This is a genomic window from Hymenobacter sediminicola (assembly GCF_014250515.1).
GTDB lineage: Bacteria > Bacteroidota > Bacteroidia > Cytophagales > Hymenobacteraceae > Hymenobacter > Hymenobacter sediminicola.
Window position 1 is genome coordinate 3696540 of the sequence record NZ_CP060202.1, and the last position, 57671, is coordinate 3754210.

At 59.0% G+C, this 57671-nt stretch carries 43 protein-coding genes, 1 other RNA gene and 3 pseudogenes (2 of these 47 cut by a window edge); 16 read left to right on the forward strand and 31 right to left on the reverse strand.

All coding sequences use genetic code 11. The features are described from left to right. The 4 genes from H4317_RS15850 to H4317_RS15865 form a co-directional block, all read right to left on the reverse strand. Positions 1-79: the beginning of a 4-hydroxy-3-methylbut-2-enyl diphosphate reductase gene (locus tag H4317_RS15850; RefSeq protein WP_185887543.1), read on the reverse strand. Its footprint begins 806 nt before the window's first position; only the first 79 of its 885 coding nucleotides appear in the window; the start codon lies at positions 77-79; its stop codon lies beyond the left edge, outside the window. 131 nt (positions 80-210) lie between these two features. Next, positions 211-939: a (d)CMP kinase gene (gene cmk / locus H4317_RS15855; RefSeq protein WP_185887544.1), complete on the reverse strand. Its 729-nt coding sequence runs from the start codon at positions 937-939 to the stop codon at positions 211-213. 38 nt (positions 940-977) lie between these two features. After that, positions 978-1379 (reverse strand): hypothetical protein, encoded by a 402-nt coding sequence (locus H4317_RS15860; RefSeq protein WP_185887545.1) that lies wholly within the window; start codon positions 1377-1379, stop codon positions 978-980. 10 nt (positions 1380-1389) lie between these two features. Continuing rightward, positions 1390-2082: a hypothetical protein gene (locus tag H4317_RS15865; protein WP_185887546.1), complete on the reverse strand. Its 693-nt coding sequence runs from the start codon at positions 2080-2082 to the stop codon at positions 1390-1392. A 321-nt stretch (positions 2083-2403) separates the two neighbouring features. Here H4317_RS15865 and ade point away from each other — a divergent pair, with 321 nt between their 5' ends. Then, entirely contained in the window at positions 2404-4059 is a 1656-nt protein-coding gene (gene ade, locus H4317_RS15870; protein WP_185887547.1) for an adenine deaminase, read from the forward strand. An 85-nt stretch (positions 4060-4144) separates the two neighbouring features. On the opposite strand, the gene H4317_RS15875 is transcribed toward ade, so the two are convergent. Together H4317_RS15875 and H4317_RS15880 are read right to left on the reverse strand one after the other, a co-directional pair. After that, a complete protein-coding gene (locus H4317_RS15875) occupies positions 4145-4567 on the reverse strand; it encodes a response regulator (protein WP_185887548.1) in 423 nt (140 codons plus the stop codon). 66 nt (positions 4568-4633) lie between these two features. Then, positions 4634-5608, reverse strand: a pseudogene (locus H4317_RS15880) (PLP-dependent cysteine synthase family protein); the annotation flags it as partial. A gap of 323 nt (positions 5609-5931) precedes the next feature. On the opposite strand from H4317_RS15880, the gene sucD reads away from it, so the two are divergent. Beyond that, complete coding sequence (gene sucD, locus H4317_RS15885; protein WP_185887550.1) at positions 5932-6813, forward strand: succinate--CoA ligase subunit alpha; 882 nt, start codon at positions 5932-5934, stop codon at positions 6811-6813. Between the two features lie 70 nt (positions 6814-6883). Here sucD and H4317_RS15890 read toward each other — a convergent pair whose 3' ends face one another. The 3 genes from H4317_RS15890 to H4317_RS15900 all read right to left on the reverse strand — a co-directional run bounded on the left by H4317_RS15890 (position 6884) and on the right by H4317_RS15900 (position 9408). After that, entirely contained in the window at positions 6884-7660 is a 777-nt protein-coding gene (locus H4317_RS15890) for a hypothetical protein (RefSeq protein WP_185887551.1), read from the reverse strand. 78 nt (positions 7661-7738) lie between these two features. Beyond that, positions 7739-8458, reverse strand: coding sequence for a hypothetical protein (locus H4317_RS15895; protein WP_185887552.1), 720 nt, complete (start codon positions 8456-8458; stop codon positions 7739-7741). A 185-nt stretch (positions 8459-8643) separates the two neighbouring features. Next, positions 8644-9408, reverse strand: a complete 765-nt coding sequence (locus tag H4317_RS15900; protein WP_185887553.1) for a hypothetical protein — start codon at positions 9406-9408, stop codon at positions 8644-8646. A gap of 146 nt (positions 9409-9554) precedes the next feature. Here H4317_RS15900 and H4317_RS15905 point away from each other — a divergent pair, with 146 nt between their 5' ends. Further along, positions 9555-10946 carry a mercuric reductase gene (locus H4317_RS15905; RefSeq protein WP_185887554.1) on the forward strand — a complete coding sequence of 464 codons (1392 nt, stop codon included), beginning with the start codon at positions 9555-9557 and terminating at the stop codon, positions 10944-10946. Between the two features lie 187 nt (positions 10947-11133). Here H4317_RS15905 and H4317_RS15910 read toward each other — a convergent pair whose 3' ends face one another. The 7 genes from H4317_RS15910 to radC form a co-directional block, all read right to left on the reverse strand. After that, a complete protein-coding gene (locus H4317_RS15910) occupies positions 11134-11904 on the reverse strand; it encodes a hypothetical protein (protein WP_185887555.1) in 771 nt (256 codons plus the stop codon). A 290-nt stretch (positions 11905-12194) separates the two neighbouring features. Further along, positions 12195-13892 carry a ribonuclease Y gene (gene rny, locus H4317_RS15915; RefSeq protein ID WP_185887556.1) on the reverse strand — a complete coding sequence of 566 codons (1698 nt, stop codon included), beginning with the start codon at positions 13890-13892 and terminating at the stop codon, positions 12195-12197. Positions 13893-14026: 134 nt separating this feature from the next. Then, the gene (locus H4317_RS15920; protein WP_044014150.1) at positions 14027-14317 is read right to left on the reverse strand and encodes a cell division protein ZapA; all 291 of its coding nucleotides are present in this window, start codon (positions 14315-14317) and stop codon (positions 14027-14029) included. 34 nt (positions 14318-14351) lie between these two features. Next, entirely contained in the window at positions 14352-14648 is a 297-nt protein-coding gene (locus H4317_RS15925) for a hypothetical protein (protein ID WP_185887557.1), read from the reverse strand. Positions 14649-14781: 133 nt separating this feature from the next. After that, on the reverse strand, positions 14782-17217 hold the full coding sequence (pheT, locus tag H4317_RS15930) for a phenylalanine--tRNA ligase subunit beta (protein ID WP_185887558.1): 2436 nt from the start codon (positions 17215-17217) through the stop codon (positions 14782-14784). A gap of 132 nt (positions 17218-17349) precedes the next feature. Further along, complete coding sequence (locus H4317_RS15935) at positions 17350-17967, reverse strand: DUF1684 domain-containing protein (protein ID WP_185887559.1); 618 nt, start codon at positions 17965-17967, stop codon at positions 17350-17352. Positions 17968-18025: 58 nt separating this feature from the next. Then, on the reverse strand, positions 18026-18778 hold the full coding sequence (gene radC / locus H4317_RS15940) for a RadC family protein (RefSeq protein ID WP_185887560.1): 753 nt from the start codon (positions 18776-18778) through the stop codon (positions 18026-18028). Positions 18779-18891: 113 nt separating this feature from the next. On the opposite strand from radC, the gene H4317_RS15945 reads away from it, so the two are divergent. The 5 genes from H4317_RS15945 (at position 18892) to H4317_RS15965 (ending at position 23354) form a co-directional block, all read left to right on the forward strand. Next, positions 18892-20148 carry a metallophosphoesterase gene (locus H4317_RS15945; protein ID WP_185887561.1) on the forward strand — a complete coding sequence of 419 codons (1257 nt, stop codon included), beginning with the start codon at positions 18892-18894 and terminating at the stop codon, positions 20146-20148. 164 nt (positions 20149-20312) lie between these two features. Further along, positions 20313-20966, forward strand: a complete 654-nt coding sequence (locus H4317_RS15950; protein ID WP_185887562.1) for a hypothetical protein — start codon at positions 20313-20315, stop codon at positions 20964-20966. A 217-nt stretch (positions 20967-21183) separates the two neighbouring features. Beyond that, complete coding sequence (locus H4317_RS15955) at positions 21184-21855, forward strand: carboxypeptidase-like regulatory domain-containing protein (protein ID WP_185887563.1); 672 nt, start codon at positions 21184-21186, stop codon at positions 21853-21855. A 45-nt stretch (positions 21856-21900) separates the two neighbouring features. After that, positions 21901-22953 (forward strand): UV DNA damage repair endonuclease UvsE, encoded by a 1053-nt coding sequence (gene uvsE / locus H4317_RS15960; protein WP_260625704.1) that lies wholly within the window; start codon positions 21901-21903, stop codon positions 22951-22953. A 56-nt stretch (positions 22954-23009) separates the two neighbouring features. Then, entirely contained in the window at positions 23010-23354 is a 345-nt protein-coding gene (locus tag H4317_RS15965) for a hypothetical protein (protein ID WP_185887564.1), read from the forward strand. Between the two features lie 79 nt (positions 23355-23433). Here H4317_RS15965 and H4317_RS15970 read toward each other — a convergent pair whose 3' ends face one another. From H4317_RS15970 to uxuA, 11 genes are all read right to left on the reverse strand, one after another. Then, positions 23434-23838: a hypothetical protein gene (locus tag H4317_RS15970; RefSeq protein ID WP_185887565.1), complete on the reverse strand. Its 405-nt coding sequence runs from the start codon at positions 23836-23838 to the stop codon at positions 23434-23436. Between the two features lie 278 nt (positions 23839-24116). After that, entirely contained in the window at positions 24117-24644 is a 528-nt protein-coding gene (locus H4317_RS15975) for a hypothetical protein (RefSeq protein WP_185887566.1), read from the reverse strand. 129 nt (positions 24645-24773) lie between these two features. Then, positions 24774-27425, reverse strand: coding sequence for a glycosyl hydrolase 115 family protein (locus H4317_RS15980; RefSeq protein WP_185887567.1), 2652 nt, complete (start codon positions 27423-27425; stop codon positions 24774-24776). Positions 27426-27567: 142 nt separating this feature from the next. After that, positions 27568-28659, reverse strand: coding sequence for an endo-1,4-beta-xylanase (locus tag H4317_RS15985; RefSeq protein WP_185887568.1), 1092 nt, complete (start codon positions 28657-28659; stop codon positions 27568-27570). Between the two features lie 184 nt (positions 28660-28843). Then, a complete protein-coding gene (locus H4317_RS15990; RefSeq protein ID WP_260625705.1) occupies positions 28844-30454 on the reverse strand; it encodes an alpha-N-arabinofuranosidase in 1611 nt (536 codons plus the stop codon). Positions 30455-30632: 178 nt separating this feature from the next. Further along, the gene (locus tag H4317_RS15995) at positions 30633-32579 is read right to left on the reverse strand and encodes a sialate O-acetylesterase (RefSeq protein WP_185887569.1); all 1947 of its coding nucleotides are present in this window, start codon (positions 32577-32579) and stop codon (positions 30633-30635) included. 93 nt (positions 32580-32672) lie between these two features. Beyond that, entirely contained in the window at positions 32673-34427 is a 1755-nt protein-coding gene (locus H4317_RS16000; RefSeq protein WP_185887570.1) for a RagB/SusD family nutrient uptake outer membrane protein, read from the reverse strand. Between the two features lie 108 nt (positions 34428-34535). After that, positions 34536-37697 carry a SusC/RagA family TonB-linked outer membrane protein gene (locus H4317_RS16005; RefSeq protein ID WP_185887571.1) on the reverse strand — a complete coding sequence of 1054 codons (3162 nt, stop codon included), beginning with the start codon at positions 37695-37697 and terminating at the stop codon, positions 34536-34538. A gap of 50 nt (positions 37698-37747) precedes the next feature. Further along, entirely contained in the window at positions 37748-38560 is an 813-nt protein-coding gene (locus tag H4317_RS16010) for an SDR family NAD(P)-dependent oxidoreductase (RefSeq protein WP_185887572.1), read from the reverse strand. A gap of 23 nt (positions 38561-38583) precedes the next feature. After that, positions 38584-40686, reverse strand: a complete 2103-nt coding sequence (locus H4317_RS16015) for an alpha-glucuronidase family glycosyl hydrolase (protein WP_185887573.1) — start codon at positions 40684-40686, stop codon at positions 38584-38586. 26 nt (positions 40687-40712) lie between these two features. Then, positions 40713-41969 (reverse strand): mannonate dehydratase, encoded by a 1257-nt coding sequence (uxuA, locus tag H4317_RS16020; RefSeq protein WP_185887574.1) that lies wholly within the window; start codon positions 41967-41969, stop codon positions 40713-40715. A 330-nt stretch (positions 41970-42299) separates the two neighbouring features. On the opposite strand from uxuA, the gene H4317_RS16025 reads away from it, so the two are divergent. Then, a complete protein-coding gene (locus H4317_RS16025; protein WP_185887575.1) occupies positions 42300-43478 on the forward strand; it encodes a LacI family DNA-binding transcriptional regulator in 1179 nt (392 codons plus the stop codon). Between the two features lie 69 nt (positions 43479-43547). Here the strand turns inward: H4317_RS16025 and ssrA are convergent. Next, positions 43548-43918, reverse strand: a transfer-messenger RNA (tmRNA) gene (ssrA, locus tag H4317_RS16030). Positions 43919-44087: 169 nt separating this feature from the next. Beyond that, positions 44088-46262: a prolyl oligopeptidase family serine peptidase gene (locus H4317_RS16035; protein ID WP_185887576.1), complete on the reverse strand. Its 2175-nt coding sequence runs from the start codon at positions 46260-46262 to the stop codon at positions 44088-44090. 281 nt (positions 46263-46543) lie between these two features. Between H4317_RS16035 and dnaX the strand changes: the two genes are divergently transcribed. The 5 genes and pseudogenes from dnaX to H4317_RS16055 all read left to right on the forward strand — a co-directional run bounded on the left by dnaX (position 46544) and on the right by H4317_RS16055 (position 53976). After that, a complete protein-coding gene (gene dnaX / locus H4317_RS16040) occupies positions 46544-48691 on the forward strand; it encodes a DNA polymerase III subunit gamma/tau (protein ID WP_185887577.1) in 2148 nt (715 codons plus the stop codon). A gap of 528 nt (positions 48692-49219) precedes the next feature. Next, positions 49220-50236: pseudogene (locus tag H4317_RS19545) on the forward strand (M16 family metallopeptidase); the annotation flags it as partial. 1158 nt (positions 50237-51394) lie between these two features. Continuing rightward, positions 51395-52003 (forward strand): annotated as a pseudogene (locus H4317_RS19550) (M16 family metallopeptidase); the annotation flags it as partial. A gap of 159 nt (positions 52004-52162) precedes the next feature. Then, complete coding sequence (gene icd, locus H4317_RS16050; protein WP_260625707.1) at positions 52163-53428, forward strand: NADP-dependent isocitrate dehydrogenase; 1266 nt, start codon at positions 52163-52165, stop codon at positions 53426-53428. A gap of 134 nt (positions 53429-53562) precedes the next feature. After that, entirely contained in the window at positions 53563-53976 is a 414-nt protein-coding gene (locus H4317_RS16055) for a hypothetical protein (RefSeq protein WP_185887579.1), read from the forward strand. Between the two features lie 320 nt (positions 53977-54296). Here H4317_RS16055 and H4317_RS16060 read toward each other — a convergent pair whose 3' ends face one another. Continuing rightward, positions 54297-54995 carry a hypothetical protein gene (locus H4317_RS16060; RefSeq protein ID WP_185887580.1) on the reverse strand — a complete coding sequence of 233 codons (699 nt, stop codon included), beginning with the start codon at positions 54993-54995 and terminating at the stop codon, positions 54297-54299. 461 nt (positions 54996-55456) lie between these two features. Between H4317_RS16060 and H4317_RS16065 the strand changes: the two genes are divergently transcribed. After that, on the forward strand, positions 55457-56647 hold the full coding sequence (locus H4317_RS16065) for an outer membrane protein assembly factor BamB family protein (protein ID WP_185887581.1): 1191 nt from the start codon (positions 55457-55459) through the stop codon (positions 56645-56647). Positions 56648-56736: 89 nt separating this feature from the next. Here H4317_RS16065 and H4317_RS16070 read toward each other — a convergent pair whose 3' ends face one another. Then, positions 56737-57357: a DinB family protein gene (locus H4317_RS16070; RefSeq protein WP_349772184.1), complete on the reverse strand. Its 621-nt coding sequence runs from the start codon at positions 57355-57357 to the stop codon at positions 56737-56739. A 57-nt stretch (positions 57358-57414) separates the two neighbouring features. Between H4317_RS16070 and H4317_RS16075 the strand changes: the two genes are divergently transcribed. After that, positions 57415-57671, forward strand: partial view of a hypothetical protein gene (locus H4317_RS16075; RefSeq protein WP_185887582.1) — the beginning only. Its footprint extends 448 nt past the window's final position; 257 of the gene's 705 nt are visible here — the first part of the coding sequence; its start codon is at positions 57415-57417; the stop codon falls past the right edge of the window.

Here is a 57671-nt window from a genome sequence, read left to right on the forward strand (position 1 = left end):
CCAATTCGTCCTCAGCCATCTGAATGGCAAACTCAACGCCGAAGCAGTAGCCGGAATTTTTATCAATGGTAACGTTCATAGCCCTTGGGGTGCAGCGTACGAAGTAGGTGGAGGGTGGAGTAGGTGGAAAAGCGGAGGCAGCAGAACGACTATGCAATTCTGATGCCCGATACTGCCTTGCCACCGGACGCCAGCAACTATTTCCTCCTGTTATACAACCACTTCGCCGCCATTCCGTTCGGTGCTGGCTCCGGCCGCCAGCGCAAACAGCGTCGCCGACACTCGCTCCAGCACAAAATCAACCTGCTCGTCGATCATCATGTGGGTTGTGTCGAGCAGCACAGCATCGGTGGCGCGGCGCAGAGGGCTTTCGGTGCGGGTCGAGTCGAGGTGGTCGCGTTTGCGCAGGTTTTCCACAATTTCCTCCACCGCCACCTGCTCGCCTTTTATGGCCAGCTCTTCTTGGCGACGCTCGGCACGGGTCACTACTTCAGCCGTCATGAACACCTTTACCTCGGCATCCGGAAACACAGTGGTTCCGATGTCGCGGCCGTCCATCACCACACCCCGCTTGCGGCCCATGCGCTGCTGCTGCGCCACCATGGCATGGCGCACAGCCGGAATGCTGGACACTTCACTCACCAAGTTGGAAATCCGCATCTGCCGGATTTCGTCTTCCCGAATTTGTCCATCCAGGCATAGCTCGTTGCGGCCGGTTTTGCGGTTGCGCTTGAAGCTGATGTGCATTTCGTGCAGGGCCTGCTCAATCTGCGGCAGATTATCGAAGGCTATGCTGTGCTCCAGCAGGTAGAGCGTCACGGCCCGGTACATGGCCCCGGTATCGATGTAGGCATAGCCCAACTCCGCAGCCACCGCCTTGGCTGTGGTGCTTTTGCCGCAGGAAGAGTAGCCATCGATGGCAATGACGATTTTTTTCATGGCTGATTCTCTCGGCACAGAGTGGCTGCTGGGTGAACTCACGAAATCCAGTTTTTGCGACGTGGCGCGGCAGCCAGTCGTTCGGGTATGCTCGCAAAAAACGCCGCTACCGACTCAGGCTGGCCTTTATCAAGTTGCTGTGCAATGCGGTAGAAAGGATTGAAAAAGCTGTTTTGCTGGATACCCACGCCGGTTGTGCCATCCGGGCCCTGGGCCCAAGTGCCGCCGTAGGTGCTTACCAAGCATTGCCCCAGAAAACACCCCAGCGCCGTCACGATGCCTTCCCGGTCGGCAGGCTTGATGCCGGGCCGCTGGGCTTCTATAAATTCATCGAGCCGTTGCACGGCAGCAGCGTCATACGCATTTACCTGTAATTGCTGGCGCACTGCTTCGGCGGCGGCAAGCAAGGAGGCAACAGGGGATTCGGCGGGTGAAGACATAGGCAAAAAGTTAGTGTCCTGACTGAGCAGCTGATTGTAGAAACCGGCGCAGCTGCCAGTCGGCGTAGCGTTCCAAGAGCGGCGCAGCGTCGCGCCGGAGGTGGTATTGTCTGGCTTGAAGGCCGGGCGCCAGCTCTGGGTCGGTGCCAAGCAGTGTAAGCATAAGTTGGTTAAACTTAACCGTATTTGTTGGCAGCACCTGCCATGGCTCATGGCCACGGCGCAGCAACATACTGCTGGAAAGCGCTGTGGTGATGGTGGCCGGGCGGGCAGGGTCGTAGCTAAGCAATTGGAAGCCCCCACCCCGGTAGAGCTGGCGCGCAAAGGCGGCGGGTATCAAGCGGGGCTGAGGGCGGCGCAGAAAGCGGCGGCGCGGCACGGCTACCGCGTGAGCCGCCACCACCGTATCACCCAAGTACACAAACCGCTTCAGATCTGTCGGCGAGTAGGCGGTGAATACGCCTCCTTCGTTACGCAGATAGACCCGGTCGTTTTCCCATCCGTCAATCCGCACTGTATGCCACTGCCCATCCAAAGCCTGGTAGCTGCCGGCATGGCCGGAGCCTCGCCGAAGCGTAGGGTCGGCGGCTGGGGCAGGCACAGGAGCCGGAAACGCGGCAGCCCGACGCTGCGCCTGCGCTCCGGAAGGGCGTAAGCTCAGCAGCAGAAACAGCACAACGCTGTACGACAGGTAGAATTTCACTGATCCGGGATTAGAGAGAATTGACGTTGCATGCTGGCAGCAGCCCAACAGCCGGTGGCAGAGCAGTCGGCCAGTAGCTAATGACTATCACAGGGACAGGGCATTTTGCCAAACTTAGCTTTGCGCTTCATGGCCGAGGTTTTTTTCTGCTGAGGCGTACGACTGGCGCAGCCCGTAGCAGCAAGGCCCGAACCCAAAATCAGGGTGGCCATCAGCAAAGTCACAATCTTTCTCACCGGCACAGATTTTCGGCAAATATACGGTTCTTTACCCGTTGGCCGTGGCCTAACCTCAACTTTCCCCTCGCTTACCTCCTGCTATATGCCCGTCGGTTTTCAGCTCACAGCCAACGTCATCGACCTGTTTGCCAATACCATTACCCCTGCAATCCTACAGGTGGCCGATGGCCGGATTGCCGCCATAACCCCTACCGGCTCTACTACTCCCGACCCGACTCTGCCGTATGCGCTGCCGGGTTTTGTGGATGCGCACGTGCACGTAGAAAGCTCGCTGCTAGTGCCCGCCGAGTTTGCCCGGCTGGCCGTGGTGCATGGGACCGTTGCTACCGTTTCCGACCCGCACGAAATTGGGAATGTGCTGGGCGTTGAGGGGGTGGAGTTCATGCTCGAAAGCGGCCGACAGGTACCGTTCAAGTTCTGTTTTGGAGCACCGTCGTGCGTACCAGCCACGCCATTTGAAACGGCCGGGGCCGAAATAACTGCTGCCGATATCGAGCAGTTGTTCCAGAATCCCGAAATCGGCTATCTGGCGGAGATGATGAACTGGCCCGGTGTGCTGCACCGCGACGAATTAGTGATGGAGAAAATCCGGCTGGCGCAGCAGTACGGCCGGCCCGTGGATGGCCACGCCCCCGGCCTGCGCGGCACCGATGCCAAGTGCTACGCCGAGGCCGGCATCAGCACCGACCACGAATGCTTTACGGCCGAAGAAGCCCTCGACAAGCTGGCCGTGGGCATGAAGATTCTGATTCGGGAAGGCTCAGCGGCCCGCAACTTCGATGCCCTAATTGAGCTGCTACCCGAGCATTACGAACACCTGATGTTTTGCTCCGACGACAAGCACCCCGACACGCTGGTGCTAGGGCACATAAACCAGCTGGTACAGCGGGCAGTGGCGTTGGGCCACGATGTGCTGAACGTATTGCGTGTTGCCTGCCGCAACCCCGCAGAGCATTACCGCCTGCCCGTTGGGCTCCTTCGCGAGAATGACCCTGCTGACTTTATCGTGGTGAATAACCTCACCGATTTCCGGGTGCAACAGACGTATCTGAACGGTGAACTGGTGGCCGAAAACGGCCAGACCCGCATTCCATCGGCGCCCGGCCGCGAGGTCAATAACTTTCATGCCCACACGGTGGCGCCGGCTGATTTCCGATTGCCAGCTCCCACTGCCAGCGAGTCGGTTATCCGGGTGATTGAATGCTTCGATGGGCAGCTTATTACGGCCCGCCATGATGTACCAGCCCGCGTTGAGGGTGGCCTGGTGATGCCTGATGTGGCACAGGATATACTCAAGCTGACTGTGGTAAACCGATACCATGCGGCCCCACCAGCGGTGGCGTTCATCAAAGGATTCGGCTTGAAGCGGGGCGCCCTGGCCAGCAGCGTCGGCCACGACTCGCATAACATCACGGCCGTTGGCTGCGATGATGAAAGCATAGCCCGGGCCGTGAACCTGGTGATGGAGGCGAAAGGTGGCTTGGCAGCGGTGGGTGCCAATGGCGAGGAGTTGCTTCTGCCCCTGCCTGTTGCTGGCCTTATGTCGGGGCAGGACGGCTACCGCGTAGCCGCCGACTATGCCGCTATTGACGCATTGTCGAGGCGGCTAGGCTCGCCGCTGGGCGCACCCTTCATGACGCTTTCGTTTATGGCGCTGCTGGTTATTCCTAGCCTCAAGCTCAGCGACAAAGGCCTATTCGATGGGGAGTCGTTCCGGTTTGTGGAAGCCGTAGTCTAGCTGCCTACCTCCTAGCAAAAGAAAATGCCCACTGGTCAGACCGGTGGGCATTTTTAGTGAGGGTAGTTGCGGACTATTGTAAGAACTATTCTGCCAGCGCAAACCGCTTTTTCATCAGTTTTTCCATCTTCTCCTCTGTCAACGGCTTTGCCAGATACTCTACGTTAGGGTACTGGGCAACTCGCGCCGTATCAGCAGCGTGCATGGAAGTAGTGAGAACGGCCATGACGGTTTTTTCTTTGGCGGCCTCTGGCAGCTCGTCGTACAGCTTCAGAAACTCAAAGCCATCCATACCGGGCATTTTCAGATCTACGAACACGAGTTCCGGTATGTCATCGGGACCAACTCCGGTCTGGTCGGGCCCCCATAGAAACTGGAATGCCTGCTCAGCACGGGAGAATGTGTGGATTCGGTCCGCTACCTCCAGCCGGTTCAGCAAACGATTGTTCAGGAAGCTGGTGGTTTCGTTGTCATCCACTAGCACCACATTGCGCAGCTTTTTCGACATAAGGCAAGAGTTTGGTTATGGTAGGCTGTAAAGCGAGTGACTGAGTCGGCAGATGCAGCCGAGTTACAGCCAGCCCTGCGCACGCATCCAGTCGTCGTTGTAGATTTTGCCCAAATAGCGCGTGCCATGGTCGGGCAGAATAATAACCATGGTGTCGTCCTCTTTCAGGTGCTCCCGGGCATATTCTAAGGCGCCGTGCACAGCCGAGCCACAGGACCAGCCAACAAACAACCCTTCTTCTTTTGCCAGACGCCGTGTCATGACAGCAGCATCTTGATCGGTTACTTTGATGAACAGGTCAATCAGATCGAAGTTAACATTTTTGGGCAAAATGTCTTCGCCAATGCCTTCGGTCTTGTAAGGATAGATTTCGTTTTCGTCGAAAATACCCGTCTCCTTGTATTTTTTGAACACGGAGCCATAGGTATCAAGGCCTACTGCTACCACGGCCGGGTTTTGCTCCTTCAGGTACTGCGCCGTGCCGCAAATGGTGCCGCCGGTGCCCACACCGCAGGCCAAGTGCGTAATGGTGCCTTCCGTCTGCTTCCAGATTTCGGGGCCGGTGCCTTCGTAGTGCGCCGCTGTGTTCGACATGTTGTCGTACTGGTTCGGGTAGAACGAGTTAGGCGTTTCCTCGCTCAGGCGCTTGGCCACCGAGTAGTAGGAGCGTGGGTCTTCGGGCGCTACGTCTACGGGGCACACCACTACCTGGGCTCCTACGGCGCGCAGAATGTCCTGCTTCTCCTTGCTCTGCTTGTCGCTCATCACGAAGATGCACTTGTAGCCACGGGCAATGGCTGCCAGCGCCAGGCCCATGCCCGTGTTGCCGCTGGTACCTTCGATGATGGTGCCACCGGGCTTGAGCAGGCCGGCTTTCTCGGCGTCCTCAATCATTTTCACGGCCATCCGGTCTTTCACCGAGTTGCCGGGGTTGAAGTATTCTACCTTGGCCAGAATGGTGCCTTTGATGCCATCGGTGACGCTGTTGAGCTTCACCAGCGGCGTATTGCCAATGGCTTCAATGATATTGTTCAGGTACATGCGTAAGCGTGAGAAGTGAGAGGGGGAATTTGCGTGAGAGAACCACAAAGGTACGGATTTCGGCCGGCCGCTCCAGCCAGTTGTTCTGTATTGTCCAGATACACTTTCCAGGATTTTCCCTTCAACTCACACTGCTATAGCTCTTTACCCCGGCGTTTTCAACTCCGGAATCATTCTGATGCCAACCGCAGATTCATCTGGTTGCCTTTCCTCTGATTCTCACCTTGCCCCGCCCCCAAAAAAGGCTACTTTTGCACACCGGTTGCCCCATAGAGGCTGCCTCCCCCACCCCAACCGAATAACTCCTCTAACCCCCTCTTCTAATGAGTGTTCTGGTAAATAAGGATTCTAAAGTGATAGTACAGGGCTTCACCGGCTCTGAAGGCTCGTTCCATGCGCAGCAGATGATTGAGTACGGTACCAACGTGGTTGGCGGCGTAACGCCCGGCAAAGGCGGTACCATGCACCTCGACCGTCCTGTGTTCAACACCGTAGCTGAAGCCGTAGAGCAGGCCGGTGCCGATACCAGCATCATCTTCGTGCCTCCGGCTTTCGCCGCCGACGCTATTATGGAAGCGGCCGACGCAGGCATTAAGGTTATCGTTACCATCACCGAAGGCATTCCGACCAAGGACATGATTGCGGTGAAGGAATACCTAAAAGGCCGCGAGGGTCTGCGCATGATCGGGCCAAACTGCCCCGGTGTGATGACCGCCGGTGAGTGCAAAGTGGGTATCATGCCCGGCTTTATCTTCACGAAAGGCAAAATCGGTATCGTTTCGAAGTCGGGCACACTGACGTACGAAGCTGTCGATCAGCTCACCAAGGCTGGCCTGGGCCAGACCACGGCCATCGGCATTGGCGGCGACCCCATCATCGGTACTACCACCAAAGAAGCGGTGGAGCTGCTCATGAACGACCCCGAAACCGAAGGCATCGTAATGATTGGTGAGATTGGCGGCGGTATGGAAGCCGAAGCTGCTCGCTGGATCAAGGAAACTGGCAACAAGAAGCCCGTAGTAGGCTTCATTGCCGGCCAGACCGCACCTCCCGGCCGCCGCATGGGCCACGCCGGTGCCATTGTAGGCGGTGCCGACGACACGGCAGCTGCTAAAATGGCCATCATGCGCGAGTGCGGCATCCACGTTGTGGATTCGCCCGCTGAAATCGGCGACACGATGCTGCGCGTACTGAGCGGCAAGTAATTCAGTAACTACCTACTGACAAAAGAAAAGCCCCGGCCTAGGCCGGGGCTTTTCTTTTGTCAGTAGGTAGTTACTTAGGCGCCAGAACCGTCTGTGGAAGATGAAATAAGTGAGGGCGAATCACAATGCCGGCCCCAATGAGGGACGAAACTGGCGTTAGGTTGCGGTAGTCGGGGCTGCGGCTGTCGGCGCCAACAGCGGCGGAAAGGCCGAAGGTGGCCTGGCCCTGAATGACTCCGCGCCCAACGCGAATGAAAACCGTTGGTTCCAGAAAGAAACGGCTGGATGGCTCAACGGCCACCTCGTCCCGGCGCAGGCGGCTATAGTCGACGAAGGTGCCGCGCAAGGACGTACCGAAGCTAATACGCTTCAATTGCCGGGCCACATACACCTGCCCGTAGTAGCGCCGGTAGTTGGCCCGATAGTGTACCGTCGGGCCCGAGAAAAAGAGCAGCTCGAAGTTAGGATCATAAACACTGGCTTTGGCGAAGCCGATACCGCCGATGGCAGCCAGATAGGTTGCCTGGTCCTTGCCCAGCAGCCGATACGTGCCCACGCCCAGTCCCGCCTGCCGATGCACATTTTGGTAATTGACGGTCACGTTGTTGCTGGTTTCGCTGCCTTTGCTTGTTTGCAGCGCGGTTTCGGCAGCCAGCAGCAGACCCGGCGCCGGCGACCAGGCCGCACCTACTTCCAGGCTGGAAGTGCCGCGCGTACCAGCCGTGATTTCTACTTCGCCCTTGCTACGAAGCAGCGGAGTGCTGGGTACAGTGGGCACATACACGGCGCAACCACTCAGCAGGCCGATCAGGGTTGGCAGAAAGAAGGAAAGTAGTTTTGGTTTCATAAGAATATTCCGACAGGGAGAGAAAGTAGATTTCAAGTAATCAGCTAAATATGGCCATCTGAGGTAACAGGAATAGACCTAGCGGCTTCTCAGAAAAGGCTGCCAGCCGATACCCATACCGAAGAACGGAGTTGGAACTCCGGCAGAAAACCAACGGTCCGTTTGGCCAGCCGAGTCCTGGTCGCCCGGAGCTTTCAGATTGCTCAGTGATATGCCCATTGTAGTCTGCCAGAACCAGGCGTCGCTCCACCCGATGCGCCGGCGCATAGCCAAGGCCAGCTCGTGGCGATACGTACCAAAATCGGGAATAGAGTTGCCGTCGTTTACCACCTCGGTATACTGAAGCCGCGACAGCCGATAGGTGAGGCTGGCCGCCCCGAAAGACCCTATTCTGGCAATACCGACCTGCCCAAACAGCTTGCTATACTTCCCCTGGCGCTGCTCGCAGCCCCAGGCGCAGGTTTGCCGATTGACAGCCGCATATCCGCCGCCGCCAGTAGCATTCATCAGCCAGTTATCGTTCAGGTGCCAGTAGCGGCCTACTCCTAACTCACCCTGTTGGGTACGCAGATACTGCTGACCACCGAGTTTCAGGCCGAGAGAGCCGCTGCCGGTCAGCACTACGTGCGGCAATGGCGAGTAGGCAGCTGTAGCTTCCACACGGGCCGAAGGCTGCACGCTGGCTGTCACTTCCAACTGGCCGCTTTCTTCTACCAGCGGCATGGTGGGTGTCATGGGGGCATACACGGTACAGCTGGTTAGGGCGAGGCCGCATACCGCGTAAAAGACAGCTTTCATAGAGGGTTACATAAAGTCTGCCCGAAGTAGCTGTTCTTTCTCCCGAATCCCGAATCAATTCATTCGGGTATCAGACTTTTCAAACGCGAGTTTCAGGTTACTTAACACACCCAATACTATTCTAATAGGCTTTCAGCAGCTTTTATCAACCCTTACAATCTGACTTTTGCGGCGGGCCAATTCCCTTACTTCTCGCCGTCCTGACCACCCAGATTAACCACGATACCGAGCTGAAACACCGAGTTGGCCGCTTTCAGATATTTGCGGTGAATGAGCCCGAAGTTGCTGCCACTAATCATCTGGAGTTGTAGCGGCCCCAACACCTGAATACGGGTGTAAGTAATGGGTTCGAGGAAAATATTGTCTTCGGGAGCGTGGGCCACTCCGTTGAGCCGAAACCCATTGAGTTGCACGTAGCTGGCGCGCAGGGCCGTGCCGTAGGTGAAAGGCCAGTCGCGGCCCAGTACATGGAAGCTTTTCTTTTCCTTGGAAGTGTAGTTCACCTGCAGGAAATATTTGTTGAGCGTGCCTTCGCGGGTTTCGGTGGGCACGTTGGTTTCGCGGCTGTATTCGGTGTATTTGGTACTGCCCACGCCTAGGCCACCATACACTTCAAGCACACGTCGGTCTTGGCGGAGGCGGGTGAAATAGCCGAGGCCCCCTTCCACAAAATCGTGGTCCTGGGTTTGGCGGTTGTCTTTGGAGCCGAAGAAACTCTGCTTCTTATCGGCGTGCAGGAAAGAGGCCGACCCCATGACACCCAGATGGTTAGAAATGGCGTAGGCACCCTGCACGGCCGTGTTTTGGCTGAAGTTGGTATGAATGCCGGCGCTCCACTCGCCCTTTTGCGTGAGCAGCGGCACTTGAGGCGGCGGCGGAAAGTAAAGTGACGTGCAGCCGGCCAGCAGGGGCAGCAGCAGAAGCAGAAGCGCGCGGAGCAAAACGGGCATTGGATGCGGTGGCAGGTCGGAAAACAGGAATCGGAGGCAAAACGCGTAAAGCGGAGTTTCGTTGTGTGGCAGCCGCAGGCTCGTCAGTTGCGTAGAGCCTGTCAGACCCACGCAGGGTAGGTTCCCGTTTTCAAACTTCGTGTTTTATGCCCAATACTCAGTACGACGCGCTTATTATCGGTTCGGGCCAGGCCGGCAATCCGCTGGCAACTGCGCTGGCCGACGCCGGCCAGCGTGTGGTTCTTGTAGAGGAAAATCTGCTGGGCGGCTCCTGCATCAACTATGGCTGCACGCCCGTGAAGGCCATGCTGGCCTCAGCGGAACGCGCCCACCAGCTGCGCACGGCCGCCGACTACGGTATGCAAGCTCAGGAACCCGCCGTGGATATGGCGGCCGTGGTGGCCCGCAAAGACGAAATAGTACAGGCCATGCGCAACGGGGTGCGCAGCAACCTGACGCAGGAGCGCCCCGGCATTACGGTGCTGCACGGGCACGCTACGTTTGTGGGCCCGCGCACGGTGGAGGTGCTACTGGCCGGTGGCAAAACCCAGCAACTGACCGCCCGCAAGGTGTTCATCAACACCGGTACCCGGGCCGCTGTTCCCGATATCGAAGGGCTGCAGGAGGTTCCATTTCTGACTACCACCCAGCTCCTCGACCTGAAAGAACTGCCAGAACACCTCGTGATTCTGGGTGGTGGCTACATCGGACTGGAGTTCAGCCAACTCTACCGGCGCTTAGGTAGCCGCGTCACCATTGTCGAGTCACATCGGCAGCTGCTGGAGCGCGAAGACGACGACGCCTGCATCGGGCTGACGCGGGTGCTGGAGGCAGAGGGCGTGGAAGTGGTGCTGGGAGCGAAGGTGCGCAAAGTGAGCCACAAGGAAGGCACCTACACGCTCACGGCGCAGACAGCCGCCGGGGAGCGGCGTATTCGGGGCACGCACTTGGTAGTAGCAACAGGCCGCCGCCCCAACACCGACACGCTGGGCCTGGGTGCCGCCGGCGTACAAACGGACGAAAAAGGCTACATCCAGGTGAATGCGCGTCTGGAAACCAATGTGCGCGGCGTGTATGCGTTGGGCGACGTGCACGGCGGCCCCCAGTTCACGCACATCAGCTACGACGATTTCCGGGTAGTGCGCGACAACCTGCTGCGGGGCAAACGCCGCTCGGCTAAACAGCGCCCCCTGCCTTACTGTGTGTTCACGGAGCCCCAGCTGGGCCGTATCGGGCTGAATGAGGACCAGGCCAAAGAACAGGGCGTGTCCTACCGCGTAGCCACCATGCCGGTGCGCACCATCGGGCGAGCCCGCGAAATAGGCCGCACAGAAGGCTTCTGGAAAGTACTGATCGGCGACGATGACCGGTTGCTGGGCGCGACGGTGCTGTGCGCCGAGGGCGGCGAAATCATGAGCATGTTTCAGTTGATGATGGCCGGCCGTCTGAAGTACCAGCAGATACAGGATATGGTGCTGGCCCATCCCTGCTGGGCCGAAGGGCTGAACAACGTATTTACGCAGCTGAAAAGGCCCTAATGAGTCGGAAATCCTATAATGCTACACACAACAGAAGCCTCCGCAACTTTCGTTCGGGGGCTTTTTCACGAAGCAGGCATTAGGACAGAAATAATGAAGTCATTTAAGAATTATTCCCTAATGAGCAGTCGTAATGTTTCAATAAGCTCTGCATGCAATGGACTTTCTAAACAGCGTCATTATTCCCTTAATCATTTTTTGACTTTCGCTGATTACCGAGTTGAAACACGATGCCCATACTTAGCATGGGCACCCCCGATAGGTTACGGTTAGCTTCGTAGATAGCCCATTTATCAGGTCCGTACTCGGGTTCTTTCTGTCGGCGTCCTTGCGGAACGGAGAATCCGCCCGCTATCTGCCAATGCCACCGCATAGTCTGTTGGCCTAATTTATGGCGGTAAAACCACAGGGCCTCATGATATAGCAAACGAGAAATAGGAATAGCGCCTGCTTCAGCCGGATAGAAGTAGTCGAGTGCATCGAAACGCACCTGACTAAGCCGATACACAAAGCCCGCATTGCTCTCTGTCGAATAGCACACGCCACTTACCTGACCATATAATTTGTGGTAGTGCGCGCGGTACAACGTGTTGCTGCCCAGAACATCCAGCGAGTTCTGGTTGCTTACAGCCCGACCATATCCCATCAGTCCATTGATCTGCCACTGCGGCCCCAATGCCCAATACGTCCCAAGCCCTACCTCACCCTGCAAGGTACCCAGCGGCTCCACAGTCTGTCCCCGGGGGCGCACAGCACCGGTTCCAGATAATAGCAGATGCGAAATAGGAGAATACACGGCACCAGCTTCCAGCCGTATGCTGTGCTGCAGGCTGGTGGTCAGTTCTACTTCTCCCGCTTTACGAATAGTGGAAATGGCAGGCTGCATAGGCGAATAGGCCACGCAACTGCTGAGAAAGGCAACTCCTGCCAATATCATTAATAGAATAGAACGAAGCATATCTGAGAAGATGAAAAACCTTTTTCAATCTACTTCTTCCCCCTTTCTGCTTACTAACCAAAAGTAGCGGGTATCTGACTTTACCAGGGGCGGTTATTACAGTTCTTCTGCCATAGATTCATGGTCCAGTACTTCAACTGGATTATCATTTTGCTACTGTATCAGACTTTAGGAAACTATAACGCGACCTCCATAAGCAAACAGATGGTTTGATCTGGCCAACAAGGCCACCACAAAAGAGCCCCCGCAACTTTCGTTACGGGGGCTCTTGTCACGAAACAGGTGTCTGCTTACTTAGCGTAGGCCACGGCGCGCATTTCGCGGATGACCGTGATTTTGATCTGGCCGGGGTACTGCATTTCCTTCTCAATCTTCTGGGAAATTTCGTAGCTCAGCTCCGAGGCGCGCTCGTCCGTCACGTTCTCAGCATCTACCATCACGCGCAGCTCGCGGCCGGCCTGAATGGCGAAGCACTGGTTCACGCCCTTGAAGCCGTTGGCGGTTTCTTCCAACTGCTTGAGGCGTTTGATGTAGCTTTCCATCATCTCGCGGCGGGCACCGGGGCGCGAGCCGCTGATGGCGTCGCAGGCCTGCACGAGCGGCGAAATCATGGCCGTCATTTCGATTTCGTCGTGGTGGGCGCCAATGGCGTTTACCACGTCGGGGTGCTCCTTGTACTTCTTGGCCATCTCCATGCCCAGAATGGCGTGGGGCAGTTCGGGTTCCTCGGTGCTCACCTTGCCGATGTCGTGGAGCAGGCCGGCACGCTTGGCTTTCTTCACATCCAAGCCCATTTCGGCGGCCATGGTGGCGCACAGGTTAGCCACTTCGCGCGAGTGCTGAAGCAGGTTCTGGCCGTAGCTGGAGCGGAAACGCATGCGTCCCACCATCTTAATCAGCTCGGGGTGCAGGCCGTGAATGCCGAGGTCGATAATGGTCTTCTCCCCGATTTCCACGATTTCCTCATCAATGTTCTTGCGGGTTTTGGCCACAATCTCCTCAATGCGGGCCGGGTGAATCCGACCGTCTTTCACCAGCAAGTGCAAGCTCAGGCGGGCCACCTCGCGGCGCACCGGGTCGAAGCCGGAGATAATAATAGCCTCCGGCGTGTCGTCCACGATGATTTCGACGCCGGTAGCGGCTTCCAGCGCCCGGATGTTGCGCCCCTCGCGGCCGATAATCTTGCCCTTTACATCGTCGGATTCGATGTTGAACACCGACACGCAGTTCTCAATAGCATGTTCAGCAGCGGTGCGCTGAATGGTTTCGAGCACGATTTTCTTGGCGTCCTTGGTAGCGGTGAGCTTGGACTGTGCTACCACGTCCTTGATGTAGGAAGAGGCCTGAATCTGGGCCTCGTTCTTGAGCGACTCTACCAGCTGCTCGCGGGCTTCGGCGGCGGTGAGGCCGGAAATGGTTTCCAGCTGCTGCTGCACATGCTGCTGCTGCTCGTTGAGCTCCTGTGTACGCTGCTCCAGCTCCGCTTCCACTTCCTGCTCGCGCTGCTCTAGCTTGGCCAGCTGGGTTTCGAGAGTAGCGCGACGCTTCTCTTCCTGGGCTTCCAGCTTTTCGCGCTGCTGCTGGGCCTGCGCTTCAATTTTTTCGCGGGTGGCATCCAACTCGGTTTCCTTGCGCTGAATCTGCTCCAGTTGGCGCTGGGTGGTCTGGGTGAGCTGCTTAATGCTCTGCTCCTGCTCTACTACGGCGGCGCGGCGCTCAGTCAGTTCTTGGTCGAGGGCCTGCTTCTGACGGCGGCTTTCCTGCTCCCACTCCTGCTTGAGGGTGCGGAACTTGTCTTTCGATTGTTGAATCCGCTCGTCGCGGGTGCGGGTGGCTTGCTGCTCGGCTTCGGCCAGCAGTTGTTGGGCGCGCGCTTTCGCGTCGGCCTCGTGGTCCTGCCGGGCCTTACCGGCCAGCAGGCGCCCCACCACGATGCCGACCACAAGGGCCAACACGGCGGCAAGAGCAATATAAACAGAGGTGGACATGGGCTATGGATTAGAGAAAGAAAGGAAATCCCATAACCCGGCAAAAGGCCAGATGCCAAACAACCCCGCCGCGCCGTTTGCGCCACCGGGGTTTCAAGCTCTGCTAACTACGCGGGTGCGTGCGTCTGGTATCTTCAGACGAGCACCACTCCCGATAACAGCTCGTCGAGGCGTGCGAGGCGCTCGGTCAGAACCGTGTCGGTACCATCTTTTTCCTTACTGACTTTCAGGCGGTCAGCCATCGTGGACAGGGCAATCATGGCCAGCAGATCCTGCTTGTCCTGAATGCCGTATTGCTCGCGAAATTCCTTGATCCGCTCGCCCAGCAGACGTCCGGCCATACGGAGTCGCTCCTCATCCTGAGGCTCAACGCGCATGGGGTAGTCCCGTTCGGCAATGCGGATTTTAATGGATAGTTCGCTCATGGGAGCAGTCGTGGGTGGGGTTCGGTGGTGATGGTTACTCCCTCAAATAGGCAAGGCACTTATCTATTTCGCGGATGTATTCGTTGAGGCGCAGTTTAAGCTCGTTGACATTGGCCGGTTCACCGGCTATGGTATTGACAAGTTTAGTGATATTCTCCTGATTGTGGAAATCCTTCAGCTGCCGCTCCCGGTCGCGCACGTCGGCCCGTAGTTGCTGAACTGTAGTTTGTGCATCGGCCAGCTCCTCGCGCAACTGCTGATAGGCAGTCACTAAGGTGTTCACCTGCCGCTCCAGGCGGTCTAGTTGAGCAAGTTGCTGAGAGGAGGCCATGCAGATAAAGAATTTTCAGGCAGGTAAGGTAAGTAGTAGCGCGAACTTTGCCATTCCCTTTTCGTGGCGCTATAGTTCAGGTTACCGAATCAATAGCCCAGCAATAGGTGAATTTGCCGGCTCGCGCTACTTGCTACCGCCGGATGACGGCGCCGGCCTGCTGCTCGAACTGCTGGATGAGGCGGTTCATCACCGAGTCGATGGCTTGGTCGGTTAGGGTTTGGGTGCTGTCCTGCAGGAAGAAGCTCACGGAGTAGGATTTTTTGTCGGCACCCAGGTTTTCGCCTTCGTACACGTCAAACACATTTACTTGCTGCAGGAGTTTCTTCTCGGTGCGGCGCGCAATCTGCTGCAACTGGTCGAAAGTCACCGTTTTGTCTACCACGAGGCTCAGGTCACGGCGTACTTCCGGGAACTTGGGTAGCTCGCGGGCCACGAGGCTGTTCTTGTACTTCTTCATCAACCAGTCCCAGTCCAGCTCGGCGTACCACACCGGCTGGCTCACGTCGAGCTTCTTCAGAATGGCGCCCGAAACGGCTCCAAGCTGCGCCACCGGCTGGTTCTGGGCCAGCAGCGTAAGGCCGCCCGCTAAATACGGGTGCTGCACCGGCTGCGAGGTGGCGGCAGGGAAGCCCAGCGAAGCCAGTACCTGCTGCACCGCGCCGGCCAGCTGGTGGTAGGTGCTTTTGTCGGACTTCTGCTGCCAGGTTTCGGCGGCGGTGTTGCCGGTCAGGTAGATGACGAGCTGATTCTTCTCGTCGTACTCACCGTTGGCTTTGCGGTGGTAGGTTTTGCCGAACTCATAAAGCTTCAGGTCGCGCTGGCGGCGGTTTACGTTGTGGCGTACTACTTCCAGGCCGCTGTGCAGCAAGGTGGGGCGCAGTACGTTCAGTTCGGCGCTGTTGAAGTTGAGCAGGCGCACCAGTGACTCGTCCGTTTCACCTTCCTTCTCGAAGTAGAGCGAGTTGGTGATGGAGTTGGTGATGATTTCGGAGAAGCCCTGCCCGCTGAGCAGCCGCGCCGTATTCTGGCGGATGATTTCCGGGTCAGGATTCGGGAAAGTAGCCAGGAACGAGGCGGAGTTATGAGGGCGCAGGGCCACATGGTTGTAGCCGTAGATGCGCAGAATTTCCTCAATCACATCGGCCTCGCGGGTCACGTCTACCTTGTGCGGCGGCACCGACAGAATCCACTCGGCGTGGCCGGCCTCATTAGTCAGTTCTTCGGCAATTAGGATATCGAGGTCCGTCAGGATCTGGCGAATCCGTTCGGGCGCAATGAACTGGCCCACCAGCTTCTCGACGCGGGGCAAGCGCAGCCGCACCGGGAAGTGCGCAATGTGCGTGGGGTACTCATCTACGATGGGGGCGGCTATGGTAGCGCCGGCCACTTCCTGTAGCAGCAGCGCCGCCCGCTTCAGGGCCACGGGCACCATGTACGGGTCGGTGCCCCGCTCGAAGCGGAAGGAGGCGTCGGTTTTGAGCTGGTGTACCTGGCCGGTTTTGCGCACGGTGGCCGGCTGGAAGTAGGCGCTTTCCAGAAATACGCGGGTAGTAGCTTCGTTCACGCCCGAGGTCTTGCCGCCGAATACGCCGGCCAGCGCCATTGGGGCACCATTAGCATCCGCAATAACCAGGTCCTCGGCACGCAGGGTACGCTCGGTGCCATCGAGGGTCGTGAACTTCTCTCCAGCTTCAGCACGCTTCACCCGAATGTGGCCGCCCGTAATTTGGTCGGCGTCGAAGGCGTGCAGAGGCTGGCCCAGTTCGTGCAGCACGAAGTTGGTAACATCCACTACGTTGTTGATGGGCGACAGACCGATGCTGCGCAGGCGGCGCTGCAGCCACTCCGGCGACGGACCTACCTGCACACCCGTTAGTAGCAGACCAGCATAACGTGGGTTGGCTTCGGCGTCTGCGATAGTCACCTTGATGTTCTGCGTGGCCTTGGCGGGCGCGTGGAACTGACTGATATCGGGCAGGTGGCAGGGCTGGCGGAGCAGGGCGCGCAGCTCGCGGGCCACGCCGAAGTGTGAAGCGGCGTCGGCGCGGTTCGGGGTCAGCCCGATTTCGAACACGGAATCGGAGCCCAGGCCGAAGTAGTTGGCGGCGGGCGTACCGTTGGGCAGGTCGGTGTCCAGCACCATGATGCCGGCGTGCGACTGGCCCAGCCCGATTTCATCCTCGGCGCAAATCATGCCCTCGGAGGCCGCGCCGCGAATCTTGGACTTCTTGATTTTGAATGGCTCGCCCTGCGCCGGGTAGAGCGTGGCACCTTCCAGAGCCACCACCACACGCTGGCCGGCATCTACGTTGGGGGCGCCGCACACAATCTGGCGGATGGTGCCGTCGCCTACGTCTACGGTTGTGATGCTGAGCTTATCGGCATCGGGGTGTTTCTCGCGAGTCAGGACGGTGCCAAGCACCACGCCGCGCAGGCCGCCAGGTATGCTTTCCAGCTCCTCAATGCCTTCTACTTCCAGCCCGGAGCCGGTCAGCAGCTTCCCGATTTCTTCGGCGGGTTTGTCGGTAGAAATAAGGGTACGGAGCCAGTCGTAGGATATTTTCATTACAGTTGTCGGTTGTCGGTTGCCCGTGTTCAGGCCTTGTGGGAGCCGATTGGCGGGGCAAAGGTACGGATTCGGGCGGGCGGCTTCACTGTATTGGCGGGCCGTTACTGGCTTTGGGGTGCTGAGTGGCTGCTACTCGTGAAATTCCTTCTCGCCGGCCTTGATTTCCACGGGCAGACGGTTGTCCTGCGGGGGTACCGGGCAGGCAAAGCCGTCGTTGTAGGCACAGTAGGGATTATACGCCGTGTTGAAATCGAGCACCAACTCGGTGTCGCCGGAAGCGGGCAGGGCCGCATCGAGGTAGCGGCCGCCGCCGTAGCTGCCGTGGCCGTTGGTGCGGTCGGTGAAAGGTACAAAAAGTGTGGAGTCCTGGCCGTTGGCTTTCAGAAATAGCGTCAGCTTATACTCCTGCTTATTGAGGATGAAGGAGGCGCGGCCCCACCGCAGGTACTTCTCGGCTTTGCCATCGGTGAGGGGCACTTCTACGGTGTCGCGCTGCGGAAAGGCTTCCAGCTGCGCTTCAAAGCGGTAGGCGTTGTCGGGGGCGTAGTACTTCAGGCTGTCGAAGGTATTGCGCTGCTCCTGGCTGAGCGGGGAGCCCTGCACACGGCGGAAACTGTCGTTTTTATCCTGCCGGGCTTTGCGCAGGCGGGCTAAGTACTGGTCGTTGTTGAAGACAATGTCCTGTAGAAAGTAGCCGAACACAAGCAATAGGCCCAGGCCAATCAGCAGTTTGGGATTGATACGCATAGGCGTAAAGGTAGCTTCGCAGCCCGCTTTTCGCTTCTATCCGTCCGTCAGGCTTTCGCTAGAGCATGCCTTCGTCGGCAAAGCTGTAGTAACCAGAATCGGTGTAGATGAGGTGGTCGAGAATGGGCAGGTCGAGGAACTGGCCCGCTTCCTTGAGCTTGCGGGTGAGGGCAATGTCAGCGGCGCTGGGGTTGCGGTTGCCGCTGGGATGGTTGTGGACGAGGATGACCGACGAGGCCAGTTGCTCCAGCGCCTCCTTAAAAATCAGCTTGGGGTCGGCGACGGTGCCCGCCACGCCGCCCCGGCTGATGCTGATGGTGCGCATCACCACATTAGCACGGTTGAGCAGTACCACCCAAAATTCTTCGTGCGGCAAGTCCTGCAGGTGGGGCTGCACCACGCGGTAGATGTCGCGGGAGTTAGTGATGGTAGTGCGGGCCGGCGCATCGGCCTCTTTGCGGCGGCGGCCCAGCTCCAGGGCGGCCACAATGGTTATGGCTTTGGCCTCGCCGATGCCTTTCTGGCGCATCAGCTCTTTCAGCGAGAAGCGGGCTAGCGCATTGAGGTCGTTGTTGGCAGCATTCAGCACCAGCTTGGCTACATCCACAGCCGAGAGTTTGGCGGTGCCGGAACCCAGCAGAATGGCCAGCAGCTCGGCGTCGGAAAGGGCGGCGCGGCCTTTCTGCATCAGCTTTTCGCGGGGTCGGTCTTCCTCGGCCCAGCTTTTGATGCCAAAGGAAGCAGGCGTTTCATACGGGGCCGGTATAGGGCCAGCGGGTATATTTTCGGTCAGATTGTCAAACTCTTGCATAGGGCACCGTTGTTGTAGCGCCCGGAAAATAAAGCAAAAACCTCGTTTCCCCGTCTACTCCACTGCACCTGCCCGGTGAACCAATTCCGGCTGGCCGAGTTTCTACCCCCGATATGTTTCGTTCTCTTTCTGGTATTCTGTTTCTGCTGCTGTTTCTGGCCGCCGAATGGTACGGCTTCCAGGCCATCCGTACGGCGCTGCACAGCGCTTCTCCCGTCACGCGCAAAACCGCCGATTTTTTCTATTGGCTCATTACGGTGCTGCTCTGGGGCATTGCCATTTGGGCTATGGCTACCCGGGCGCAGGGCCACGCGCCCTACAAAGCGTACCTAACCAGTATATTGCTGGGGCTGCTGGTAGCCAAACTGGTCGTGCTGCTGTTCCTGTTCCCCGAAGACCTAGTGCGTGGCGTCCGCTGGCTGGTTCAGCGCTTTTCCGGCCAGCCGGCCAACTCGTCGGGCACGGCTATTTCGCGTAGCGAGTTCCTGAGCAAAGCCGCGCTGCTTACCGCTGCCGTGCCATTTGTGGCGCTAGCATGGGGAATGCTGAAAGGTGCCACCGACTACCGCGTGAAGCGCGTGACCCTGCGCTTTCCCAACCTGCCCGCCTCGTTTGATGGATTCAAACTGTTGCAGATTTCGGACCTCCACACTGGCAGCTTCGCCAGCAAAGAGCCTTTGCAGCGTGCGGTGGCGCTTATCAATCAGCAAAACGCCGACCTCGTGGTGATGACCGGCGACTTGGTCAACAACATTGCCACGGAGGTAGAAGACCACATCGAGACGCTGGCCCAAATCCAGAGCAAGGTGCAGAAGCTGTCTATTCTGGGCAACCACGACTACGCCGACTATGTGGACTGGACCGAGCAGGGCGGCGCGGCGGCCAAAACTGCCAACTTGGACCGGCTCAAGCAGAATCACGCCAAAATAGGCTGGAAATTGCTTCTTGATGAGGCACACCACTTGGAGCGCGACGGCGAGAAAATTGTCATTCTGGGCATTCAGAACTGGGGCGCGGCCATGCGCTTCCCTAAGTACGGCGACCTGGCCAAGGCCCATGCCGCCGCCGATCCGTCAGTGCCCTTCAAGATCCTGCTTTCGCACGACCCCTCTCACTGGGATGCGCAGGTCCGCCCTGAGTTTCCGGATGTGGACCTGACGCTTTCCGGCCATACGCACGGCATGCAGTTCGGTGTGAATCTGCCCTTCTTCAAGTGGAGCCCGGTGCAGTACGTGTATAAGCAGTGGGCCGGGCTGTATCAGCAAGGCAAGCAGTACCTGTACGTGAATACCGGGCTCGGCTATATCGGCTACCCAGGCCGTGTGGGGTTCCTGCCCGAAATTACCGTGTTTGAGTTGCGCCGGGCTTAGTTGATCCTGCCGGATACATCTCGAAAGCAGAGCCGCCGCAGTAACCTGTGGCGGCTTTTTCGTTTGTGTTTTTTCCGTTTGGTAACCGCTAAGGAAGCTGTACCGTATACGCGCCATTAGGATTTTCCTACCCTACTCTCTCCTTTTCCACAACCTCTCTAGTCATGAAAAAGACCCTGTTCCTTCTGTCGGCAGTTGCCTCCCTCTCTCTGGCATCCTGCTCCGACAACAAAACCACCGATACGGCCACAACCACTTCGGGTGATGGCATGACAACTACCACGACTACGACCACCACCACGGCGTATTCGGATGAGGCTATTCAGCAGCGCGCCGACCGGATTGCAGCTGCTATGGCCGCAAAAATGAAGTTTGACGACGCTACCCGTGAGAAGGTACGCACGGTGTACATCAACCGCGGCAAGCGCCTGGGCGAGCTGCAAACCCAGTATGCCACCGATACCACCGGTATGGCTGCGGCCATGCGGACGGCCTATTCTGATGCCGACATGGAGCTGAAAACCGTCTTCACAGACCCCACGCAGTATTCGGCCTACGAGTCGAGCCGCACGGAATACATGGATGACATGTACATGGACGACGCTTCGATGCAGGCCAACTCGACGGACATGAGCACGACGACCACTGAAACGTCGGGCACTGCCGCCGGTACTGCTACGGAAGTCAGCAAGATGAAAGTAAAAGCCGACGGCGACGTAAAAATCAAAGACGTGGACGGCAACAAAATGAAGATGGACGGCGACGATGGCACCGTGAAAGCCAAAACCGCCGACGGTGACAAAGTAAAAGCCGAGTAGTCTTCTGCTGTATTTAGCAAAGCGAAATAGGCTGCTTACCCGAAATCCACACCATTCGTCGGTATGAATTTTTAGTTGGCCGATTATTGTTTCTCTTTTCCCGGAAAAGCCCGAACCTGCAACGGTCCGGGCTTTTTTTGGCTCTGTTGTTGGCTACCTTGCCGGTTGCTGGCGTTATTTCTGGTTGATGAGCTATCTGAATTTACTTTTTGGCGCTGTGTCGCACCTGCTCCGGCCTTTGGTCAGCAGCGTGAGGTTCTTGGCTGGTTTCGTGCTGCTACTCCTGTTTTCTGGTACAGCCCGCGCCCAAGTGCGCGTGTCGGGCTCGGTGCTGGAAGCCGGCACAGGCCGCTCGATTCCGGGGGCCGCCGTCATTGTGCAGGGTACAGGCCGGGGTACCGTCGCCGACCCCGAAGGCGACTTTCGCATTGATGTAGGCAACCGCGACACGCTGGTTTTTCGGGCCGTAGGCTTCAAGACGCGTCGCGTGCCGATGGGCAATACCGGTCTTTCGCAGCTGGTTATTCAGGTGGCTATGATGCGCGACAGTGTGATGCTGGGCGAAGTGCGCGTAACGGAAGGCCGCCCCGACAGGGCCGCCATCAACCGGGCGCTGCGCAATATCAAGAGGCCCAGCACCGCGCCTGCCAGCGCCGTGAAGCGCCCCCCGGCTCCCCGGCCCCTGTTCCCCGTCGACTCGATTGCGCCGCGAGCAGTAGTGCCTACTCTGGCCAGCCCCGTCAGTCTGATTTATGAGCAATTCTCACGGGCCGGCAAGGAGCGCCGCAAAATGGAGGAAATCCAAGCTCAGGAAGCCGCCGAAAAGGCCCAGAAGGCACGTTTGAAATACAACAAGAACTTCAAGGACAACCGTGGCTACGAAGAGTAGCTGGTGAGGTGGTAACGTAGCTGGATAAAGAAAATCATGCTGAGCATGATGCTGTTCTTTACCAACCCACCACCCGACCAACTCGTAAGCCCGAAGATGAAAATCGGGTATCCTTGTATCAATCAGTCACTCGACTGCACTTCCTCGACTACATTCCGGCTGGCTTCCTACTCCGATGAGCGGGTAGAGCAGACCGTGGCAGCCAATCTGGCGTGTCTGCAGCGCATTCTGGAGTATAATGTGGCGCATGGACTGCTGTTCTTTCGTATCAGTTCCGGCATTGTGCCGTTTGGCTCTCACCCCGTCAACACCTTTCCCTGGCAGAGCCGCTTCGCACCAGAGTTCCGGGCCATTGGCGACTATATAAAGGCCCACAACATGCGGGTGTCGTTGCACCCCGACCAGTTTGTGGTGCTCAACTCGCCCAGCGCTGATATTGTGCAGCGCAGCATTTCCGAGCTGGTGTATCAGGGGTCGATGCTGGACTTGATGGGTCTCGACAACACGGCCAAACTACAGATCCATCTGGGCGGCCTCTACGGCGACCGGGACGCGGCTATTGAGCGGTTTATCGCCACATTTCATACCCTCCCAGCAGCAGTGCAGGTGCGGTTGGTAGTCGAAAACGACGACCGGCTGTTTAGCCTACAGGACTGCTTGCGGCTGCACGCAGCTACCGGCACCCCCATTCTCTTCGACAACTTCCATCATGAGTGCCTCAACCATGGCGAGCCGATGGCTGAAGCGCTACGCTTAGCGGCGGCTACCTGGCATCCTACGCGGGACGGCGTGATGATGATGGACTACAGCTCTCAGTCGCCGGGGGAGCGGAAAGGCAAGCACGTAAGCTCCATTCAGGAAGACCTGTTTCGTGGCTTCCTGCACGAGTTGGGTAGCTTAGACGCCGATATCATGCTGGAAATTAAAGACAAGGAAGCCAGTGCCCACCGGGCCTGCGGTATTCTGCGCGGCCTGTCGCTGGTGCCGCCCGCACCGGCTGGCTACACGGCTCCTACCTTCCCTCATACTCCTACAGATTCTGCTGCTCTGGCCCCACGCAAAGCCCGCACGCCGAAGAAGCCGGTAGCTGAACGGTAACCTTCGGGTGTATTCAGCTGTTTTTCCGTTTTTATCCTCTCTTTTTTCTACTTCCTATGACCACCGACCTGCTCAATGCTACGCTTCATTCTTTGCAAAACGGCCTCACGAGTATTCCGCTCAGCGCGGCCATGGACAATACCGAAACCTGGCAGCAGCAACTGCTGCACAGCGGCGAACCTGCGCTACAGGACATCGGCCGGGAAATCGGCAATCTGCAGTCGTTGCTGAGCAGCGGTTCGCTTAATGCCGAGCTCATCGGCCGCTCACTGAATATGCTGGGCTCCCAAACAATTCAGGCCGCTGCCCACGCTGATACACCTCTGCAAGCCAATCTGCGGGCTCTCGGCGACGTGCTGCTCCAGGCTGGTGCCAAGCTGGAGGAGCAGCCAGCAGGCTAAAAAAGGATGTTTACCAGACATAGCAACGCCCACCCTGTGACCAGGGTGGGCGTTGCTATGTCTGGTTTTTTTAAGCGTATTAGCGCTGAGTCGGAACGGTGCTTTGCGGAGTAGTGCGGCGCGGCGTAGTACTCCGGGGCGCGGTGGGTGTGGTGGCCCGGCGTGCCGGTGCATTTGGCTGCACGGTGGTGCGGCGCTCCATTGTGCGCTCTTCAATCGTGGCAGGGCGCTGCAGCGAGGGCTGGTCTACGGTAGTACCAGTGCCCACCCCAGTACTGATCTGGGTTGGACTGTTGCCCAGACCAACCTGCGTGGGACTGGTAGTGGTAGGAGTGCGCTGGTCCAGCGTGCCTGGGTTAGATGGCGCTGCCGGCGGAACCGTAGTTTGATTCTGGCTACCGCCCCGTTGTGGTGAGGTGGGTGTCATCTGAGCCTGCGCTGTAGAAGCGAATAGAATGGCGGCAAAAAGCAAAGTCGTTTTCATGATGCGTCTGATATGGAGTAACGGATGCTGGTATAGCTCCTATCCCACTCCATACGACCAAACTGCAGGCACCGCCTGAAAAGAAGAATCTTATTACAGTATAAAATTTTGATATTCAATGCGGTGCATATATTTACTCATAGCAAAACCAGCAGATTAGGAAGCTACCAACGCTGGCTGTACGCAGCTGGAAAAGAATAAAAAAGCCCCTCTGCACAGAGGGGCTCCGAGGAGTAAGACCAAACGTTTCAAGATGTCAGACAGCCTGGCTATTAAGCTTATACTGCCTCGTTTGGAGCCGTCATCTGCTCAGCCTGGTACCGTGCCAGCAACGACGGGCTAACTACTACCACGGTAGCATAGCCCTTAGGCATTTCGTTGTAGAGCAAGCGCAGTTGAGCGTTTTCCCAACGTTGACCTGTAGCAGCGGAGCCAGGACCGTAGCTCCGGGTCAGGAGTGCCTGAATCCCGCGGCAGTTTGCCTCACCCAGCACACGCACCTCAATGCAGCATAGCTGGTCTTTGTAGAAACCGTAGCTGATGCCCGTTACGCGGTAGCCACCCAATGTAAGGGGCTCTCCGGGGCGGGTGTAGTAGCTGATGGAAGTTGGGGCACCAAGCCGTTGCTCAGGCACTAGCCGTCGGAAACTCTGCCGGGGCATACCCAGCCAAGTGGTGCGCAATTCTGCCGCCAGTTTCTGCGAACGGAAAGTGGTTTCGCGCTGTCCTGTGCTGCTCGCTGGTTGTATGGCCCAGGCGTTCAGGGTAGAAAGCAGCAAAAGCAGGAAGGTCAGCCCGTGTTTCATAGCTGCAGCAAGATAGCAAAAGACACGGCTAAATGCCTGATAGCTCGCCTGATTAATTCTACAAGAACAAAATTTCAGTAGGTGGTTCTGCTTCCTTTCGCTCTGTGCCGGCCTAGTGTCACAGCCTTTTTAGCGTTGACCCACACTGCCTTTTGCTTCGGTGGCTTTCGGTGCAGCAGGTCCCGAGGTACTTGCCGGTGGCCCCAGGTAGCTGGGTTTCAGTCCGCCAAAATCAACTACCAGCTTTTCGAGCACCACGCCAGGATCTACGCGCCAAAATTTCAGCACGTGCTTACCCGGTTTGGCCAGTGTATGGGTCGAAGTCTTGAGAATGATGTTTTCGGCCACGGCCTTTTCCCAGGGCTTGTTGCCGTTATCGGCCACCATACCGGTATGCAGGTTGATAATCTGCGGCGCTTCCTCATCGAATGATACGGCATAGCGCAGGCCCTGGCTACCGTTAAAATCCAAGGTAGGAGCCAGATATGCCTGCACCGTTACGGGGCCGGCCTGAGCCAGCGTGAGCTGATATTCCAGGTGCGGACTGGTGCCGCCCGGAACGGCTGTTGGGGCCGCCGTAACCGGAAACGTGGTGACAGCTCCCGCTGTGCGGCCCAGATCAGGCAGGCGCTGCCAGATGATGGAGCCGGCATTCACGGCGTGCGTATACTGCTCGGCGTCAAGTGAAATAAACTGGCTGCCGTAGTCCGCTGCCCGAATCGTCGGCTCCGCAAGCTTTGTGATTTTATTGGCAGGCAGGTTCACTACATCCGGCATCTTATCTACGGGCGGCTGCTGCCAATTGGTATAGCCAATATGGGTCTGATCCATCATGTGGTGCCATTTGCCATTGGCTACGGCGTGGTAGCGGCGCGTAATTTCCGCGTCTTTGGCAAACAGCGCCTTGGCTTGCTCGGCCAGCGAATTGGTAGTGGAATACCCTTCTTTGGCGGCCTGCCGGTTGCGGGCCACTGTGTAGTACAGTTCGTTCAGGTTGGCGCAGGCCTGCACCGGGTGGAGCACTAGTTGGTAGTAGGCGTCACGGTACTGGGCGGGCAGTTGCGGGCTAATGGCCTCGGCTTGGGCTAACAGGCGTTGGTAGTCGTTCACGACGGTGGCCCACTCGCCGGTAGCCAAGCTGTAGGTATCGGCATCGAGCAACTCAGGTTTGCGACGGGCGTTGTACTTAGCGTATTTGGCCAGAATGTCGGCAATGCCAGTGTCGTGCTTTGGGCCGAACTGCCGGGCTGCCCACTGCCGCGAATAGTCGTCAACTTGGTCGGCGCTAATTCGGTCAGGATTCCAGGCGTAGTCCAGGAAGAAACTGATGGGAAATTCCATGGGCTTCAGGTCGCCCACGTTCACAATCCATATTTGGTTGGCGCCGTACTCGTAAGCCAAGTGCATCTGCTCCCAAATGCGCGGCAGCGGGTTCGTGTTGAGCCACTTGTAATTGCGCGGTCCACCCACATAGTCGAAGTGGTAGTAGATGCCATAGCCGCCGGCGCGGGGCTTGTCCCCTACCTTGGGCAGTTTGCGAATGTTGCCCCAGTTATCATCGCACAAGAGCAGCGTCACGTCGTCGGGCACGCGCATACCTTGGTCGTAGTAGTCCTGCACTTCTTTGTAGAGCGCCCAGAGTTGGGGCGTCTGGTCAGCGGGTTTGCCGGTTTCCTCGGCAATGATGTTGCGCTGGTCAGCCACGATTTTTTCCAGCAGGGCAATATTGCTTTCCTGGCTCATGGGCTCGTCGCCGTCGCCGCGCATTCCTACTGTTACAATATTTTCGCGGGTGCCCATGCGCTTAATGCCGCCTCGCCAGAACTCCTGCAGAGTGGCCGCGTTGGTCTGGTAGTTCCAAGCACCCTTGCCCGCGTGCTTCCACTCCTCATGGGCCCGTGTGAGCGGCTCGTGGTGAGAAGTGCCCATCACAATGCCGTATTCATCGGCCAGCACCGGGCTCTGCGGGTCATCCACGTTGAACATGTTGCCCCACATAGCGGGCCACAGATAGTTGCCTTTAAGGCGCAGTATCAGCTCGAACATGTGCACGTACATCTTCGAGTTGACGCCCCCAAACTTCTCCTTCGACCAGTTCTGCAGCGCCGGGGCTTCGTCGTTGATGAAAATACCCCGGTATTTCACCTTGGGCGTGCCCAGCGAGTGGGGGCCGGGCGCTACGTACAGCGCCGCTTGCGACTTGGCCGGCACATCGGCCCACCAGTACCACGGCGACACCCCGATTTGCTGCGACAAGTCGTAGATGCCGTAAATGGTGCCGCGCTTGTCACTGCCCGCAATTACCAGGGCCCGCTCTACGCCCGGCAGCGGCTTTTCTACCACCTGCAGCACGAAGGTTTCCCACTGCCCCGCCACCTGCGACACGTCCAGCTTCTTGGCTTTTACCAGCCCATCAATCAGCGGACTTTTGCCAATGGTGCCAATCAGCACGACTTCCTTACCACTGGGTGCTTTATCCGTCGTGAAAGTAGGTGTGAGCTTGGTGACGCGGTTGATGTCGGCCTGCAAATCCCGGGCAGCGCGCAGCACCCCCGGCCAGTCGGAGCTGCTGGCGTAGAGACTGGCCGTTTTGCCCGAAGCCACCAGCGGAAAGCCATTTTCACCTTTTTCTGAGGAAACATACACGTCTTCCAGTAGTACCGCTTTGGTTGTTTGGGCCCGGGCTACGGAAATCGAAAACAGCAATACCAGAGCTAGCCAGCCTAGATAAGAGCGGCACGCAGCTTGGTAGCCGGATTGAGTGGAAGGCGGAATTTTCATCTAAAATCGGGTAGAAAAGGAGCGGCTGTATTCTGTCTGTCATCCTGAGCCCTAGAAGGGCCTTCTGCCGGTTGAACGACTCGTGCCAGTGTGACAGAATCCTTCCCAGGCTCAGGATGACAGATGTCTTCTTATCAGATGTCTAAAACTTTACTACTTCCCAGAAGGCCTTTTTCGGCTTTTGGTTCTGATCAAACAGCAGCGGGTAGTTTTTGCGGCCGGCCACGGGGTAGGTGTCCAGCCACGTGTATTTGTCGGAGATGTTCCAGAACGTGACGCCGGTCAGCACTTTTTTATAATCGCGGAACACGCGGAAGAACATCTTATACTGCTCGGCCTGCTGCTGCTCCAGCGCGGGCGTGTACGCGTCCGACTCACCGGGGCGCTTCTCGCGGCGTTCTTTTTCCCAGGGATAAATCGAGACGTCAAGCTCAGTAATCTGCACCTTTAGCCCTAGCGACGCATACTGTTCAATAGCCTTGCGCAGCTCAGCCTCCGTAGGTTCCTGCAACGACCAGTGCCCCTGCAACCCTACCGCGTCGATTGGAACGTTGGCGTCCTTGAGCTTCTTGAGCAGCCGGTATACTCGCTCCCGCTTCTCGGGCCGCTCAGTGTTGTAATCGTTGTAGAACAGCACGGCTTTGGGGTCGGCCTCGTGGGCATACTCAAAGGCTTTGGCAATGAACTCCTCACCGCAGATCTGGTACCACTCCGAGTTGCGCAGAAACTCTTGGGGGTTGTCGGAAATAGCCTCATTCACCACGTCCCAGGCGTAAATCTTGCCCTTGTAGCGCTTCACGACGGTGAAAATATGGTCGTGCAGGCGCTTAAGCAGTACTTCTTTGCTCACTGGCTTGCCGGTAGCATCCTTGAAAAGCCACTTGGGCGTCTGCTCGTGCCACAGCAGGTTGTGGCCGCGCACCTGCAGCTTGTTGTCCTGAGCAAACTGCACAATTGCGTCGGCGGCGCGCCACTCGTAGCGGTTTTCCTCCGGATGAATCGGCCCCATTTTCATGGCGTTTTCCGGCGTGATGCTGTTGAACTGCGCCTTAATCAGCGCCCCTTCCGCTCCCTTTAGCCCCGCCGGCGACACAGCCACGCCCACCGGAAAATAATCCTTGTAGTAATCCTTAAGCCCTTTTTCAGGTGCTTTTTGCTGGCTGCTGATAATCGTAAGGCTGATGAGCAACAGGCCGGCAGCGGTAAGTTTGCGGAAGGTTGAGGTAGGTTTCATAGGGCTGCTTTTTAATAATCTTGGCCGTCTTGCTGAGCGAAGGCGAAGCATCTCTATAGCATTGGTAAACATTGGCCTTGCAACGCAGCGGAAGAGATGCTTCGCCTTCGCTCAGCAAGACAGTTACTATGGCACGCGAGATGTCTCCCGCTGGTCGACATGACGTTCTATTGTATTCCTGCTGCTACTTCAGCGCCAACACCAACACCGACTGCGGCGGCAACTCAACAGCTAGGTTGGCACCCCGCTTTTTGGCGTCTTTGAAGTCGGCCAGCTTCACCTTATTCGGGTTGTCGAAGGTGTTGTAGTCGTTGACGTTGGCTGAGGTCAGAATGCGGCCCGACACCGTTTTCCAATTCACGCCGGGCAGGGCGGCTGCCAGCTGCAGGGGCTTTTTCGTATCGAGGTTCACGAGGGAAATGTGCACCGCGCCGTTAGCATCTTTCGAAGCCGAGGCATTGAGAGCCGGCAGCTTCTGGCCGTTCAGCACGTACTCGGGACTGGTGAACTGCAACGGTACGAACTGCGCGTCCTGGTGCACCTGGTACAGGTCGAAGACGTGGTAGGTGGGCGTGAGTAGCATCCGTTCCTTGTCGGTGAGTACCAAGGCCTGTAGCACGTTCACGGCCTGGGCCAGGTTAGCTCCGCGCACCCGGTCGCAGTGGTTATTGAAAATATTGAGTGTGGTTCCGGCTACCAGCGCGTCGCGCAGAGAGTTTTGCTGGTACAGGAAACCAGGGTTGGTGCCGGGCTCCACATCAGTCCACACGCCCCATTCATCCACAAGCAGCGCCACCTTCTTGTCCTTGTCGTACTGGTCCATGATGGCCGCGTGTTTGGTTACCACAGCTTCCATTTTCAGGCAGTTCTTCATTGTGCTGAAGTACTCCTGCTCGTTAAATCCGGTAGCTTTGCCCTTGCTACCGGTCCAGTTGCCGGTGGGCAGCGTGTACTGGTGCAGCGTCAGGCCCCACATCTGGTCGAGCGGAATGTTCCTCATGCACGTCTCCGTCCAGTTGGCATCGTCGCCGTTGGCTCCGCTCACAATCCGCTTTAGCTTGGGGCTCCCGGGGTAGTTGTGGGCAAAGGTTGCGTAGCGCTTGTACACGTCGGTGTAGTAGTCCACGGTCATGTTGCCGCCGCAGCCCCAGCTTTCGTTGCCGATGCCCCACATCATCACGCCATAGGGTTCAGGGTGGCCGTTCTGCCCGCGCTGCCGGGTGAGCGGCGTATCGGCGTTGGAGTTCAGATACTCCATCCAATTGGCCATTTCCTGCACTGTGCCGCTGCCGACATTGGCCGCTAGGTACGGCTCGGCACCAATCAGCTTGCAGAGCTCCAGGAATTCATGCGTACCGAAGGAGTTGTCCTCCACGGCGTCGCCCCACCAGGTATTAATGGTCTGGGGGCGTTGCGCGGTAGGCCCTACTCCATCGCGCCAGTGGTAGGCATCGGCGTAGCAGCCGCCGGGCCAGCGTAGGTTGGCCACTTTGATGTTGCGCAGCGCCTCCACAATGTCCATTCGGATGCGTCCTTGTTTTGGCACGTTCAACCCCTGGTCAACCCAGAATCCGTCGTAAACGCAACGCCCCAGGTGCTCAGCGAAATGCCCGTAGATATGCTTGCTGATTCGCAGGGTTGGGTCGGTAGGTGGCTGCACGGTCAGGCGTACGGTTTGGGCCAAGGCCGGTAAAGCCAGCATCAAGCTCAGCCCGGTAGCTACTGCCATCGAGCCGCGCAACCGGCTCCGCACATAGGTTTTCAGACGATGAGCAGCATTCGGAGATGCAAACATAGAAGCGGAAAAACGCTGAAATCGGCCCCAATCGGAAGCTCGATGCTTTGCTGCAGTTGAAAACGACCCCGGCCAGCCTTCCCCCAGGTTCCCACTCCTTTTGTCAGGCCGGCCGGTTTCGTTTGTACTTTTTGCTTAGTTCTGCTTGTGCCATGTGAGGCAGCCTGCAGGCCATATATCAGGGCGCTGCCACCGGCGCAGCAGCCTGAAACGGCGAAGCTGGCAGCCCGTCTTTGTTGTAGAGGTTGGCACCCTGCGGATTGTCGGCCCAGGCGTAGCGGACTGCCACGGGTGTCGCCACCGCATCGTTCCAGACGACCACCGTGTTGCCTTCAATCCGGGCCTGCGCCCAGACGTACTTTTTATCCGGGCCGGCCACGGCAAACTGGGCCAGCGGGCCGCCTTTGGCTACCAGGCCGCCGCCTACATCCGCAAACTGCAGCACTACCTTATTTCCTTTCACTTGCGTCGCCTGCAGCAAAGGACCAGAGGCAACCAGTTTCTTTTCACCGTAGGCCAGTTTTCGGGCAGCCAAGGCCAGACGCTGCCCCACTGTTTGCTTGTCTAGTGGGTGAATGTCGTTCCATTCGCCCACGTCAGTAGCTACAGCCATGGCAGTGTTGGGCACGGCGAGGGTCTGGCGCTGGGCTTCGCGCAGGGCGGCCCAGTTGCTTTCCGTGGGCTGATTTTTGGTGGGCATGTAATTAGCGAGCTGCACGTACAGAAACGGCAAGTCGGGCCGCTGCCAGTGCTGCCGCCAGTCCGTAATCATGGTAGAAAAGAGCTGGCGGTATTCCTCTGGTTTCTTGGTGTTCGACTCGCCCTGGTACCAGATAACGCCCTTCACGGCATAGGGCAGCAGCGGCGAAACCATGCCGTTGAACAAGCCGCCGGGCTCGTAATTGAAGAACGTAGGCGGTGCCAGCGGCTCGGCTTTCGCGCCAAGCTGGTACTGCCACTTGCCGCTCAGGGCAAGAGTCTGCTGGCCGGCGCGCAGCACGTATTGCTTGTCGGGCACGAAGCCGCCCCGGCCGGTGCTGTTGATGACGCGCACCACCAGCACGTTTTTGCCGGTTTTGAGGGTTCCGGCCGGCAGCTCATACTTGCGCGGCGGATACTGATACGAAGTCGTGCCCACGAATTTGCCGTTCAGATACACCGAGTCGGCGTCTACGATGGCGCCCAGGTCCAGCCGGGCCGGCTGCCCTGCCATACTGGCCGGCACGTCCAGCTCCCGCCGAAACCACACCACGCCATTCACGGGGCCCAGCCCCTGGTCGGCCCAGTAGCCGGGCACGGTCATGGTTTTCCAATCGGTGGCCTTATACTCCGCTGTCGACCAGGGCGTCTGGCCTTTGGCGTAGCCCTGGTCCTGGCGGCGTAGCTGCGCGTGCCAGGCAGCGGCGCGCTGCTGATCTTGCTGTTTCACCTGCGCCACGTAGGCGCTGTCGCGCACCTGCGCGGCCCGCTGCTGATACGCCGGGAAGGATTTCAGCCCCTCAGGACTCAGCCAAGCTTCGGCCGGCGAGCCGCCCACCGCAATCCGAATCAGCCCGATAGGCACCTTATAGGTGGCGTACAGATCCTTCGCGAAAAAGTAGCCCACCGCTGAAAACTGCAGCACGCTTTGCGGCGTGGCAGCCGTCCAGCGGCCCCCGGGCAACTCGGCCTGCGGGCCTTTGAACACGTAGGTGGTAGGCGCATCAAACTGCCGGATATGGGGGTTGGCGGCTCCGGCAATAACCTCCGGATACTTGTCCTTCACCCGCGCCATCGGCAGCTCCATGTTCGACTGCCCCGAGCATACCCACACGTCCCCGAACAACACGCCCTTCACCTCCAGTCGGTTGCTGGCCGCGAAAGCTAACGTGTAGGGCCCGCCGGCCGGCTGGGCCGGCAGCGTCAGAGCCCATTTGCCATCTGGGCCGGCAGTGGCCGTGTAGGTCTTGCCCCGAAACGCCAGAGCTACCTTCTCCCCTTTTGCGGCCCAGCCCCACAGTGTCCCCTCCGTGTCGCGCTGCAGCACCATTCCGTCGCTGATCAGTCGTGGCAACCGGACCTGTGCTTCGGCCGCGGGGCTGAGCAGTACGGTTGCGACGAGCAGGATTTTCGGAAGCAGGTTCATGGGGCGGTGAATGAGAATGGGCGGAAGAGCAACGCACCGGAAGTGGAAGCCGTAGCTTCTGTATGGAAACCACGGCTTCTCTTCCGGCACAAATTAGTAGCCTTGGTTTTGCGTGATTTTGCTGCTGGTGCGGTCAATATCCTGCTGTGGAATGGGCCGCAGCACGTGGTAAGGCTGAATGTTGGCCGCCGCATCGGAGCCGTAGGTACCGCTGATGCCGTTCAGGGGCACGGTTTTGTTTACGGTAGCGGGCACGCGGGTTACGGGGTTGGTTTTTACCCGCTCAATGAGCTTGCCGGTCCGGGTCAGGTCCATCCAGCGCATCACCTCGCCGCCCAGCTCGCGCGTGCGCTCATCCAGAATGAAGTCGATATTGAGCTGGCTGGCCGTGATACGCATCTGAGCTTCTTTGCCCGGCGCCGCAGCGCGCACCCGCACCACGTTCATGAAGTCCACGGCCTTGGTCATGTTGCCCAAGTACATGTTGGCTTCTGAGGCAATCAGGTAGGTTTCGGCCAGGCGGTACACGATGAAGGGCCGCACCGACGGCGCATTGGTGCTGGCGCGGCGCACGTCGTCGTACTTGTTCATGACGGGGTAGTATTCGCGGGTGTGCTGGCTAGGCAGAATCACGCGGTACGGCACGGGGCGGCGGTTGGCAATACGCGCCAGCACAGCGGCCGGCAGCTCGTAGCTCGGGTACCAGAGCGAGGTGTCGCCGATGACGGCGGCGGTGCTGCCGCTGGCGGTACCCGGCGAGTTTACGTACCACGTGGTAGTAAACCACTTGTTGTAGCGCGCGTCGGTGGTGCGCAAGGTGGGGCCGGCTTCGCCGGGCATGTTGTAGGTGTTGAGCAAGTACGGCGTGGGCACAAAACGGGCAAATGGACGGCCGTTTTTCAGGTCCCGGATCATGTTGGGCACGCCCTGTTCGTAGCGGCTGCGGTAGAAGAAGCTCGAAGCGTTGCCGCCGTTGAAGTAATTCTGCTCGCTGGTCTGCGTGAAAGTAGCATCGGTGCTGTACTGCACGTTCATCAGCACTTCAGGGCCGTTTTCGTTCTGGTCGGCGAATACGCGGGCCGGATCGGCTTCCAGGTTTTTGCCGTAGCGCGTTCGGTTGCTGATCAGCTCCTCAGCATACTGCGCGGCCTTGGCATAGTCGTCGGCCTGCTTGGCCGTGGACGTAGCGCGGGTCAGGTACACTTTGGCCAGAATGTGCAGCACCGTGGCGCGCGACACGCGGCCGGGCTGGCCCGGCGTGTCGGCAATGTTGGCCAGCGCATCCGTCAGGTCCGCAATAATGGCGTTGTACACGTCGGCCACGGGCGTGCGCGAAATGTCGTTGGTAGGCGTTTCCCTGAATTCTAGCTGCAATGGCACGTCGCCCCAGTACTGCACCATCAGGAAGTAGTAGTGGGCGCGCAACACCTTGGTTTCCGCTACTATCTGCTGCACGCGGGCCGCCGGAATGCCCTGCACCGTGGTGGCGTATTTCAGCACGCCATTGGCCCCGTTGATGTACTGGTAGTAGTTGTTCCACTGGTTGGTTACCACGCTGGCCGATGGCCCGAAGTTCAGGCCCCGGGCATACTCGTGGAAACCGTCCTGGTCGGCAATGCCGCGCATGAATTCATCGGTGCCCGTCACGGCCATGTACATGGCCTGCTCGTTGCCGTAGATGTTGCGGTGGCCGGAGTACACGCCCGTCAGGCCGGCTTCCACGCCCTGCGGAGTCCCCAGAAACGACGGTACCAGAACGGATTGGGGATCTTCCTCCAGAAGATCTTCGCACCCGCTAACGGACACGAGCAGGGCAAGTCCCAGAAGTGCTAGAAAAGACTTTTTCATATAAAGTAGCGCCATGGCGCCGGTTGAATCGTTTGAAATGAGTTGCGAGTGACTGCCACATGCGAACCGAAAAGCTATGTGCCTTCCCGCCCTCAGAGCAAGCCGGTCTTAGAAGCCCAGGTTCAGGCCCACTAGGAAGGCGCGCGTAGCCGGGTATGAAACCCCGCGGCCCGCTACCCCGGCATTGCTGTTAGAGGGGTTGCCATCGGTGAATTCGATGCCGCCTTGGCTGGAATTGGCATTGTTGAAGCGCGACGAGTATGACAGCGCATCCGGGTCAATGGCCTTGTTCTTCTTGTACACGTCCACCGGCGACCAGATAAAGGGGTTTTGCACCTGTACATAGATGCGGGCCGTGCTCATTTTCACCTTGCTGAACAGGCTGCTCGGCAGCGCGTAGCCCAGGTCGATGCTGCGCACCTTGATGAAGGTGCCGCTCACGTAGCCCAGCACGCGGCTGTCGGTCTGGTAGTCGCCGATGCCCTGTACCGGCTGCGGGAAGTTATTGGTGGGGTTCTGCGGCGTCCAGTAGTCGAGGTTGATCTGGTTGCGGCGGCCGTCGAAGGTGGTGAAGTACGAGGGGCCGAACAGCAGCGGATCGACGATGGTGGCGCCCACCCGGGTGAGGGCCACGGCCGTCAGATCGAAGCCTTTGTACTTGAAGCGGTTGGTCAGGCCGGCCTCAAACTTGGGCTGGCGCGTACCCACTATCTGGCGGTCGGCGGCGTCGATGCGGCCGTCGTTGTTCACATCCTCAAACTTGATCTGGCCGGGCAGCGTGCCGTAGCGGGCGGCATCCGACTCCTCGCCCAGCTGCCAGATGCCGGTCTTTTTGTAGTCGTAGATAACGTAGAGCGGCTGGCCGATGAAGCGCTGGTTGGCCAGGTCATCAATGGGGTTGCCTCTTTCGTCGTAGCGGTTCAGGTCCAGGATTTTCTCGCGGTTCACCGTGAAGTTCCAGTCTGTAATCCACTCGAAGCCCCCGTCGCCGCCCCGTAGGTTGGTGGTCGAAAGCGTGATTTCCAGGCCGCGGTTCTGGGTTTCGCCCGCGTTGACGAGCACCGAGGTGTAGCCGCTGGAGCCGGGCAGCGCGAAGGGCAGCAGCAGGTCGCTGGTGCGCTGCTGGTACACTTCCACCGAGCCGTTTACGCGGTTGTCGAAGAAGCCGAAGTCCAGGCCGAAGTTGGTGGTAGTGGTGTACTCCCAGCCCAAATCGTTGTTCGGAATGCTGCCCGGCACGACCCCAATGGCGCCGGTGGGCCCAAAGGTGTAGTTGCCATTGCCCAGGCCAGTGTTCAGCGAGCCCAGGGTCTGGTAGGGGTTGATGGCCGTGCTGCCGACGCGCCCGATGCTGGCGCGCAGCTTGAGGCCGCTCACCCAGCTCTGGTCCTGAATAAAGCCTTCATTGGCAATGTTCCAGGCCACAGCGGCCGACGGGAAAGCCTTGTACTTATTGCCCGGCGACAGGCGCGACGAGCCATCAACGCGCACCGTAGCGGTGGCCGAGTAGCGGTTGTTGTAGGCGTAGTTGAGGCGGCCCATGTAGGAGATGATGTCCCAGCGGCTGAAGCCGCTCGTGGAAGTCACCGGCTTGCCCGCGCCCAGGTTGTTGTAGAGCTGGTAGTTGGTGGGCAGGTCCTGCACCGTGGCCGAGAAGTTGTCGGTGCGGAAGTCTTGGATGCTGTAAAGGCCCGTAAAGTTCACGTCGTGCTTTTCGCCGAACGTGCGGTTATAAAGCAGCAGGTTTTCGAGCAGAATGTTGGAGGCGGTGCTACCCGTGCGCTGCGCCTGGTTGACGCCCGTACCGCGGGCCGGCGTGCCGGTAGCAAAGAAGTTGCCGCCCGTTTCGGAGCGAAAATCCAGGCCGACATTCAGGCGGTAGTCCAAGCCTTTGAGGATGTTTACCTGGCCGTAAAGGCTGTTGAAGCTGCGCAGCCGGCGGTTCTGCTCTTTGTGCGCGTCTTCGGTGTAGTAGGTCAGCGGGTTGGGCAGGGCCGTATCGGTGTTCGGAAACAGAATCGGCAAACCGTTGGCATCGTAGGGCGAGGCCAGCGGGCTGCCCGTCAGAATCGAGTTGATAATATTCAGATTCGGGTCGTCCTGCTGAATGTAGGTATTGAGCGTATTGAAGCCGATTTTCACGCGCTTACCAATCTGCTGATCCAAGGTGCCGCGCAGGGAGTAGCGCTGAAACTGCTGCACCGGCACTACGCCCGTTTCGTCGTAGTAGCCCAGCGAGGCCGAATACTGCGTCTGTTCATTACCGCCCGACATGCCCAACGCATGGTTCTGGAGGCGGCCATTCTGAATCAGCAGGTCCTGGTAATCGGTGAAGCGGCCCGCAGCCAGGTTGTCCCGCTCACCCTGGGTCAGGAAGGTAGGAGTAGCTACTGGGTCGAACGAGGGGTTGCGGGCCCGGTAGGCGCGCAGGCGGAAGTCGTAGAACTCCTGCCCGTTCTGCAGGTCAAACTCGCGCGCCTTCTTCACGCCGTAGTAGCCGCTGTAGGTGACGCGCGTAGGTCCGTTTTTGCCACGGCGCGTCGATATCAGGATGACACCGTTGGCCCCGCGGGCACCGTAGATGGCCGTGGAAGAGGCATCTTTCAGCACTTCCAGCGACACAATGTCGTCAGGGTTCAGGTCGTTGAGGCTGCCATCATACGGCACGCCGTCCACTACCAGCAGCGGGTCGTTGGAGCCCGAAAAGGAGCGGTTGCCGCGGATACGGATAACCGGGTTCTGGCCGGGCGTGTTGCTGGAGCTGGAAATATTGACGCCAGCGGCGCGGCCTTGCAGTGCCTGGCCCACGTTGGCCACCGGCACGTCGCGCAGCGCCTGCTCATCCACCGACGAAATAGCGCCCGTCACTTGGCTCTTGCGCTGCGTACCATAGCCCACTACTACTACTTCGTTCAGGGCCTTGGTATCGGTCAGCAGGGGCACGTTGAACGTGGAATTCTGCCCGATTGGCCGCTCCACCGATACGAAGCCAATAGCTGAAAAAACCAGCGTGGTGGCATCGGCGGGCACCTGCAGGGCGAAGGAGCCATCGGCACTGGTAGAAACACCGGTACTTGTGCCTTTCACCAGCACCGTCACGCCCGGTACACCTTCACCGGTGGTCTGGTCCGTAACGCGGCCGGAAATGGCGCGGGCCGTCTGGGCCTGCACGAAGGTAGGCGCCAGCAGGGCGCCGGCCAGAGGAAGGGCCGTGGCGAATGCCAGCGGCCAGCTCAGCCCTAAAGCTGCTTTGCGTAGTGGTAGATGCATTGGAGTGAGGGAATTTGGTTTGTATGAGGTGCAGGAGTCGGAGGCGGCTGTCAGAAGCCGATGGAATTGCCGCCATCCACGGGCAGCGAGGCGCCGGTGATGTAGCGGGCCGCTTCGGAGGCCAGGAACACGGCGGCATGGCCGATATCCTGGGGCTGGCCGAACTTGCCCATGGGCGTGCGGCGCATGGCCCGGTCGCGGCGGTCGGGGTCGGAGTTCATAGCGGTGCGGCTCATTTCAGAATCGATAAAACCCGGCGCAATGGCATTCACGCGCACATTGTGTTTAGAAAACTCTGAGGCCAGCACTTTCACCATGCCTTCTACCGCCGATTTGGAAGCGGCATACGCTACTACCCTATCGATACCGTAGTAGGCCGCCATAGAGGAAATCATCAGGATGACCCCACTCTTGCGTTCAACCATGCGCGAGGCGCAGGCCCGCGTGAGGGCAAACACGGCGTTGAGGTTGGTCTGGATGATGCGGTTGAATTCTTCGTCCGTGACTTCCAGTGCTGGTTTTTTCATGTTCACGCCGGCATTGTTTACCAGAATATCCAGCGGGCCATAGGTAGCTTCGATATGGGCTACCAGTGCATCGAGCTTGCCTAGCTCACAGATGTCGTTGGTGAGGTAGTGCACGGAGCTGCCGAGGTCGGCTACGGCTTCCTGTAGCACGGCCTCGCGCCGCCCCGTAATGATGACGGTGGCGCCAGCCACACTCATACAGCGGGCTATTTCCAGCCCGATACCCGTGCCGCCCCCGGTGACCAGGGCCAGCTTGCCTTCCAGGGAAAACGGGTTCGGTTGGAGCTTTCCATTTGGTTGAGGGCGCGAAGAGAGAAGAGGCTTGATATGTGCCATGCGGGTGAAGGTAAAGCGGGTGGTTAGCGCAGCTGATAGATATCGACCAGCTGCTTGATTTCGGCCAGTGGGCGGGTAGGTGGGGTGAGAGCGGGCGGAATAGGCCGCCGCGAAAACGTCTGAAAATAGAGCACGCAGGCATCGCGCCACCACAGGGCCTCGCGGTGCTGAATGCGCAGGCGGGCCGCTACGTCGGCGTGCAGTTCGGCATCGACAGCGGGCTTTATTTGCTCCCAGCGCTGCTGCATCCAGCGCACGGAGTCGGCGCCGGTGTAGTAGCGGGTCGTCAGCTCGTCCCAGAGGCTGCGGCCGGTGCTGAGCTGCTGCCCCCAACCCACATGATGGAACCAGAGCAGGTAGTCGGGCGGGCAGGTGGCGGGGTTGCCCCAGCGTTGGCGCACGGCCGGCGCGTACAGGCTCAGCGCATTGGAGCCGGTAGCAGTGCGGTTGAAGCCCAATCCCACGGAATCGGCTTTGTGGTAGTACACCGATGTCCAGTCAGCCCGGTCGCTTTTCGCCAGCCAGGGCTCGGGGCCGTAGTGCAGGCTCTGGCCCATGATGTGGTGCAAACCGAGCGGCGTGGTGTAGCGCACGTAAATGTCGCGCGACTGATTCAGCACGTCCGTAACGGCCGCCACGGCCTGGGGCTGGCGCGTGAGGGTCATGCAGGTCCATTCTTCGGCAATAGCCGCCGAGCTGAGCGTGTGGTCCCAGGCCAGACGCCCGAAGGCGTACCAGTTGGCCTGCCCCACCGGGTGCCCGGTCCAGTTACGGTCGGAGCCGATGTTGGCCACGCCCGCAATGCCGCTCAGGCTGTGTTTTTCCAGTGAGCCATCTACTACGCTGGCCACCGTAGAGCCAGGGCCCTGGCTGTGGGTATCAGCATCGAGGCACTCCTTGATGAGCGGGCCCAGATACACGAGGTGTGTCGCGAAGCCTAGGTATTCCTGCGTGAGCTGCACTTCCAGCACCAGCGGCGTGCGCGGCATGGCCCCAAACAGCGGGTGAAACGGCTCCCGCGCCTGAAAGTCAATCGGGCCGTTTTTCACCTGTACCAGCACTTTCGGGTCGAATTTGCCATCCAGGGGCTGAAACTCTTCAAAGGCCTCCTTGAATCGGTCACCTTTGGAGTTGGCCTTGTACACGAAGGCTCGCCACATCACCACGCCATCGTGCGCGCCGAGGGCCTGCGCCAGCATATTGGCGCCGTCGGCGTGGTTGCGGCCGTAGTCCTGGGGGCCGGGCTCCCCTTCGGAGTTGGCCTTCACCAGAAAGCCGCCAAAGTCGGGAATGGTCTTATAGATTTCGTCGGTCCGGGCTTTCCACCACTGCTTCACCTTCGGGTCGAGCGGGTCGGAAGTAGGCAAGCCACCGATGACTTTGGGCGCGGCCCAGAACACCGACAGGTACACCCGAATGCCGTACGGGCGCATTACGCCGGCCAGCGCCGCCACCTTCTGCAGATACTCGGGCGTGAGGTAGCGGGCACTGGCATTCACGTTATTCAGCACTACCCCATTGATACCGATAGAAGCATTGGCGCGGGCGTAGTCCTGGTAGCGCGGGTCGAGGCGCTCGGGAAGCTCCTGCCATTTCCAGATGGAAGAACCCGCGTAGCCGCGCTCCACGGTGCCATTGGGGTTGTCCCAGTGGTTGAGCAGGCGGTGTTGAATGCGGGGCTGGCTGCTTAGGCTGAGCTTGTCGGGCAGCTGCCCGGTCTGTACCTGCCGGAGCAGCGCGAAACAGCCGTACAGCACCGCCGCATCCGTGGGGCCGGTAATTTCCAGCCCGTCTTTCTGAGCCGATATGCGGTAGCCTTCCCGCCCCAGAGCGGCATCGGGGGCCACGCGCAGCCGGATGCGGCCCTTGCCGCCCGATGCACTCACCGGCACCGGGCGTCCCAGCAACCCTTGCAGCCCGAGTTGCAGCTCGTGGGCGGCCGTTTGCAGGGTAGGACTCGCGTTATTGTCAAGTGAAATGCTTTTGGCCTGGGCCTGCCACGCCTTGCGCAGCCCTGCTTCTGGCAGCTGGTCATACTTCAGCCACAGGCGGTAGCCATCATCGGCCAGGGCCGCGAAACGAGGCCCGGCACACAGCAGCAGAAGCAGCAGAAAGCGGAGTAACATGGGTGGGAAGGCAGAGGGAGGAGCGGTCAGAAGAAGCGGGGGACGTGGGCGGCGGCACGATACTGGCCGGGCGGCCCTTCCTCCTCGGCCAGCAGCCCCTGCCGGATGCCCAGCTCCAGCCCGCGCAGCTCGGCCAGCCCGCGCAGGCGGCCAATGGCGGAGTAGCCGGGGTAGGTGCGCTTCTCCAGGTCATCGAGCATCTGGTGGCCGTGGTCGGGACGCATGGGCAGGCTGGGGTTGCCTTGGCCGGTGCGGGCACGGCGCAGCTCCTCGCACACCAGCTCGCGCACCACAGCGTACATGTCCACGTCGCCGGTGAGGTGGTCGGCCTCGTGGAAGTTGCGCGGGTTTTCTTCGCGCTTGGTGGCGCGCAGATGCACAAAATGAATCCGGGAGCCAAGGCGGCGCACAATACCCGGCAAGTCGTTGTCGGGGCGCACGCCTAGGGAGCCGGTGCAGAACGTGAGGCCGTTGGCCGGCGAGTCGTAAGCGCGCAGCAGGCCTTCGAGGTCGGCTTCGGTGCTCACCACGCGGGGCAGCCCCAGCAGCGGAAACGGCGGGTCGTCGGGGTGAATGCAGAGGTTGATACCCACTTCTTCGGCAACCGGCCCCACTTCCCGCAGGAAATAATACAGGTTTTTGCGCAGCGCGGCGGCATCAATGGCGGCGTACTCGTTCAGTAGATTCTGAAAGCCGGCCAGCTCAAACGCTTCCTCCGAGCCCGGCAACCCCAGCAGCACGGTGTTGGTCAGTTCGGCTATTTCCGCTTCCGACATAGCCGCAAACTGCGCCCAAGCGGCTTCCGCCACTGCCGGCTCATAGTCGGCCTCGGCGCCGGTGCGGCGCAGAATACACAGGTCGAAGACGGCGAAATCCTGCCACACAAAGCGTAGGGCGCGCGAGCCGTCGGGCAATTCGTAGCTCAGGTTGGTGCGCGACCAGTCCAGCACGGGCATAAAATTGTAGCACACCGTCCGGATGCCACAGGCTGCCAGATTACGTAACGACTCCTGGTAACTCTCTATGTAGCGTGTGCGCGAAGGCAGGCCTTTTTTGATATCCTCGTGCACGGGAAGGCTTTCTACCACGACCCAATGTAGCGGCGTATAGCGGCTGTTGTCGGCTTCGATAAGTTGCTGGCGCTGCCGGATTTCCTGTTGCGGCCACACCGCGCCTACCGGCAGTTGGTGCAGGGCCGTAACCACGCCCGTGCAGCCCGCCTGCCGGAGCGAAAAAAGCGAAACCGGGTCCTGAGGACCAAACCAGCGCATCGTGTGCAGCATTGGTATATTTAATGAGAAAATTACTATTCTAAATCAATACAGCTGTTCATTGTCCAGCTTGCTCCGGAAAACCGAAGCATAGCTATCAGCTGTAACTTGTTTTCGAAGATAGAGTAACAAATGACAGTTCTGCGCCAAAAAAATAGGCCTCAACTGCCTCTAATCGAAACAAAAAGACCGAAACCGTTACCGAAAACGTTTCCGATAGGTAATATTAGCTTGAGGCAGGACAAAAAATATTTTGTAGATTATCTTCGAATAATCAAAAGCCGCTCTTTTCTCCTCACTCCCACCCCTTCCCGGGTATTATAAAATAATACCATTTGCTTTATGATGAAATGCACGAAGTGTATCTCCGCCGATGCAGTGATGCGGGCCGGGTTCATTCGGGGGCGCCAGCGGTTCTTCTGCAAAGCCTGCGACTACCATTTCACCGACAATAAAGAACTGCCAGCTCCGGAGCGTAAGCGCCACCAGACCACCATCAGCGACGTGGCGAAAGTGCTGGGCGTGGCACCCTCCACCGTATCGAGGGCGCTGAACGGCCACTCCGATATTAACTCCAACACGCGGCAGGCAATTATAGAAGTGGCCCGGCAGCTAGACTACCAGCCCAACTTGCTGGCCCAAAGCCTGAAAAGCAGCGAAACCTACACGATTGGCGTGGTCATTCCGGACATTGAGCGGCCGTTTTTTGCCACAGCTGTCAGTGGCATTCAGGAAGTGGCGGCCGAGGCCGGCTATCGGGTCATGATTTGCCAGTCGAAAGAATCGTACGAAATGGAGGTGAGCAACGTGCAGGCGCTGGTAGCCAGCCGCGTAGACGGGCTGCTGATCTGCCACTCCCGCGACACTGAGAACTTCGAGCACGTGAAGCAGCACGCCAGCCGCGGCGTGCCCATCGTGCACTTCGACCGGGTTTGCAACGAGGTAGACAGCGCGCAGGTAGTGCTTGATGACTGGGGCGGGGCCTACGCCGTTACCGAGCACCTGATTCAGGAAGGCTGCCAGCGCATTGCTATTCTGGCCGGGCCCGAGTCGCTGCTGATCAGCAAGCAGCGGATCAGCGGCTATCAGAACGCCCTGAAGCGGTACCGCCGCCCCGTTCGGCCCGAATACGAGGTGCACAGCGACTTCCAGCCAGAGTCGGCGCTGGCGGCGCTGGACGCGTGGATGGCGCTGCCCGAACCGCCCGACGCCATATTCGCCATCAGCTACCGCAACGCTTTCGACATTATGCTGGCCCTGAAGAAGCGCGGGCTGCGCATTCCGCAGGACGTGGCCGTAGCAGGCTTTGGCGATGAATTTCTGGCGGCGCTGGTGGAGCCGGGCCTTACTACCGTCAATCTGCATCCGCACCGCCTGGGCCAGCAGGCGGCCCGCCTGTTTCTGGAGCAGGTACGGCAAAAGGAGAGTTTCAAACCCCGCACCTACGTCGTTTCCGGCGACTTGGTCATTCGGCAGTCGTCGCTGAAAGGCGCGGGCGGCTATTTCAAGCTCGAAATCTGAGTATCAGTCCCGGAAAACACAGTAGGCCCAAAAACAAAAATCCCGCCCTGCAAGCTGCAAAGCGGGATTTAGTGGAGCTGCAGGGATTCGAACCCTGGTCCAGACAAGGAAGGCGTCGAGCTTTCTACGTGTGTATCTATGCTTAGATTTTCGAGACATCCCAGGCGCACATCAGGCCCTTGGTTTGTCCTTATCTGTTTGAGTTTCGCCCTAGCGTCACAGCGCCACTAAGACTATCCTAACTCTTACGACGCCCCGAACTCACCCGTGAGAAGGATTACGGGTGCGGGACGATGACATTACTTAGTACCTAGACTAAGCAGCCATGGCGTAGCTATACTCGCCAGTTGTTGTTCGGACGGCTTTTTTTACGGGAGATTCATCCAACTCCCGACACGCTTACTCGCGACATGCACAAGCTGTCAATTCCGGTCAGCCCCAAATTAGAAAGAACGAACCCGCCACGAATAGCGGGGTGCGAATGTACGCACATCAGCCAGAAAACGTTACCAGCGCCCGAAATTGTTCCCTCCGACACTCGGAACGCGCAAGGAATCTGAGCTTTCCATGCTGGGCTAACTCAGACTCTCTTCGACACCCTAATTGACGCTATTTAGCAGCTACTTTATTAGGCTGAAATCCGGGTGCGTTAGTCTGCCATAGCCCGAAGGCCATGAGGTCGGCAATGCTTTCAAACTGCTTGAGGCGGGAGTCGCCCATGCCGTGGCCGGCTTCATAGTCGGTGAAGAACAGCACGGGCTTGCCGGAAGTGTTGCTGGTTTGCAGGCGGGCCGCAAACTTGGCCGGCTGCCACGCAATAACGCGCGGGTCGTTGAAGCCGGCCGTAACGAGCGTGGCGGGGTAGCTGGTGCCGGGTTTGAGGTGGTGGTAGGCGTCCATTTCCAGCAGCGCTTTGGCTTCGTCTTCCTTGGTCATGGTACCAAACTCGGGCACGTTTACGGGGCCGTTGGGCGAGTTTTCCATACGCACGGAGTTCATGCAGCCTACTTCCGGAATTGCTACTGCAAACAGATCGGGCCGCTCGGTCATGGCCCGCCCGATGAGGATGCCGCCGGCGCTGCCACCGTTGATGGCTATTTTGCCGGGCGCGGTGTAGTTGTTTTTGGTCAGGTATTCGGCGCAGGCAATGAGGTCTTTCCAAGTGTTGGGCTTGGTAGTTTTCTGGCCGGCTTTGTGCCAGGCCTCACCCAGCTCGCCGCCGCCGCGCACGTGCGGCACGGCCAGCACCCCGCCCTCCTGCGTCCAGAGCAGGAAAGGCGGCATGAAGGTAGGCTCCATCACCCGCGAATAGGCGCCGTAGCCGACCATGAGCGTAGGGGCTGACTTGTCGCGCTTCAGGCCCTTTTTATACACCAACGACAGTGGCACCTGCACGCCGTCGTGCGAGGGCACCAGTACTTCTTCCACCACCAGATCAGCAAACTCGGGGTATTGCGCCTCCGACGACAACGGCTCGGGCGTGAACTGCCGGCTGGCCGGGTTGTAGCGGTAGCGCCGCCGGTCGGAAGTCCAGCCGCCCAGCGTCACCCACAGGTCCGACGACTGCGCGTTTTTGGCTACCAGCTCCAGCCGGCCCGCGGCCTGCGGCAGTTTCAGCTCGCGCACCGTTTTAGAATTTTTCGGCACAAAATAGAGCTTGGCCTGCACGCCGTTGCGGGATCGGACGAAGTAGAGGCCGTCCTTGGTGGTTTTCAGCTGTTCGTCGATGATGGCCTCGGCTGCATTTTCGGGCACCAGCACCTCGGCCGTGGCCACGTCGGGCTTGGCGGCGGGCATGCGCATCAGCTTCTGGCGCGGCGTGTTTTTCGAGGTTACGAAGTAGATGTACCGGTCGTCAGAAATGAAATTGGTGACTTCATCGGCCGGACGAAACAACGGCTGCCAGGGGATGTTGGGCTTGCCCAGGGCCGCGGCGGGGGCATAGTAGGCGTGCAGGTAGCGGTCTACGGAATACAGGAGGCCGTAGGCCAGCTTGGTATCCCGGTCGATGCCGGCGTAGGGGTATTCGGCGGGCTTGATGCCGAGCTTGGGGTAGAGCTGCGCCGAAAACACAATCTGGTCCTGGCTGGCGTGCGTACCTACGCGGTGCAGGCGGCACTGCGTGTTTTGGCGGGCGGCCATGTCTTTCAGGTCGCCGTTGTTGTAGGGCAGGTACGCCAGCGTCTGATTGTCAGGGAGCCATTCGCCGCCGCCGCGTGTGAGCGGTATCTGCTCGGGGTAGAGCTTGCGGGTTTTGACGTCCATGATGAGCATACGGCCTAGCTCCGCTCCTTTTTCCGTGATGCCGAACGACACTTTGGAGCCGTCGTTGCTGGGCGCAAACCCGCTGATGTTGTACACCTTGCCCGGTTCGAATGCCTCGGGGTCGAAGAGCAGGGTTTCGGTGCCGGCATAGCCTTCGCGGTAGTAGAGCTTGGGCTGTTGGTCTTCGGGGCGCGACTTGAAGTAGAAATATCGGTCGTTGTCGGCCACACGCAAGTCGGTTACCCGAGCGGCCTTGCGCTTATCAATTTCCACCATCTGGTCAATGAGCTTCTGCCAGCCCGGAATGGCATTCAGCGTTTGGCGGGCATACTCACTCTGGGCCTTCATCCAAGAAGCCACGGCGGGGTCCTGCAGGTTTTCGAGGTTGCGGTAGGGGTCCTCCACCTTCACCCCAAAGTAGGTATCGGTGGCGGATACGGAGGGCGCAGCGGCCGGCCCCGACTGGGCCAGGGCGGCGGTAGAGGCAAGCAGACTCGTGAGGAATAGGGGTGTTTTCATGTAGGAAATAGTAACTATTGACAAATGAACCGGCCAGCATAAAGCTGGGCCAAACACGCCAATTTCTTACCGATGCACAACCACACAATCATGTGACTACCAACCATTAATCTAGCAAAATTCAGCACTCAAACTCGCTCCTTGCACTGCCTCGCACCCTTGGCCTTGCAGCCTTGTTTCGAGCCTAGAAGCAGCATCGACAGGTTGCTGCGGCAGCCCAAAACCCCGCCTGCCGGGGGCGGATTCGGGCGGGGCTTTGCCTATCTTTGTAGCCAGCATCTATGGAGAATTTCGTCGTTTCGGCCCGCAAGTACCGTCCAGCCACGTTTCGCAGCGTGGTGGGGCAGCAGCACGTCACTACTACTCTGCAAAACGCCATTGCCTCGCAGCATTTGGCGCAGGCATTCCTGTTTTGTGGGCCCCGGGGCGTGGGCAAAACCACCTGTGCCCGGATTCTGGCCAAAACCATTAACTGCGAGTTTGTAGAGGAACACGTGCGCAAAAGCCGCCCGATTTCGGAGCTGATCCAGGCCCAGCCTGACATCGTGCCCGATGCGCTGCTCACGGCCAAAGACCCCGACAATACACCCTTTGAGCTGGAAGCCTGCGGCAAATGCTCATCGTGCCGCGCGTTTCAGGAAAACGCCTCGTTCAACGTGCACGAGCTGGACGCCGCCTCCAACAACTCGGTGGAAGACATCCGCAGCCTTGTGGAGCAGGTGCGCTACGCTCCGCAGCAGGGCCGCTTCAAGGTGTACATCATCGACGAAGTGCACATGCTCTCGAATGCGGCCTTCAACGCCTTTCTGAAGACGCTGGAGGAGCCGCCGAGCTACGCCATCTTCATCCTGGCCACCACCGAGCGGCACAAGATTATCCCTACTATTCTGTCGCGCTGCCAGATTTTCGACTTCAATCGGATTCGGGTCGACGACATTCGGGGGCATCTGCGCCACGTGGCTACCCAGGAGAAGATCAAGGCCGAAGACGATGCGCTGCACCTGCTGGCTCAGAAAGCTGACGGCGGCCTGCGTGACGCGCTGAGCATGTTCGACCAGATGGTGACCTTCTCGGGCCACGATCTGACCTACAAGGACGTGGTGCAGAACCTCCACATTCTGGACTACGAGTACTATTTCCGGCTCGTGGATGCGCTGCTGACCGAAAACCTGAGCGCCACGCTGCTGCTGCTGGAGGAAATCATGCAGAACGGCTTCGACCTACACAATTTCGTGGTGGGCGCGGCCGAACATTTGCGGGGCTTGCTGGTGTGCAAAGACCCCGTGACGGTGCAGCTATTGGAAGTATCCGACAATATCCGGAGCCGCTATGTGCAGCAGGCCCAGGCCGCGCCGCTGCCGTTCCTGCTTTCCGGCCTGAACCTAGTGAGCCTCTGTGACCGGGAGTTCAAGCAGGCAAAAAACCAGCGCCTGCACGTAGAGCTGACGCTGATGAAGCTCACCTACCTCAACAGCGCTGTGCAGTTTGCCCGCGACCTGAGCGCCGGCCCCGCCGCCTCAGCCAGCAACGGCGAGGCGAAAAAAAAAAGTAGCGTAACGACTCCGGCCGCCCCGGCTCCAAACGGCCAGCTTGTAGCCGACGGTACTGCCGAAGCGCCGGCTGCCTACGGCTCTTTGAACGGCACCGGCACTCCACGCCTGGCACCGGCGGCGCCCGTCAACACCGCAGAACTGGCGCATGCGCCCGCCGACCCGGAGCCCATTGTGCCAGTGGAAAGCGGCGTGGAAGAGCTCCACGACACGCCCAGCATCGAGGACGAAGGCGCAACGCAGGTGCCAGCTACGGCCCGGCTGCGCGACACCGTGCCGCACGTAGAAATCGGAAGGCCCAGCATGGCGGGCCACGAGCCGGGCCAGCCCGCCGTGACGGCGGCTCCTATGCCCCCACCCCGCCCGGGCATGCCGCCGGCCGGCAAACCGCTGGGCCTCGGCACCAAGCTTCCCGGTCTGGGCAGCCTCAGCGCCATGAAAGCGCAGATGGAGCAGCAAGCCGCCGCCGGCAAAGCCGCCGTGGACACCGAGCCCAGTGGCCCTACCACCGGTCTGCCCGCCATCAACGATGAGGTGCTGCAGCGCGTGTGGAAAGAGCTGACTGAGGAGCGCAAGCCCGTCAGCATGATGCATTATAGCTTGCTCAACCGGCCGGTGCAGGCCAACGAGCAGCACCTGATTCTGCTGCGCGTGGATAACCCCGTGCAGGAAGACCTGTTCAACGAGTTGCGGGCCGAGTTTCTGGGCGAGCTGCGCCGCCGCACCGGCTATCCACGCCTCAACGTGCAGGTAGAAGTGGTAGAACGAGTGGAGACAGGCCGCAAGCTCTACACTTCCACCGACAAGATGGACTACCTGATGGAGAAGTACCCGATGCTGCTGGAAATGAAGCAGAAACTGGGCCTCGACGTCGATTAATCACGGATTTTGTGAGCGGCGCTTCCATTCCTGGGGGCGGCACGCTTACTACTCTCTAAAACAAGGGGCTTGCCACGTGGCAAGCCCCTTGTTTTGCCAATCAGCCGCGAAAATCAGCTAGCCGAGCACCATCCGCGCTAATCCGTCGGTCTTCATACGCATTTTTCCGCACTTCGCGGCCGAGAGGGCGCAGCGGAGCTTTTTATTCCCAGGGGGTCCGCCTATCTTTGACTCCTTATTCCGTTCTGCTCTGCTGCCCGCGCTGGTCTCCCTGTGAAAAAACCCCTTCTGCTCCTTATTCCAGCCCTGGCCACGCTCGTTCTTACTCAATGCCAGACCAGCAAGCCCGCCGCTACGGCAGCAGCCATTACCCCGGCCGCCAACACAGAGGCTCCCAAACAGAAGGAATACAAGTACCAGACCGTAGAAGGCGACCCGCTCAAAGCGCGCATCTACACCCTCGACAACGGCCTGACCGTTTACCTCTCCGACTACGACGACGCCCCGCGCATCCAGACCTACCTGGCTGTGCGCGCCGGCTCTAAGAACGACCCGGCCACTGCTACCGGCCTCGCGCACTACCTAGAGCACATGGTGTTCAAGGGCACTTCCAAGCTGGGCACCCAGAACTGGACCGCCGAAAAAGCCGAGCTGGCCAAGATTGAGGCGCTCTACGAGCAGTACCGCGCCCAGCGCAACGACCCCGCCGCCCGCAAGCGCACCTACCATCAGATTGACTCGATTTCCGGCGTGGCGGCCAAGTACGCCGTGGCCAACGAGTACGACAAGGTGATGGGCGCCATTGGGGCCAAAGGCTCCAACGCCTACACCTCCGTCGAGCAGACGGTGTACCAGGAAGACATTCCGAGCAACCAGTTGGAGAAGTGGGCCGCCATCCAGAGCGAGCGGCTGGGCGAGATGGTGCCGCGCCTGTTCCATACCGAGCTGGAAGCCGTGTACGAGGAGAAAAACCGCGGCCTCGACAACGACTTCAACAAGGAGTACGAGGCCCTGAACCGCAGCCTCTACCAGAAGCACGAGTACGGCACCCAAACTACCATCGGCACCATCGAGCACCTGCAGAACCCGTCCATCACGGAGATTAAGCGGTATTTCGACAAGTACTACGTGCCCAACAACGTGGCGCTGTGCCTGAGCGGCGACCTGGACTACGACCAGACTATCCGTGTCATCGACCAGTATTTCGGCAAGCTGCAAAGCAAGCCGGTGCCGGCCTTCACGCCTGCCCAGGAAGCGCCCATCACCGCGCCGCTCGTAACACAGATTGTGGGCCCCGACGCCGAAAACGTAATGCTCGGCTTCCGCTTCCCCGGCACCACTACCCGCGAGGCGCTGGTGCTGCGCATGGTGGACAAGCTGCTGAGCAACGGTCAGGCCGGCCTGATTGACCTGAACCTGAACCAGCAGCAGAAAGTGTTGCAGGCGGCCTCGTTCACCGACATCAACAACGACTACTCCTCGCACATCCTCTATGCCACGCCCCGCCAAGGCCAGAAGCTGGAAGAAGTGCGCGACCTGCTGCTCGCGCAGCTCGACAAGGTGAAGAAGGGCGACTTCCCCGACTGGCCGATTCCGGCCATCATCAACAACGAGCAGCTGCAGCGCACCAAGAGCTACGAAAACAACGAGTCCCGCGCTGGTGCCTTCGTGGCGGCTTTTGTGGCCCGCGAGGATTGGAAGGACTATCTGAAGCAGATCGACGACTTCGGCACCATCACCAAGCAGGAGGTGATGCAAGTGGCGCAGCAGTACTACGGCCCCGGCTACGCGGCCATCTACAAGCGCACCGGCAAAGACGCCAACGCCGTGAAAGTGATGAAGCCGGCCATTACGCCGGTGCCCGTGAACCGCGAAGTAGCCTCCGACTTCTACAAGCAGGTAACCGGTTTGAGCAGCCCCGAGCTGCAGCCGGTATTCGTGGATTACAAGAAGGACATTCAGGAAGTGAAGCTGGAGTCGAGTGTGCCGGTGTATTACACCCGCAACACCGAAAACAACCTCTTCAACCTGTTCTACGTGCTCGACCTGGGCACCAACAACGACCCCAAGCTGGGCCTCGCCACCGACTACCTGCAGTACCTGGGCACCAACAAATACACGGCCGCGCAGCTGCAGCAGGAGTTCTACAAGCTGGGCTGCTCCTTCGCGGTGCAGAGCGGGCAGGACCGTACCACCGTCAGCCTCTCCGGCCTCGACAGCAACTTCGAGCCGGCGCTGCAGCTGTTTGAGAGCCTGCTGGCCGCGCCCAAGCCCGATGCCGCTGCCCTCCGCAACATGGTGGCCGGCGTGCTGAAGTCGCGCCAGGATGCCAAGCTGAATAAGCAGGTAATTCTGAGCCAGGCCATGGTGAACTTCGCTAAGTACGGCCCGAAAAACCCCTTCACCACGCAGCTGAGCGAGAAAGAGCTGAAAGCCCTGAAGCCCGAGCAGCTCACCGCCACCATCAAAACCATCCCGACCTACCAGCACCGCGTGCTGTACTACGGGCCGCGTATGCTGGAAACGTGGCATAAGGAGGCGACTCCTACACAAGACGCCAAGACGCCTCAGTCTCGCGTGATGGTAGCCGGGCTAGTAGATGCTCTTGAAAACTACCACCGCGGCCCCGCCCAGCTCACCCCTACCCCAGCGGCCAAGGACTTCGCGGAGCAACCCATGAACCAGCGCAAGGTCTATTGGGTCGACTACAACATGGTGCAGGCCGAAATCCTGTTCCTGACCAAAGGTACCCTCTACGACAAAGCCCTGGTGCCCACCACCAGCCTCTACAACGAGTACTTCGGCGGCAGCATGGGCAGCATCGTGTTTCAGGAGCTGCGCGAATCCAAGGCCCTGGCCTATTCGGCCTCGTCGCGCTACGCCAACGCCGACAAGGCCGGCCGCAGCAGCTACAACCTCAGCTACATCGGTACGCAGAGCGACAAGCTGCCCGAGGCCATGGCCGGCATGAACACCCTGCTCAACGACATGCCCGTGGCCGAAGCCAACCTGCAGATTGCCAAAAACGCCATCCGCAACAGCATCGCCACGGAGCGCATCACCAAGGCCGACATCCTGCTGAGTTATGAGCGCGCCCGCCGCCTCGGCCTTGACTACGACCTGCGCCGCGACGTGTATGAGCAGACGCCCAACATGAGTTTCCAGGACCTGCAGAAGTTTCAGCAGGCCCGCGTGAAAGGCCAGAACCAGACCATTCTGGTGATAGGCTCCAAAGACCGCCTCAATTTCAAGGAGCTGGCCAAGTACGGCCAGCTCCAGCAACTTACCCTGAAAGAAATTTTCGGGTATTGACGCCGCCTGAACGTCATTCCGAGCGAAGCAGAGGCATCTCGCTAGTGTGGTAATTACCACCGCAACCTCAGCACGCGAGATTCCTCGGCTTCGCTCGGAATGACGTTCGACCGGCCCTTCGCAACTACTAAAAACATACAGTCCAAAGTACCTTCAACAATGGCAGAACAGAAAATCACCATCAAGAACGGCAAACTCAATGTGCCCGACCAACCAACCATTCCTTTCATCGAAGGCGACGGTACGGGTCCGGACATTTGGGCTGCTTCCGTGCGCGTATTCGATGCCGCAGTAGAGAAAGCCTTCGGCGGCGCGCGCAAGCTGGTGTGGAAAGAGGTACTGGCTGGTGAAAAGGCCTTCAAGCAAGTAAACAACTGGCTGCCCAACGAAACCCTCGACGCGTTTCGTGAATACCTGGTGGGCATCAAAGGCCCCCTGACCACGCCCGTAGGCGGCGGCATCCGGAGCCTGAACGTGGCCCTGCGCCAGGAGCTGGACCTGTATGCCTGCGTGCGCCCCGTGCGCTGGTTCGAGGGCGTGCCTTCCCCTGTGAAGCACCCCGAGCTGACCGACATGGTCATCTTCCGCGAAAACACCGAGGACATCTACGCCGGCATCGAGTACATGAACGGCACGCCGCAGGCCCAGAAAATGCTGGAATTCCTGCAGGATGAGATGGGCGTGAAGAAAATCCGCTTCCCCGAAACGTCCTCGTTCGGCATCAAGCCCGTGAGCAAGGAAGGCACCGAGCGTCTCGTGCGCGCCGCCATCCTCTACGCCATCGAGCACAAAAAGCCTTCCGTGACCATCGTGCACAAGGGCAACATCATGAAGTTCACGGAGGGCGCCTTCAAAACCTGGGGCTACGAGCTGGCCGAAAAGGAATTCGGCGACAAAGTGTATACCTGGAGCCAGTACGACAAGGTGCTGGCCAAGCAGGGCCAGGAAGTAGCCGACGCTCAGCAGAAAGCAGCCCTCGACGGCGGCAAAATCCTCATCAAGGACAGCATTGCCGATGCCTTCCTGCAACAGATTCTGCTCCGCCCCGCCGAGTACTCGGTGGTAGCTACCCTCAACCTGAACGGCGACTACATCTCCGACGCGCTGGCCGCCATTGTGGGCGGTATCGGTATTGCGCCAGGTGCCAACATCAACTACCTCACCGGCCACGCCATCTTCGAGGCCACCCACGGCACGGCACCCAAGTACGCCGGCCAAGACAAGGTGAACCCCGGCTCCGTGATTCTGTCCGGCGCCATGATGCTGGAGCACCTGGGCTGGCAGGAAGCCGCCGACCTCATCTACAAAGGCCTCGAAGCCGCCATTGCCGCCAAGCGCGTCACCTACGACTTCGAACGCCAGATGGAAGGCGCCACCCTGCTCAAATGCTCCGAGTTCGGCGATGAGGTTATCGCCCGGATGTAGTAGCTTGATGAGTGCTTAATCAACGAAAATCCCGTGTTGGCTTTGGCTGGCGCGGGATTTTTAAATAAAAACTACCGTTTCGCTGAACAGTTCGTAGCAGTTTACTATTTGGTTTTATATTTTGAAAGAAAACTATGAGCCCTGTAATTATACCCCTTCATCTTTTTATTCCAGCGATACTTAGTTTGCTTATCCTTATACGGGTATTTGCCAAACGAAAAGCAATGTTTAGAAAGCGAAACGGTAAAGCGAATTGGATTACATTGATGCTATTTTTCACACTATACGGACTTATTGTTGGCGTAGCAACCTATGATGACATAAACTACCAAAGTCAGTTGAATAGCTTCGATTTGAATAAAGATGGGTTCTTTGGTGGTGATGAAATAACTATCGAGCAAGAAGAAGCAGTGAGTAATTTGACACACGACACTGGAAGAAATTTTTCAGTATTTACAGGATTCATCTTTGCAGCCTTGGTAGCACTACCAATATATATTACAATCAAGCAAGCATTAAAAAAGAAGCCAGATCACAGGTTAAGCTAGGCAACTTATAGCTCACGAGAATATATAACCTCAGGTATTATTTCGAAATATAAGGGAAGACATTAAGTCAAAAACCCTCCTTTTCGTGAAATGCATCTAATTGCAATTCATAAGTATAAATAGGGGGGCTCTAGTTCAAATTGAGTTAAGGAAACTCGTTCACCTTTCAAAGTTCAAGAAACTCCACTTGGAAATGAATTTTGTGAACTAATTCTGAATTCACGACTACCCACTTGGCGCGAGTTCAGCATTCCGCGCCAGCGCCAACAAAAACAGGGCACCCCTCGGGTGCCCTGTTTCATTTCCGATACCCCTGACACCTACTGCACAGGCGTGGCTGTCCGTTCGCGGCGCACGCGCTTTAGCAGTTGCCGGAACGTGTAGTCCTCGGCTTTGGCTTTATCGGAGCGGGCGTAGAGGGCTTTGCCGTCGTTGAAAAGGTGCGTCATCTCAGCGTAAAGGGCGTTGAGCACCGTCATATTTTCCTCGGTGTTGCCTTTCTGGGCGCTCATCTGGCTGCCCTGGCTGGTGGTGTCCTTCACCAGCGCCTCGTAGAGGTCCTGTAGCTGCTGGGTGTCGGCGGGCTTTTGGCCTTTGGCCGCCAGGGCCGCCTTGTTGGCCTCCATGTTCTGGAGCAGCGTTTTGAGGGCCGCTTCCAGGCCCGAGTGGTCGTCGTTGTTGCGGGCGCGGCGGGCCTGCTCTATCCCAAACCGGTCGGCGGGCACCGTGAGCGGGGTAGCACGCCGTACGCGGGCCGCCAGAAAATCCAGCGTCCGGGGCAGCTCCTTATACACGCCCGCAATGCGCTCCGTGAACACCATGCGCTTGGCAATCTGCACCGAGGTAGCCTCCAGCCCATCGGCCGCCGCTACCTGGGCATCATAGTCGGTGAGGAAGGCGGCAGTATAGTCCTCAGGCAATAGGTCCTGGAAATCGGCCTGGTCACGCACGTAGCTCGTGCGCAGCAGCCGCGCCAGCGGCACCAGTTCATCAATCCGGCACTTAAAATCAGCTTTCACACTTTCCATAATGAGAGTAATTTAAGAAGGTTGTACAACGCAGGGAAGATATTTATTCCCGACACTATTTCCGCATCCTGCTACCCGCTTTTTTCTGCCATAACTCCCTGTACGCTATAGCCCTTCGCACCCCGATAACGGCTTCCGGCATGCGGGAAACAGTTTCCACATGGCGGGGAATACTATCCCCATCGAGGGGAATGACTCCCGGCATAGCGGGAACGAGTTCCGGAGCAGCGGGAACTACCTCCGGAGCGGCGGCAACGGTTTCCAGCATAGCGGAAATGACCTACGGGGCGGCGCGAACGGCTTCCGGAACAGCGGGAACGACGTACAGACGGTTCGACACGGCTGCCGACGGGCGCTTTGCCGGCCGCTACCTGCTACTTTTTCTATCCCGAAACCACAATATTCCAGTCGCAGGGCGGTTTATTAGCACATTCTTTCTCTTTCCTATTTCTATGTTTCGTACTCCTACCCTGCGGCGCGTGGCACCGCTCCTGTCGGTGCTGGCCGTGGCCACCGCCTGCTCCAAAGACGACGACCAGTCGGCCACCCCGGAAACCGGCACGTTTGAGAAAACCGTGCTCCTGCCCGCCGACTTTCTGCGGTTTGCAGACGTAGCCGAACTGACCGATGGCAGCGTGTTCGTGCTGGCCTCTACCAGTGCCGCTACGGCTTCTGCGCCGCTGGCGGAGAAGCCGGCCGGGATCCGGCTTAGCGCTAGCGGCGACACGCTCTGGACCCGCCGCTATACCTTCGGCAGTTTCGATCCTATTTACGGGGCCGGCATCAGCTACTCCTGCCTGCCCACCTCCGATGGTAACGTGGTCTTCTCGGCCATGACCCCGCGGACTGGTGGGGCCTTCGAGCCACGCCTCACCAAGCTCAACGCCGCTACCGGGGCCGTGCTCTGGACGCTCGCCTTGCCCGATGAGGTGTATACTACGATCTGCAAGCTGGCCCCCACGGCTGGCGGCGGAATCCTGTTTGTAGATACCGACATGAACAACCCGCAGAGCTTCCGGCTGCACACCATCACGGCAGCCGGCACGCTGGTTTCTTCTGTCACCGTTCCTCACGGGTTTGCGTCCGATATCCGCCCCACCGCCGATGGCAACTTTATCGTGGCAAGTGTGCTGGCCCCCTTCGTCCAGCAGCCGGTTCTCACAAAGCTGACGCCGCAGGGCAGTGTGCTGTGGAGCCGCACTTTGCCAACTACTGGTTTCGGCCTCACCAATAGCGTGGTGCAAACGCCGGACGGCGGCTACGCGCTGGCCAGCGGCAATGCCTATGCCTATAACGGCACCAACAACACGCTCCGGCTCTTGAAAGCCGATGCCAACGGGCAGCAGCAGTTTGTGTATTCCTACTCCGATATTCTGGGCTATGCCAACCGCCTCGGCCTCAGCAACGGCAAGCTGATCCTCGTAGGCGCCTCCACCACCAGCACCCCCACCGGCGATACGCCGCACCCACTGGCCCTGCGCCTCAACGCCAGTTCGGGCTCCGAAGAGCTGCGTCAGGCCCGCCCGCAGGTAAACGGCTACGTCGCCAGCTTCACCACCACCCAGGACGGCAAGCTGCTGCTCTGCTCCGGCGAAGCCGGCAAGCTGGTCCTGCGCAAAACCAACGCCGACCTCACCGACTAAAAACCGCCGAACCCAACGGTTCCTGACCGAACGAAGCCCGTCATGCTGCGCTCTGCATGACGGGCTTTTTAGGTGCGGTTCGCCCTTACCTAATGAATAGAAGGACTTCCGGCATCATAAGCGGCCTGACCCGCCTGCACCACCCGCGCCGTCACGAGAAGCTGCCCGGTGTGGCGCGTGGTGTGCTCGGCGGCATGCACCAGCAGCCCGATGACAGTGCTGGGCAAGCCCTGGCGGCCGACTGGCCGAAACTCGGTAAGGATGGCTTCGGGCGTGGTGCGCAGCATGGCCAGCAGTTGCTCCACAGCCTCCGAAAACTGCTGCACCAGCGCGGCGGTGGTTTCGGGGTCTGAGGGTCCGTCTTTTTCGGCGGCGAGGAAGCGAAACTGCTCGTCCGTGAGCGGCTGCTGGCGGGCGTACGCCTGCATGCGGCTGAGCACGCCCGCCAGGTGGCGCAGATGAAACCCCACCGACGCCACCCCAGCCGGCCGCACCGGCAGCAGGTGGTCGGGAAAGTTGTGGAGGGCGGCCTGCACTTCGGCGCGGGCTTGTAGCAGCGCGTGCGCCACGGGTTGCAGCAGCGGCGGCACCTCGGGCAGCGGGCCGCGCAGCCAGTATTCGGGTTGCGGAACGGAGGGCGTTGTCATGGGTAGTATAACTGCCAGGGCCGCCCGCAGGTTGAGGGCGGTGGCTTTAGTGGGTATATTCACAAAAACCAATATCTTCCCAGTAGCAGCCTTATCCTTCCACCATTTCTCTTTCTTGCTATGGCCCTCGACCTGCTTTCCGATGCTGTTGTAGACACCGTGTCGTTGCCGACTACCAACGCCCGGGTGCGGAGCAAAGCCCGCGGTATTGGCAGCTCCAGCACCGTTACGGGGCTGGAAGTGCGCCTGTCGCGGGTGTTCATCAACGACAACCGCACGCCCAAAGTCTGGCCCTTCCCCGGTTTCGCCGACGTCTACCTGCTGCTGGTCGTGTTCGATGACCTCAACCCCGAGCCGCAGGCCCTCACGCTGTCCGG

Excerpts from the sequence above, each read along its gene's own strand:
- cmk (WP_185887544.1), bottom strand. The coding sequence starts at position 939 with ATGAAAAAAATCGTCATTGCCATCGATGGCTACTCTTCCTGCGGCAAA.
- H4317_RS15860 (WP_185887545.1), bottom strand. The coding sequence starts at position 1,379 with ATGTCTTCACCCGCCGAATCCCCTGTTGCCTCCTTGCTTGCCGCCGCC.
- ade (WP_185887547.1), top strand. The coding sequence starts at position 2,404 with ATGCCCGTCGGTTTTCAGCTCACAGCCAACGTCATCGACCTGTTTGCC.
- H4317_RS15875 (WP_185887548.1), bottom strand. The coding sequence starts at position 4,567 with ATGTCGAAAAAGCTGCGCAATGTGGTGCTAGTGGATGACAACGAAACC.
- sucD (WP_185887550.1), top strand. The coding sequence starts at position 5,932 with ATGAGTGTTCTGGTAAATAAGGATTCTAAAGTGATAGTACAGGGCTTC.
- H4317_RS15890 (WP_185887551.1), bottom strand. The coding sequence starts at position 7,660 with ATGAAACCAAAACTACTTTCCTTCTTTCTGCCAACCCTGATCGGCCTG.
- H4317_RS15895 (WP_185887552.1), bottom strand. The coding sequence starts at position 8,458 with ATGAAAGCTGTCTTTTACGCGGTATGCGGCCTCGCCCTAACCAGCTGT.
- H4317_RS15900 (WP_185887553.1), bottom strand. The coding sequence starts at position 9,408 with ATGCCCGTTTTGCTCCGCGCGCTTCTGCTTCTGCTGCTGCCCCTGCTG.
- H4317_RS15905 (WP_185887554.1), top strand. The coding sequence starts at position 9,555 with ATGCCCAATACTCAGTACGACGCGCTTATTATCGGTTCGGGCCAGGCC.
- H4317_RS15910 (WP_185887555.1), bottom strand. The coding sequence starts at position 11,904 with ATGCTTCGTTCTATTCTATTAATGATATTGGCAGGAGTTGCCTTTCTC.
- rny (WP_185887556.1), bottom strand. The coding sequence starts at position 13,892 with ATGTCCACCTCTGTTTATATTGCTCTTGCCGCCGTGTTGGCCCTTGTG.
- H4317_RS15920 (WP_044014150.1), bottom strand. The coding sequence starts at position 14,317 with ATGAGCGAACTATCCATTAAAATCCGCATTGCCGAACGGGACTACCCC.
- H4317_RS15925 (WP_185887557.1), bottom strand. The coding sequence starts at position 14,648 with ATGGCCTCCTCTCAGCAACTTGCTCAACTAGACCGCCTGGAGCGGCAG.
- pheT (WP_185887558.1), bottom strand. The coding sequence starts at position 17,217 with ATGAAAATATCCTACGACTGGCTCCGTACCCTTATTTCTACCGACAAA.
- H4317_RS15935 (WP_185887559.1), bottom strand. The coding sequence starts at position 17,967 with ATGCGTATCAATCCCAAACTGCTGATTGGCCTGGGCCTATTGCTTGTG.
- radC (WP_185887560.1), bottom strand. The coding sequence starts at position 18,778 with ATGCAAGAGTTTGACAATCTGACCGAAAATATACCCGCTGGCCCTATA.
- H4317_RS15945 (WP_185887561.1), top strand. The coding sequence starts at position 18,892 with ATGTTTCGTTCTCTTTCTGGTATTCTGTTTCTGCTGCTGTTTCTGGCC.
- H4317_RS15950 (WP_185887562.1), top strand. The coding sequence starts at position 20,313 with ATGAAAAAGACCCTGTTCCTTCTGTCGGCAGTTGCCTCCCTCTCTCTG.
- uvsE (WP_260625704.1), top strand. The coding sequence starts at position 21,901 with ATGATGCTGTTCTTTACCAACCCACCACCCGACCAACTCGTAAGCCCG.
- H4317_RS15965 (WP_185887564.1), top strand. The coding sequence starts at position 23,010 with ATGACCACCGACCTGCTCAATGCTACGCTTCATTCTTTGCAAAACGGC.
- H4317_RS15970 (WP_185887565.1), bottom strand. The coding sequence starts at position 23,838 with ATGAAAACGACTTTGCTTTTTGCCGCCATTCTATTCGCTTCTACAGCG.
- H4317_RS15975 (WP_185887566.1), bottom strand. The coding sequence starts at position 24,644 with ATGAAACACGGGCTGACCTTCCTGCTTTTGCTGCTTTCTACCCTGAAC.
- H4317_RS15980 (WP_185887567.1), bottom strand. The coding sequence starts at position 27,425 with ATGAAAATTCCGCCTTCCACTCAATCCGGCTACCAAGCTGCGTGCCGC.
- H4317_RS15985 (WP_185887568.1), bottom strand. The coding sequence starts at position 28,659 with ATGAAACCTACCTCAACCTTCCGCAAACTTACCGCTGCCGGCCTGTTG.
- H4317_RS15990 (WP_260625705.1), bottom strand. The coding sequence starts at position 30,454 with ATGTTTGCATCTCCGAATGCTGCTCATCGTCTGAAAACCTATGTGCGG.
- H4317_RS15995 (WP_185887569.1), bottom strand. The coding sequence starts at position 32,579 with ATGAACCTGCTTCCGAAAATCCTGCTCGTCGCAACCGTACTGCTCAGC.
- H4317_RS16000 (WP_185887570.1), bottom strand. The coding sequence starts at position 34,427 with ATGAAAAAGTCTTTTCTAGCACTTCTGGGACTTGCCCTGCTCGTGTCC.
- H4317_RS16005 (WP_185887571.1), bottom strand. The coding sequence starts at position 37,697 with ATGCATCTACCACTACGCAAAGCAGCTTTAGGGCTGAGCTGGCCGCTG.
- H4317_RS16010 (WP_185887572.1), bottom strand. The coding sequence starts at position 38,560 with ATGGCACATATCAAGCCTCTTCTCTCTTCGCGCCCTCAACCAAATGGA.
- H4317_RS16015 (WP_185887573.1), bottom strand. The coding sequence starts at position 40,686 with ATGTTACTCCGCTTTCTGCTGCTTCTGCTGCTGTGTGCCGGGCCTCGT.
- uxuA (WP_185887574.1), bottom strand. The coding sequence starts at position 41,969 with ATGCTGCACACGATGCGCTGGTTTGGTCCTCAGGACCCGGTTTCGCTT.
- H4317_RS16025 (WP_185887575.1), top strand. The coding sequence starts at position 42,300 with ATGATGAAATGCACGAAGTGTATCTCCGCCGATGCAGTGATGCGGGCC.
- H4317_RS16035 (WP_185887576.1), bottom strand. The coding sequence starts at position 46,262 with ATGAAAACACCCCTATTCCTCACGAGTCTGCTTGCCTCTACCGCCGCC.
- dnaX (WP_185887577.1), top strand. The coding sequence starts at position 46,544 with ATGGAGAATTTCGTCGTTTCGGCCCGCAAGTACCGTCCAGCCACGTTT.
- icd (WP_260625707.1), top strand. The coding sequence starts at position 52,163 with ATGGCAGAACAGAAAATCACCATCAAGAACGGCAAACTCAATGTGCCC.
- H4317_RS16055 (WP_185887579.1), top strand. The coding sequence starts at position 53,563 with ATGAGCCCTGTAATTATACCCCTTCATCTTTTTATTCCAGCGATACTT.
- H4317_RS16065 (WP_185887581.1), top strand. The coding sequence starts at position 55,457 with ATGTTTCGTACTCCTACCCTGCGGCGCGTGGCACCGCTCCTGTCGGTG.